This window comes from Companilactobacillus tucceti DSM 20183 (assembly GCF_001434665.1).
GTDB lineage: Bacteria > Bacillota > Bacilli > Lactobacillales > Lactobacillaceae > Companilactobacillus > Companilactobacillus tucceti.
In genome coordinates this window covers 1-41,400 of the sequence record NZ_AZDG01000022.1, presented here as the reverse complement: position 1 = coordinate 41,400, position 41,400 = coordinate 1, and the positions used below count along the sequence as shown (strand labels likewise).

The 41,400-nt window shown below is 34.8% G+C and carries 38 protein-coding genes and 1 tRNA gene; 30 read left to right on the top strand and 9 right to left on the bottom strand.

Features of this window, described 5'->3' with window-relative positions:
• On the bottom strand, nt 1-258 hold a 258-nt coding region (locus FC72_RS09220; RefSeq protein WP_157051123.1), incomplete at its 3' end, for an alcohol dehydrogenase catalytic domain-containing protein.
• Nucleotides 259-1,650: 1,392 nt separating this feature from the next.
• Here FC72_RS09220 and FC72_RS09215 point away from each other — a divergent pair.
• The 5 genes from FC72_RS09215 (at nt 1,651) to FC72_RS09195 (ending at nt 7,628) form a co-directional block, all read left to right on the top strand.
• Nucleotides 1,651-2,730, top strand: coding sequence for a M24 family metallopeptidase (locus FC72_RS09215; protein WP_057767041.1), 1,080 nt, complete (start codon nt 1,651-1,653; stop codon nt 2,728-2,730).
• A gap of 21 nt (nt 2,731-2,751) precedes the next feature.
• Nucleotides 2,752-3,633, top strand: coding sequence for a proline iminopeptidase (gene pepI, locus FC72_RS09210; RefSeq protein WP_057767039.1), 882 nt, complete (start codon nt 2,752-2,754; stop codon nt 3,631-3,633).
• A 29-nt stretch (nt 3,634-3,662) separates the two neighbouring features.
• Nucleotides 3,663-5,015, top strand: coding sequence for a peptide MFS transporter (locus tag FC72_RS09205; protein WP_057767037.1), 1,353 nt, complete (start codon nt 3,663-3,665; stop codon nt 5,013-5,015).
• Nucleotides 5,016-5,055: 40 nt separating this feature from the next.
• On the top strand, nt 5,056-6,126 hold the full coding sequence (locus FC72_RS09200) for a M24 family metallopeptidase (RefSeq protein ID WP_057767034.1): 1,071 nt from the start codon (nt 5,056-5,058) through the stop codon (nt 6,124-6,126).
• Nucleotides 6,127-6,218: 92 nt separating this feature from the next.
• Nucleotides 6,219-7,628 (top strand): C69 family dipeptidase, encoded by a 1,410-nt coding sequence (locus tag FC72_RS09195; RefSeq protein WP_057767032.1) that lies wholly within the window; start codon nt 6,219-6,221, stop codon nt 7,626-7,628.
• Nucleotides 7,629-7,943: 315 nt separating this feature from the next.
• Here FC72_RS09195 and FC72_RS09190 read toward each other — a convergent pair whose 3' ends face one another.
• A complete protein-coding gene (locus tag FC72_RS09190; protein WP_057767030.1) occupies nt 7,944-8,930 on the bottom strand; it encodes an AraC family transcriptional regulator in 987 nt (328 codons plus the stop codon).
• A 389-nt stretch (nt 8,931-9,319) separates the two neighbouring features.
• Here FC72_RS09190 and kduI point away from each other — a divergent pair, with 389 nt between their 5' ends.
• Both kduI and kduD read left to right on the top strand, forming a co-directional pair.
• Complete coding sequence (gene kduI, locus FC72_RS09185) at nt 9,320-10,165, top strand: 5-dehydro-4-deoxy-D-glucuronate isomerase (protein ID WP_057767029.1); 846 nt, start codon at nt 9,320-9,322, stop codon at nt 10,163-10,165.
• A gap of 33 nt (nt 10,166-10,198) precedes the next feature.
• A complete protein-coding gene (kduD, locus tag FC72_RS09180; protein ID WP_057767027.1) occupies nt 10,199-11,014 on the top strand; it encodes a 2-dehydro-3-deoxy-D-gluconate 5-dehydrogenase KduD in 816 nt (271 codons plus the stop codon).
• A gap of 75 nt (nt 11,015-11,089) precedes the next feature.
• Here the strand turns inward: kduD and FC72_RS09175 are convergent, their stop codons facing one another.
• Both FC72_RS09175 and FC72_RS09170 read right to left on the bottom strand, forming a co-directional pair.
• Entirely contained in the window at nt 11,090-12,160 is a 1,071-nt protein-coding gene (locus FC72_RS09175; RefSeq protein WP_057767025.1) for an acyltransferase family protein, read from the bottom strand.
• A 101-nt stretch (nt 12,161-12,261) separates the two neighbouring features.
• Nucleotides 12,262-12,333 (bottom strand) — tRNA-Arg (locus FC72_RS09170).
• A gap of 218 nt (nt 12,334-12,551) precedes the next feature.
• Here FC72_RS09170 and FC72_RS09165 point away from each other — a divergent pair.
• From FC72_RS09165 to smpB, 10 genes are all read left to right on the top strand, one after another.
• Entirely contained in the window at nt 12,552-13,598 is a 1,047-nt protein-coding gene (locus tag FC72_RS09165; RefSeq protein ID WP_057767023.1) for a sugar-binding transcriptional regulator, read from the top strand.
• 35 nt (nt 13,599-13,633) lie between these two features.
• The gene (gap, locus tag FC72_RS09160; RefSeq protein ID WP_057767021.1) at nt 13,634-14,650 is read left to right on the top strand and encodes a type I glyceraldehyde-3-phosphate dehydrogenase; all 1,017 of its coding nucleotides are present in this window, start codon (nt 13,634-13,636) and stop codon (nt 14,648-14,650) included.
• Nucleotides 14,651-14,758: 108 nt separating this feature from the next.
• Nucleotides 14,759-15,973, top strand: coding sequence for a phosphoglycerate kinase (locus tag FC72_RS09155; RefSeq protein WP_057767019.1), 1,215 nt, complete (start codon nt 14,759-14,761; stop codon nt 15,971-15,973).
• A 19-nt stretch (nt 15,974-15,992) separates the two neighbouring features.
• Entirely contained in the window at nt 15,993-16,745 is a 753-nt protein-coding gene (gene tpiA / locus FC72_RS09150; RefSeq protein ID WP_057767017.1) for a triose-phosphate isomerase, read from the top strand.
• An 81-nt stretch (nt 16,746-16,826) separates the two neighbouring features.
• Nucleotides 16,827-18,128, top strand: a complete 1,302-nt coding sequence (eno, locus tag FC72_RS09145) for a phosphopyruvate hydratase (protein WP_057767015.1) — start codon at nt 16,827-16,829, stop codon at nt 18,126-18,128.
• A gap of 84 nt (nt 18,129-18,212) precedes the next feature.
• Nucleotides 18,213-19,742, top strand: a complete 1,530-nt coding sequence (locus FC72_RS09140) for a ClC family H(+)/Cl(-) exchange transporter (RefSeq protein ID WP_057767013.1) — start codon at nt 18,213-18,215, stop codon at nt 19,740-19,742.
• Nucleotides 19,743-19,826: 84 nt separating this feature from the next.
• Complete coding sequence (secG, locus tag FC72_RS09135; RefSeq protein ID WP_057767011.1) at nt 19,827-20,063, top strand: preprotein translocase subunit SecG; 237 nt, start codon at nt 19,827-19,829, stop codon at nt 20,061-20,063.
• A gap of 60 nt (nt 20,064-20,123) precedes the next feature.
• Nucleotides 20,124-20,858 carry an alpha/beta hydrolase gene (locus tag FC72_RS09130; protein WP_057767009.1) on the top strand — a complete coding sequence of 245 codons (735 nt, stop codon included), beginning with the start codon at nt 20,124-20,126 and terminating at the stop codon, nt 20,856-20,858.
• 8 nt (nt 20,859-20,866) lie between these two features.
• On the top strand, nt 20,867-23,179 hold the full coding sequence (rnr, locus tag FC72_RS09125; protein ID WP_057767006.1) for a ribonuclease R: 2,313 nt from the start codon (nt 20,867-20,869) through the stop codon (nt 23,177-23,179).
• Between the two features lie 6 nt (nt 23,180-23,185).
• Nucleotides 23,186-23,656, top strand: a complete 471-nt coding sequence (gene smpB, locus FC72_RS09120) for an SsrA-binding protein SmpB (protein ID WP_057767004.1) — start codon at nt 23,186-23,188, stop codon at nt 23,654-23,656.
• 48 nt (nt 23,657-23,704) lie between these two features.
• Here the strand turns inward: smpB and FC72_RS09115 are convergent, their stop codons facing one another.
• On the bottom strand, nt 23,705-24,397 hold the full coding sequence (locus FC72_RS09115; protein WP_157051149.1) for an EAL domain-containing protein: 693 nt from the start codon (nt 24,395-24,397) through the stop codon (nt 23,705-23,707).
• A gap of 94 nt (nt 24,398-24,491) precedes the next feature.
• Here FC72_RS09115 and FC72_RS09110 point away from each other — a divergent pair, with 94 nt between their 5' ends.
• The 3 genes from FC72_RS09110 (at nt 24,492) to FC72_RS09100 (ending at nt 27,215) form a co-directional block, all read left to right on the top strand.
• On the top strand, nt 24,492-25,847 hold the full coding sequence (locus tag FC72_RS09110; protein WP_057767000.1) for an FAD-dependent oxidoreductase: 1,356 nt from the start codon (nt 24,492-24,494) through the stop codon (nt 25,845-25,847).
• A gap of 101 nt (nt 25,848-25,948) precedes the next feature.
• Nucleotides 25,949-26,443 (top strand): TetR/AcrR family transcriptional regulator, encoded by a 495-nt coding sequence (locus FC72_RS09105; RefSeq protein ID WP_057766999.1) that lies wholly within the window; start codon nt 25,949-25,951, stop codon nt 26,441-26,443.
• A 202-nt stretch (nt 26,444-26,645) separates the two neighbouring features.
• Complete coding sequence (locus tag FC72_RS09100) at nt 26,646-27,215, top strand: GNAT family N-acetyltransferase (RefSeq protein WP_057766997.1); 570 nt, start codon at nt 26,646-26,648, stop codon at nt 27,213-27,215.
• Between the two features lie 48 nt (nt 27,216-27,263).
• On the opposite strand, the gene FC72_RS09095 is transcribed toward FC72_RS09100, so the two are convergent.
• Entirely contained in the window at nt 27,264-27,806 is a 543-nt protein-coding gene (locus tag FC72_RS09095) for an LURP-one-related/scramblase family protein (RefSeq protein ID WP_057766995.1), read from the bottom strand.
• The gene (locus tag FC72_RS09090) at nt 27,806-28,690 is read right to left on the bottom strand and encodes a Cof-type HAD-IIB family hydrolase (RefSeq protein WP_057766993.1); all 885 of its coding nucleotides are present in this window, start codon (nt 28,688-28,690) and stop codon (nt 27,806-27,808) included. Before FC72_RS09090 ends, FC72_RS09095 begins: the two co-directional genes overlap by 1 nt.
• Before the next feature lie 83 nt (nt 28,691-28,773).
• On the opposite strand from FC72_RS09090, the gene FC72_RS09085 reads away from it, so the two are divergent.
• Genes FC72_RS09085 through FC72_RS09070 form a run of 4 tightly spaced genes read left to right on the top strand, consistent with a single transcriptional unit; the run spans nt 28,774 to nt 31,379 of the window.
• The gene (locus tag FC72_RS09085) at nt 28,774-29,469 is read left to right on the top strand and encodes a uracil-DNA glycosylase (RefSeq protein WP_057766992.1); all 696 of its coding nucleotides are present in this window, start codon (nt 28,774-28,776) and stop codon (nt 29,467-29,469) included.
• Nucleotides 29,469-30,437 (top strand): phosphate acetyltransferase, encoded by a 969-nt coding sequence (pta, locus tag FC72_RS09080; protein ID WP_057766991.1) that lies wholly within the window; start codon nt 29,469-29,471, stop codon nt 30,435-30,437. Before FC72_RS09085 ends, pta begins: the two co-directional genes overlap by 1 nt.
• A gap of 19 nt (nt 30,438-30,456) precedes the next feature.
• Nucleotides 30,457-30,918, top strand: a complete 462-nt coding sequence (tsaE, locus tag FC72_RS09075; RefSeq protein WP_057766989.1) for a tRNA (adenosine(37)-N6)-threonylcarbamoyltransferase complex ATPase subunit type 1 TsaE — start codon at nt 30,457-30,459, stop codon at nt 30,916-30,918.
• Nucleotides 30,915-31,379: a GNAT family N-acetyltransferase gene (locus FC72_RS09070; protein ID WP_057766987.1), complete on the top strand. Its 465-nt coding sequence runs from the start codon at nt 30,915-30,917 to the stop codon at nt 31,377-31,379. Before tsaE ends, FC72_RS09070 begins: the two co-directional genes overlap by 4 nt.
• On the opposite strand, the gene FC72_RS09065 is transcribed toward FC72_RS09070, so the two are convergent.
• The gene (locus tag FC72_RS09065; protein WP_057766985.1) at nt 31,376-31,909 is read right to left on the bottom strand and encodes a 3'-5' exonuclease; all 534 of its coding nucleotides are present in this window, start codon (nt 31,907-31,909) and stop codon (nt 31,376-31,378) included. The genes FC72_RS09070 and FC72_RS09065 overlap by 4 nt on opposite strands.
• A gap of 1 nt (nt 31,910) precedes the next feature.
• The gene (locus FC72_RS09060) at nt 31,911-32,669 is read right to left on the bottom strand and encodes an exodeoxyribonuclease III (protein ID WP_057766983.1); all 759 of its coding nucleotides are present in this window, start codon (nt 32,667-32,669) and stop codon (nt 31,911-31,913) included.
• Between the two features lie 113 nt (nt 32,670-32,782).
• On the opposite strand from FC72_RS09060, the gene murB reads away from it, so the two are divergent.
• From murB to glmS, 6 genes are all read left to right on the top strand, one after another.
• Nucleotides 32,783-33,685, top strand: coding sequence for a UDP-N-acetylmuramate dehydrogenase (murB, locus tag FC72_RS09055; protein WP_268871665.1), 903 nt, complete (start codon nt 32,783-32,785; stop codon nt 33,683-33,685).
• Nucleotides 33,686-33,702: 17 nt separating this feature from the next.
• Nucleotides 33,703-35,826 (top strand): cation:proton antiporter, encoded by a 2,124-nt coding sequence (locus FC72_RS09050; protein ID WP_057766982.1) that lies wholly within the window; start codon nt 33,703-33,705, stop codon nt 35,824-35,826.
• Between the two features lie 64 nt (nt 35,827-35,890).
• Nucleotides 35,891-36,748, top strand: coding sequence for a diadenylate cyclase CdaA (gene cdaA / locus FC72_RS09045; protein ID WP_057766979.1), 858 nt, complete (start codon nt 35,891-35,893; stop codon nt 36,746-36,748).
• Nucleotides 36,729-37,811: a CdaR family protein gene (locus tag FC72_RS09040; protein ID WP_057766977.1), complete on the top strand. Its 1,083-nt coding sequence runs from the start codon at nt 36,729-36,731 to the stop codon at nt 37,809-37,811. Before cdaA ends, FC72_RS09040 begins: the two co-directional genes overlap by 20 nt.
• Nucleotides 37,812-37,829: 18 nt before the next feature.
• On the top strand, nt 37,830-39,185 hold the full coding sequence (glmM, locus tag FC72_RS09035; RefSeq protein WP_057766975.1) for a phosphoglucosamine mutase: 1,356 nt from the start codon (nt 37,830-37,832) through the stop codon (nt 39,183-39,185).
• A gap of 326 nt (nt 39,186-39,511) precedes the next feature.
• Nucleotides 39,512-41,323 carry a glutamine--fructose-6-phosphate transaminase (isomerizing) gene (gene glmS / locus FC72_RS09030; RefSeq protein WP_057766973.1) on the top strand — a complete coding sequence of 604 codons (1,812 nt, stop codon included), beginning with the start codon at nt 39,512-39,514 and terminating at the stop codon, nt 41,321-41,323.
• Nucleotides 41,324-41,400 lie beyond the last annotated feature (77 nt).

Genomic DNA, 41,400 nt, shown 5'->3' with positions numbered 1-41,400 from the left:
CATGATAATGTGGTCACCGACTTTAAAGTTCTCAACATTCTTACCAACTTTTTCAACGATACCAGAACCCTCATGTCCAAGGACAACAGGGAAACTAAAGGCAGCGTCACCTTTTCTAAGAGCTTCATCAGAGTGGCAAATACCAGAAGCAACGACTTTAACTTGAAGACCATCATCTTGAAGGTCAGCTAGTTCAACATCATCTTTAATAACGAATGGATCATTAACTTTATCAACTACAGCAGCTTTAATTTTCATACGTAAATCTCTCCTCAGTTTTTAATATGTAAATGCTTTCTACAATTGATAATTATTTCACTATTAATATGTAAATGCAATATTGCGTATTGAAGATGATCAAATCAATTGAAATATGATAATCAAGGAAACTGAATTGTAGAGAGTATCGCAAAAGTAGATAAAATGCAATATCATTTTTTAACAATCGTTAAATACTTGATATATCAACGCTCAAATATTGAGTTTCAATTATTTAACAAAAATAAATGAGTATATAAAGTGAATCGATGATTGATTATCGATAACCTTTTAGATACTAAATAGTGTGATAAGAGTACTATAAGATGAAAAAAGTAAATGTGAAAATTATATCTATCAATCTAAAAATAATCGAATGTTTATTGAAATTTTTAATAATTGAAACGTTAACATTAAAAAATCAAAGAATTAATCTTTAAGAAGAGAAAATATGTTATATACATAAGTGGCTTGGACTGTAAATCTGATACTAAAATTTTTAACTGTGATATTGTTACTACGAATTAGTAATTGGATGTGATTTTTGATTCTACTATATTAAAAATATCAGGTAGATGAGTCTCTGGGTACAATAAATGCTGATAGCAGTGAAGGTTGTGTTAGTGATTTATCCCTTACACAACGGGACGAGTTTTGAAATTCGCGTACTTTGCGAAGTTCAAAATCGAGATTGGAGACCGAGGCTCCAATCGATCCCCACAGCGTAAGCATTTATTGTACCCAGAGACGGCAACATTTAATCTATTTAGAATTTAAACATTATAATAAGTAGAAACTTGTCAAAAAAGTATGTAGATATTAGCAATTTAACCCGTCACACCAGTTTTGCTAGAAGATAGTAATAGATTCACTTTCAACATAGAGTATCCGAATCGTTGAATATATCCGTGCAGTTTGATTATGAAAAAAATATATTTAAATAGAATGTACATATTGTGAGAAAATCACATAAAAAAGTTATCGTTTAAAACCTAAAATTTGAATGATAACTTTTTTATTTTGATTATCGAATATATACATGAACAAGCATGTAATTTTTACTTAAATTTATTTCCGTTTAATGAATAGCGTATTTAACTCTTTTTTAGCTTTTTTAGACAAATCGCTTATGTATCAAGGTGTTAGATTGTGTACTCTGAGAATATACTTGTGTAGTATCTGTGGTGAACACATTTTATAAAAAAAGTAACTTAAAAATTAGATAAAAATTTTAATAAATTAGCTTTGAATATTTATAGCAATGTAGTACACTGAAATTACGAAAGCGTTATCAGGCCCTATAGTGGGTTTACTTTTTTTTGAAATTATTTGTGAAAATATTAACAATTTTGTGCTTGATAATGCTTAAAATAAAAAAGGGGGCACTAAGAAATGAAAGATAGTCGTGTTCAGAACATTACCAACAAGATGAAGGAAGAGGGATATGATCAATTATTGATCTCAGATCCTACAGCAATTTTCTATCTTACTGGATTATGGATCCATCCAGGCGAAAGATTACTTGTTTTAGTAATTAGAGCTGACGGTAAGAATACACTTGTTGTAAACAAGTTATTCCCAATTACAGAAGATATTGGAATTGAAAAAGTATTCATCGATGATATTGATGATGGCGTTAAGAAAGTACTAGATTACTGTGATGTTAATGGTTCATTTGGAATTGATAAGAACTGGCCATCACACTTCTTACTTCACTTAATGGAACTTGTACCAAATGCTAAATTAGGCAACGGATCTGAAATCATTGATGATGCACGTGCAATCAAAGATGAAGAAGAAAAAGACCTTATGCGTAAGGCACAAGCTGACAATGAATTGGCTACCGATTTTGTTAAGCATGAACTTTCAAAAGATTTAACAGAAATCGAAATCACTGAAAGACTTGGTGAAAAATACAAAGAATTAGGTGACTCAGGCTATTCATTCGATCCTATCATTGCTTATGGTGCAAACGGAGCAGACCCACACCATCAAGAACCAGACGACTCAAGATTAAAACCAGGCGACAGTATTGTTGTTGATATTGGTTGTGTAAGAGATTCATATTGTTCAGATATGACACGTACATTCTTCTACAAAGAAGTGTCTGACAAATCTCGTGATGTATACGAAACAATTCTAGAAGGTAAGAGACGTGCAATGGCACTTATCAAACCAGGTGTTGAATTAGCTACACTTGATGCAGCTGCTAGAGATTACATTACTGAAAAAGGTTATGGAGAATACTTCACACATCGTCTTGGACACTTTATCGGTATCGAAGATCATGAAACAGGTGACGTTTCAACTGCTAACCACAATGTTTGTGAAGTAGGAAACATTTTCTCAATTGAACCTGGTGTTTATATTCCTGGTGAAGTTGGAGTTCGTATTGAAGATTTGGTAATCGTTACTGAAGATGGATACGAAAACTTGAATAAATATCCAGACGACTTAGAAATTATTCAATAAAAAAGAGGAGGTTCAATATTCATGAAAGTCGAAGAAGGCTATATGCCGTATAAAGGCTACAAGACTTACTACCGTATTGTTGGTGAAAAAGGCAATGGTAAGGCACCTTTGGTATTACTTCATGGAGGCCCTGGATCAACTCACAATTATTTTGAACTACTAGATGACATTGCTGTAAATGGTCGTCAATTGATCATGTACGATCAACTAGGTTGTGGTAAGTCAGCAGTTCCTTCAAACCCATCGCTTTGGACAAAACAAACATGGGCTGAAGAACTGATTGAACTTAGAAAGTATCTTGGGCTAGATGAAATTCATCTGTTAGGTCAATCATGGGGTGGAATGTTAACTTTCATTTACATGTGTGACTACAAGCCTAAGGGTGTAAAGAGTCTTATCTTATCAGGTACATTACCTTCAGCAAAATTGTGGGCATCTGAGCAACATAGAATGATCAGTCATATGTCACAAGAAGATCAAGATGCCATCGCACAAGCTGAAGCAACCGGAAATTACGATGAGCCTAAGTATGTGGCAGCTAATGATCGTTTCATGGAGATGCATGCTGCAGCTACACCAACGGCTGATTCTCCTGAACCATTACGTCGTAAGAAAGTAGCTGGTACTGAAAGCTATATCGTAGGATGGGGTCCAAATGAGTACTCACCAGAAGGTACGCTACACGACTATAACTACATGGATCAAATGAAAGACATTACAACTCCAACTCTTATCACAAGTGGAACTAATGATCTTTGTACACCATTCATTGCAAAAACAATGTACGACGGGATTCCTAATTCAAGATGGGAATTATTCCAGCATAGTCGTCATATGCCATTCGTTGAAGAACATGACAAATATGCAAGGATACTTACAGACTGGTTGGATAACCACGACTAGTTATTTTTAAAAAGAGAGAGGGAAATACTATGGACGCAGCACCTATTAAGAAGAAGAAACCATTTGGTTTTTATATTTGTTCATTAGGATTCACATTTGAACGTGTTGCCTTTTATACAGTTAAATATATGTTAGCAATTTGGATTGCTACTACTGTTGGTAAAGGTGGACTTGGATTGACTGATGTTAAAGCTGCTTCAATGGCAGCCGTATTCGTTGCTATGACTTATATTGCACCTGTTATTGGTGGATATTTAGCCGATTATTGGATCAGTCCAAGAATATTGGTTCCATCAGGTATGATTTTGATGGCCATTGGATACTTATTCACTTGGAGAGCAACTTCAATTGGATTGGTATGGGCCATGATCATTCTTGTTTCAGTTGGTACAGGTATGTTTAAAGGTAATCTTTCTGGTATTACAGGATTACTTTTCGATGACGAAGAGGAATTGAATGAAGCTTTCTCAGTTCAATATACATTCGTTAATATCGGATCATTTACTGGTACTACATTTATTGTTTTACTTATTCCTATTATTGGATTTAACAACGTTTTCTTAGTTTGTTCACTATTCATCTTCCTTGACGCAATTGTGTTCTTACTAAATCAAAAATCACTTGGTGATGCAGGTAAGAAACCATTTAAGGTTGACCAACGTCAATTTAAAGAAACAGAAGCTAAAGAAAAAGAAGAAAATGCTCCACTTTCAGCCGGAGATAAAAAACGTGTTGTAGCTATTATCTTGGTTACTATTTTCTCAATCGTCTTCTGGATGGTTTGGTACTTAGCTTATATGCCAGTTTATTACTACTTCGGACATGGTGACGGTGCAGGATTCTTGAACCGTGCTAATTGGATGATTGGTAACTTTAATGTTCCAACATCATACTTTGATTCAGTTAATGCTTTGACATGTATTGTTTTAGGACCAGTTCTTGGTAAATTATGGACAAAACTTGCAGCACGTCCACAAGGTGATATGAGTATGTTCAAGAAGACATCACTAGGTATGATCTTCATTGGTATCTCATATGTTGCTATGATTTTTGCCGATATGATCGGTAAAGGTCACACAAACCTACTATGGATCGTTCTTGTTGGTATTCTTATGTCAGTTGGTGAAATGGTATTCTCACCACTAGGTAACTCATTTATTACTAAGCTAGCTCCTTCTAAACTTATGGGTATGTTACTTGGATTCTGGCCTATCGCCGTATTCTTTGCAACATTACTATATCCAAATGTTTACGCACTATTGAAGACTTCTAATCCAGGTAAATTCCAATCAGGTTACGGAATTTTGGCCGTTATCATTATTGGTTTAGGTGTAATTCTTTGGATTTCAAGTAGAAAACTAGACAAACTTGAAAAAGACTAACGGATATTTAATAGCTTAAAGAAACGAGGGAAAGTGAATTATGATGAATGAATCAAAGATTCGCAAGTATATGGAAGATGAGAATATTGATGCGTTTTATATTGCAAAACGTGTAAATATTAGATTTGCTAGTGGCTGGACAGGAGACGACTCCTACATGCTACTTACAAAAGACAAACAATTCTTCTTTACAGATCCTAGATACACAGAACAAGCAGAAATTGAAATTCCAGATTATGACATTATTAATTGGCGTCTTCCAGGAAGAACAGTTGGTGACTCAGTTGCCGATGTAGTTAAAGCTGAAGGTATTAAAACAGTTGCCTTTGAAGATGACTACATGACTTATGATATGTATCATGACTTCAAGACAAAATTGGATGCAAATCTAATTCAAGCTGGTGGAGTTATCGACAGAATGCGTGTTGTTAAATCACCTAAGGAAATTGAATATTTAACAATTGCATGTGATATTGCTTGTCGTGCTTTCAGACGTATCTTAAAGGATATCAAGGTTGGAGCTACTGAAAAGGAACTTGCAGCTAAGCTATCACTTTACATGGTTGAAGAAGGTGCCGACACACAACCTTATGGTAATATCTTGATTTCAGGTGCAACAACTTCATTGCTTCATGGTATTCCTTCAAAAAAGGCCGTTGAATATGGAGACTTCGTATTAATGGACTTTGGTTGCCAATATAACGGCTACATGTCAGATATGACAAGAACTGTTGTTGTTGGTAAAGCAACTCCAAAACAAAAAGAAGTTTACGACTATGTAAGACAAAGTCTTGAAGCTGCTGAAGGTATTATGAAAGCAGGCGTTAACTGTAAAGATGTTTATCCAGAATCAATCAAACCGCTTAAGGGTACAGAATATGTTCCTTTGACATATAACAAGATCGGACATTCTATTGGACTATTTGTTCATGAAACACCATATCTTGCTGAAGAGTACGATGATGTTTTGGAAGCAAATACAGTTGTAACAATTGAACCTGGTATTTACATCCCTAACTGGGGTGGTGTAAGAATTGAAGATCAAGTTGTTCTAACAGATGACGGATACGAAAATATGATCGATATCCCTCATGATTTGATCGAGCTTTAGAATTATTTAATTAAGATTCATCGGGAAAATAATTACTTATTTATTACTTTTAAAAATACTATTTAACAATTTATTTGAGGAGTGAATTAGTTATGAAGAAAGTATTTCGTGGTTCATGTACAGCAATGTTAGTAGGTAAAGATGCAACAATTGACGGATCAACAATGATCTGTAGAGATAACGATGCTCATGGTTCAATCGAACCTCAAAGATTTATCGTTGTTAAACCTGAAGAACAGCCAAAAATCTATAAGTCAGTTATTACAGGACTAGAAGTGGAATTACCAGATAATCCATTGAAAGTTACTTTGACGCCTAGATCAAATCTTGTTGAAGGACAATGGGGTTCATCAGGTATCAACAGTGAAAATGTTTCTATGTCAGCAACAGAAACAATTACAACTAACTCAAGAATTTTGGGAGTAGATCCATATAATATGGAAGGACTTGGCGAAGAGGACCTTGAAGTTATCACTTTGCCATTCATTCACAGCGCTCGTGAAGGTGTTAAACATCTTGGAGCATTACTAGAAAAATATGGAACTTATGAACCAAATGGAATTTCATTTGCTGATAAAGATGAAATTTGGTGGTTAGAAACAATTGGTGGACATAACTGGGCTGCCGTAAGAATTCCTGACGATGCCTATGTTGTTGCACCTAATAGAATGAACATTGATGACTTTGATTTTGATTCAGATGACACAATGAGTTCAACTGGATTAAAAGATCTAATTGAAAAGTATCATATGAACCCAGATACTGGTAAATATAACTTACGCCATATCTTTGGTAGCTCAACAGTTAGAGATTCAGAATATAACAATCCTCGTGCATGGTATATTCAAAAACTCTTTACACCAGATGTTGAACAAGATCCAAGAGATCAAGATCTTCCATTCATTTGTCATGCAAATAAGAAACTCTCAATCGAAGATGTTAAATTTGCATTGAGTTCTCACTATGAGAACACACCATATGACCCTTATGGCAAGATGGGAACAGAAGAAGAAAAGAAGATGTTCCGTCCAATCGGAATGAACCGTAACCACAGTCTTCATATTCTTCAAATCAGAAATGACGTTCCTAAGGAATTTGCTGCCGTTCAATGGTTACTATTCGGTGTAAATACATTTGGAGCAATTGTACCATTCTATACAAATGTAAATGACACACCTGCAACATATCGTGATACAACAGTTTCATTTGATCCTAAGTATGTATATTGGATCAGCCATGCCATGGGCTTATTAGGTGATTACGATTATGATCTATATCAAGATGCACGTAATACATTTGAATTAGAAGCAGTAGCTAAATTTAGAAATATTCAAATTGCTACCGATGAAGAAGCCGCAAAATCAAATGATATTCCAGCATTATTGACAAAAGCTAATGAAGAATTAGCTAAAGAATCATATGACAGATCAATCAAGCTATTTGGACAAATGATCGAAGTAGGTTCACCAAAGATGAAATTGAGCTTTGATTTAAATGGTTAAATAGAGAGCGCAACCTAACACGGTCAGCTTTCGAGTATTAAAGCAAACAGCCCCATCAATCCGAATGGATTGATGGGGCTGTTAGTTTTAAACGGAAAAAGCTGACCGTGTTAGGTTGCGCGTTTAGTAGCAAGTTTGAGAAAAATAAAAGGAGAAATCTGATTTTGGATTGATGGAATTGTTTGCTTTAATCAGAAAAAGCTGTGTTAGGTTGCGCGTTTAGTAGCAAGCTGAGGAAAAACAAAAGGAGAAGACCTATTTTGTGTTGATGGAATGGATTTCTTTAATCATAAAAAAGCAATATCACAGACAATTTCATTCCATCAACTTCAAATTCTTCCGAGTCTCACTAGGCAACTCATCGTAGTTCTCAAAATATATCTTATAGAAGTAATTTCGATTTGAATATCCGACTTCGCCAATAATATCTTGAATAGATCTATTTGTAGATACAACAGCTAGGTGAGCCTTCAATATTTTTTGCTTATTCAATAATTCGGTAAAAGTAAATCCCGTTTCATTCTTTATTAAGTTACTTAAGTAGTTTTTGTTGTAATTCATTGATTCAGCCAAGTTATTCAGTGTTAATGTTTTAGAATTCTTTTCTATCTCACTAAAGACTTGCCTCAACGTTGAATCTTTGGTTATTTTGTTGTTCTTTATCATTTCAGGATTATATTGTCTCAAAAGTTTTGTTAATAGAATATCTAAATAAGAGCTAATAATAGTTCCCGAAAAATCAAGTGGAAAGAAGTATTCAGATAAAATTTCCTTTATTTCTGGTTGAATAGTTAAAGACTGATTATTTCTAAAAAGTAGATATTGATTTTTACTTGATTTATTCATTGAAGTATTTAGTAAGAAGTTAAAGAGAACACTCTGATTTGATTTTAAAGAATCGAGCCAACTTAAGTTAACTTCTTTATTTTGAAAGAGGATATTTATCAAAATATCATGCTTACCTAGTGATTTTATGGAGTGTTTACTATTGATATCTAATATCAACAAATCACCTTTATTTAAATTAACTTCTTGTCCATTTATGACTTGTGTACAGTGACCTGAGTAAATGTAGTTTATTTCAAAAAAATCGTGTGAATGTAGTGGGTAATCGGCATAGCGGTTGTGCTTATTTATAAAGATGGATTTTTTCTTGAAGAAAAAAGAATTGTTGAACTTCATTTGTTGGTCGTGTCTTATTAGGGCAGTGTCGGGGAAGTCTGATATAAACTTATGGTTTTTCCTCTGAGCCTTTTCGATCTTGGTCTCATGAAAAAGAAAATTATCTAGTTTTTCGTTCATTGAGAAATATCCTCCTGTCTTATTTTAAAGTCACTGTTTTGGCTGATTATGTATATTAAATACTTTTTTATCTATTTATGATCGTTTAAAAATTAGAGCTAAATGTATTGATATTGTAAGCGAATACACACGCAGTGTAAAGTTGGCGTTAATCACGCGCTTAAATTACATCTATGTTTTAAAGTTAATAAGCAGTATTAAATAATGTACCTTAAATTAAGGTACAGATCTAGAAATTTTAGGCCAATAACCACTTAATTGACACCCTTTAAAGGATATTTGAACTAATCAATGAAAACGGTTGAAAAAATATTAGCGATGAGATATATTATAGATGTGGTTTACAGATGAGATATTTAATTTCTTTATAAGAAACAAGGAGGTTTCAAATGTCATTTTCAATGGAAACAAATTATACACACAGTCCTAAGGATATTGAGCACTATTCAACAGACGAATTACGTGATCAATTCTTGATGGAAAAATTGTTCACACCAGGAGATATTCTTCTAACTTATACATATAACGATCGTATGATCTTTGGTGGTGTTACACCAGCTTCAGATCCACTAGAAATTAAGTTGGATAAAGAATTAGGTGTTAAGTACTTCTTGGAACGCCGTGAATTGGGTGTTATCAATATTGGTGGTAAGGGATCCATTACTATTGATGGTAAAAAAGAGGAAATGGTTAAACATGATGGTTACTACATTGGAAAGGGAACAGAACATGTGGTATTTGCATCAGATGATGCCACAGATCCTGCTAAGTTCTATGTAGTTTCAACTCCAGCTCACAAGACTTATCCAAATAAGAAGTTGCCATTTGCTAATGCACTTAAGATGCCAATTGGTGACCAAGAACATATGAATAAGAGAACTATTTACAAATATATCGATGCATCACAAATGGATACTTGCCAATTACAAATGGGCTACACAGTTCTAGAACCAGGTTCATCATGGAATACAATGCCTGCACATACACATGCAAGAAGAATGGAAGTTTATATGTATCTTGAATTTGGTGCTCCTGATACAAGAGTCTTCCATTTCATGGGTAAACCTGATGAATCTAAACATATCGTTATGTCACAAGAACAAGCAGTTATTAACCCAAGTTGGTCAATTCACTGTGGTGTTGGTACAACAAATTATGCATTTATCTGGGCTATGTGTGGTGAAAACCAAACATATGATGATATGGATGCAGTTGCAATGGACGAATTAAGATAATAAAAAAACTTACTCGAATAGGAGCGAATAACAATGGCACAATCACCAGAAGAAATTAAGAAAAATGAAGAAGCACTAGACCAATTCAAGATGAACTTTTTCGATTTAACAGGAAAAGTTGCTGTTATTACAGGTGGTAATACAGGTTTGGGACAAGGATATGCTGTTGCATTAGCTGAAGCTGGAGCAGATATCTTTATTCCTACATTTGGTAAAGCTGAATGGGATGAAACACGTAGCATGATCGAAAAACGTGGACATAAAGTAGAATTTGCTGACGTTGATTTAACAAAAGATGGCGTTCCTGAAGAAGTTATTCAAAAAGCTATCGACACATTTGGGCACATCGATATTTTGATCAATAATGCTGGTATGATTCGTCGTAACCCATTGCTTGAATCAAAAGATTCAGATTGGGACCAAGTTATTAATATTAATTTGAACGCTGTATACCATATGTCAATGGCCGCTGCTAAAGAAATGGCAAAACAAAAATCAGGTAAGATCATCAATATCGGTTCAATGTTGTCATTCCAAGGTGGAAAATTCATTCCATCATACACAGCTTCAAAACATGGTGTAGCAGGACTAACAAAATCATTTGCTAGTGAATTAGGTGCATACAATATTCAAGTTAATGCGATTGCACCAGGTTATATCAAGACAGCTAATACAGCACCAATTCGTGCTGACAAAGCTCGTAATCAAGAAATCCTTGATAGAATTCCTGCAGGACACTGGGCAGAACCATCAGAATTGATGGGAGTTGCAGTATTCTTAGCAAGTAAAGCTTCAAACTACGTAAGTGGACACATCTTAGCAGTTGATGGTGGATACTTAGTACGTTAAAAAAGAGTTTAGTTATTAATTTTAAAGATATGCGGATTCTTTAAAATAAAAATATCATCCAAAAAAGAGTGATGCTTAAAGCACCACTCTTTTTGCTTTACTCCAAATTATATGAAAAATATATGCAGAACTAAAAGATAAGATCCATGTTAATAAGTAACAGGTAATTATTCCTAATAAAGGATTGATATAGGCAATGTTTTTTCCACCAAATTGCCAAATGATTTGAAGCCAAAAAACATTAGAAAGATAAGCACGATAAGCATATGTTGCCAAAAAATGTATTAAAGGTAAATTTTTAGAGGAACTATTTATTTGCTTGATAGCGATAGTTATTATTAGTCCAATTATTACTAATGAATAAATAGTCATTGATGGTTTATAGTAGGGGGCATTGCTTAAATGAATCGGAAAACCAAATGAGAATAATTCTCTATTTGTCCACGCAAATACGACAATGAATGAAAGAATTAAAAATGGCCAAATTACTTTGATGATTTTTTCTAGTTGTACTCGTTTGACCCAAGCTAAAGTACCTAATATTCCATAGATAATAAAACTTATAAATATTCTGTCCAATAGGTACCAATCTTGATTATGAACACCATTAAATACTGTTAAATCATAAAAGTATATCCAGATAAAGTAACCAACAGTTGATACTGCGACTATCATAAAAGTGTAATTCCTATTCTTTTTAATAAAATCTGCTAAAATCCAAAAAATTGGCATTAACATGATAAATTGCAACATCATCGTGTTGTACCATAAATGTGGAGCAGCGTTTCCATTAACAAACTGCCAGATAAAGCCACCTATATTATGATATGAATTAACTTGCTGAAGTTTTGGAAATACGAGTAGATAGATCGATGTCCAAATAATAGTTGGTATAAATAGTGCCGACCATTGTGTCTTTAAATATGGCAAATATTTTTTCTTTGAATTTCTAGTCGTTGAATATAGGATTCCAAATATAAAGACTGGTGCTGTGAATTTTACTAGGTTATATATAATACCAATCGTTATTTGATAGTTTTGGCTAGGGCTTGTGGCTAAAACCATACTAAGTACAGATTGCATCATAACGGCCGTGCAAGCAAAGACCTTCATATAATCTCCTATATCAGTAACTTCTTCTTTCATATAGAAGAATCCCCCCCTAAATTAAAAGTGATTATTATAAAAGGCCAAAACCCTTTTTATGTGAGTTTTGACCTTGTTTCTACTACTATAAGTAGATACTATGCGCCATGCGGGAGTCGAACCCGCATCCCAGGAACCGGAATCCTATGTGCTATCCATTACACTAACAGCGCATACTTAAATATTATCTCATTAATTAACGAAAAGTAAATTGCTAAGAAAGCGTAATCATTGGAATTTTTTGGAGCTTAAGTCTTGAAAAAATAATAATACCGTATATAATAATCAGTGTGCTTAAGAGATGACTTTGGTCATCCGGGCTTTTATTTTTTAAGTACATGGGTCGTAAATAGACATACAGGGACGGATTAAGTCCCATGGAGTATATCAAATGACTAATAATGAAGATTTAGAATTGCTTGATCTAATTGCTCCAGACTTCATTAAGACTCTGGAAAAGCGATTTAAAATTCTTCAGAGTATTTCATTAATGGAACCTGTTGGGCGTAGAGTGTTAGCCGATGACCTTGACGTTACCGAACGCAGTTTGAGAACAGAAACCGATTTATTAAGAAATCAAGGATTGATTCTTTCATCTAAATCGGGGATGTCTCTTACCGAAAAGGGAAGTCATGTTGCAAGACAACTTGGAAAAGTTCTTGCAGGTTATCAAGGAACTGCACTGATAGAAAAAAAGTTAAGTCAAAAACTTGGAATCGCACGTTGTATTGTTTTGCCAGGTAATGCTGATAAACAACACGGAGTTATAGATTCCTTTGGACGAAGACTTAATCAATTGCTTGGTTCGATCTTACCTGAAGGCAAAAGTATTGTTTCCGTAACAGGTGGTACTACTATGGCACGAGTTGCTCAAAATCTTTCATCTAACTTATCTAAGAATCGTAAGCTGTTATTTTTACCAGCTCGTGGAGGATTAGGTGAGTCAGTAATGATTCAAGCAAATAGTGTTTGTGCCGAAATGGCATTAAAGACACATGGTCAGTATCGTGCTTTATACCTTCCAGAAGATATAAGTGCTGAAAGCTTTGAATCATTGCAAAAAGAGTCTTCAATTAAATCAGTTCTTGATTTAATATATAAGAGTAATGTTGTTATTCACAGCATTGGAACGGCAAGTATTATGGCCGATCGAAGGAATTTATCTCCTGAGGAGAAAATGAATGTCTTAGACAGCAATGCTGTATCCGAGGCATTTGGAGATTTCTTTGATCAAAGAGGCCAACTTGTCTACAAGGTACCTAGGATTGGACTTCATGTTCGGGACCTTGATAAAATAAAATATGTGATAGCGATTGCTGGTGGTCAAAAGAAGGCCGATGCGATTAAATCATATATGAACAATGCACCAACTCATACTGTTTTAATAACAGATGAGGGTGCCTCAGAGTTGATTTTAAGGGATAACCCTTTAAAATAATATTAGTTTTAATTTCCTGAAGGAGGAATTTTTGTATGACTACAAAAGTTGGTATTAATGGATTTGGACGTATCGGTCGTTTGGCATTTCGTCGTATTGCTTCAATCGACACAGATTTGGAAGTTGTTGCAATCAACGATTTGACATCACCTGCAATGCTTGCACACCTATTAAAATATGATACAGCCCATGGTAACTTTAAGGCTGATTCAATCAGTGCTACAGAAAATGCTATCATCGTTGATGGTAAGACAATCCCTGTATATGCTGAAATGAACGCTGCAGACCTTAAATGGGTTGCAAATGACGGTGTTGACATCGTTCTTGAATGTACTGGTTTCTACACATCACAAGAAAAGGCACAAGCTCATCTTGATGCCGGTGCAAAACGTGTATTGATCTCAGCTCCATCAGGTGACATGCCTACAGTTGTTTATGGTGTTAACGATGATATTCTTACAAATGACGTTAAGATCGCTTCAGCTGGTTCATGTACAACTAACTGTCTTGCACCATTAGCTAATGCCGTTAACAAAGAATTCGGTATCAAAGCTGGTACAATGACAACAATTCACGCATACACAGCTACACAAAAACTTCAAGATGGTCCAGAACGTAAAGGTAATGTTCGTGCTGCACGTGCTGCTGCTGCAAACATCATCCCTCATTCAACTGGTGCTGCTAAGGCTCTTGGTCTTGTTGTTCCTGAACTTAAAGGTAAGCTTGATGGACATGCACAACGTGTTCCAGTTATCACAGGTTCAGTTACAGAATTAGTTGCAACTCTTGACAAAGAAGTTACAGTTGACCAAGTTAATGCTGCTGTTAAGAAGTATACTGACAACAATCCTTCATTCGGTTACAACGATGACGAAATTGTTTCATCAGATATCATTGGTACTTCATTCGGTTCAGTATTTGACCCAACACAAACACAAATCGTTGGTTCAGGTGACGCCCAAGTTGTAAAGACTGTTGCTTGGTATGACAACGAATCAGGATTTACTGCACAAATGGTTCGTACACTTGAAAAATTTGCTACATTAAACTAATTTAATTAGTTTCTAGCAAAAAAACAGACTAATTTAGTGATTTAAATTGGCGGAGGGAGGTAAACTCCTTCCGCTATTTTTTTAAGATAATTATTTGGAGGATTTATAATGGCCAAACTTATTGTTTCTGACGTTGATGTAAAAGACAAAAAGGTCTTAATGCGTGTAGATTTCAATGTTCCAATCAAAGATGGTGTTGTCGGAGATACAAACCGTATCGTTGCCGCAATTCCAACAATCAAATATGTAGCTGAACAAGGTGGTAAGGTTATCTTACTTTCTCACTTGGGCAGAATTAAGAGTGATGAAGACAAGAAAGCTTTGTCATTGAAGCCAGTTGCTGAAAAATTACAAGAACTAAGTGGACTATCAGTTAAGTTCGTACCAACTAACGAAGGTAAAGAACTTGAAGATGCTATCAACGAATTAAATGATGGTGACATTCTATTGATGGAAAACACTCGTTTCCAAGATATCGATAACGATTTTGGTAAACGTGAAAGCAAGAATGATCCAAAACTTGGTGAATACTGGGCATCACTTGGTGACGTATTTATCAACGACGCTTTTGGTACAGCTCACAGAAGCCATGCCTCAAACGTTGGTATCTCAACAGCTATGAAGGCTGCTGGTAAGCCAGTTGCTGCTGGATACTTAATGGAAAAAGAAATCAAGTTCTTAGGTAACGCTGTTGATAATCCTGTACACCCATTTGTAACAATTCTTGGTGGTGCAAAGGTTTCAGATAAGATCGGTGTTATTGAACACTTGATTCCAAAATCAGATCACATCATTATCGGTGGTGGAATGGCTTATACATTCTTGGCTGCTCAAGGCCACAAGATCGGTAAGTCATTATTCGAAGAAGACAAAGTTGAACTTGCTAAAGACCTCCTTCAAAAAGCAGGCGACAAGATTGTTCTTCCTGTAGACCATATCGTTGCAAAAGAATTCTCAAATGATGCTGATGCTACAACTACTGATGGTGTTGATATCCCTGCTGACGAAATGGCTCTTGATATCGGACCTAAGTCAATTGCATTGTTCAAAGATACTTTGAAGGGTGCTAAGACAGTTGTATGGAATGGACCTATGGGTGCATTTGAAATGAGCAAGTTTGCTGAAGGTACACTAGAAGTTGGTCGTGCACTTGGTGACTTAGCTGATGCTACAACAATCGTTGGTGGTGGTGATTCAACTGCTGCTGCTAAGAGTTTAGGTATTGCTGATAAGCTAACACACATCTCAACTGGTGGTGGTGCTTCTCTTGAATATCTAGAAGGTAAAGTATTACCTGGTATTGATTCAATTTCTGATAAATAATTTAAGGAGAATTTAATTTATGCGTACACCTATTATTGCGGGTAACTGGAAGATGAACAAAAATCCTCAAGAAACCCAAGAATTTCTAGAAGCTATCAAAGGCAAGTTGCCAGAATCTGGCGTAGAAGCTATTATTGGTGCTCCTGCTATTGATTTAAACGCTCTTACATGGTTCTCAAAAGACGAACCTCTTAAGACAGCTGCTGAAAACTGCTACTTTGAAGACGCCGGTGCATTTACTGGTGAAACTTCACCAAAGGCACTTTCAGATATGGGTCTTGACTATGTAATTATTGGTCACTCAGAAAGACGTCAATACTTCGGTGAAACTGACGAAGATATTAACAAGAAGGCACATGCTATTCTTAAGAACAACATGCTACCTATCATCTGCTGTGGTGAAACTCTTGAACAACGTGAAGCTGGCAAGGCTGAAGACTGGGTAACTGGTCAAATCGAAGCTGCTGTTAAAGGCATTTCTGCTGAAGATTTAGCTAAATCAGTTATCGCTTACGAACCAATCTGGGCTATCGGTACTGGTAAGACTGCTACTGCTGATCAAGCACAAGAAATGGTTCACGTAATCCGTGAAAAGATTGCTAGTTTGTATGATGCTGATACTGCTGATAAGGTACGTATCCTTTATGGTGGTTCAGTTAAACCTGCAAACGTTAAAGAATTAATGTCTAAAGAAGATATTGATGGTGGACTTGTTGGTGGTGCCAGCATGGACCCTGAATCATTCTTAGCATTAGTTAACTTTCAAAAATAATTAACAAATAAGATATTTATTTTAGTTAATAAAAAGGTTAAAATTAGCCTGTATTAAAATCAAAAAGGAGATTTTTAAAATATGTCTGTAATTACTGATATTTTAGGTCGCGAAGTTCTTGACTCACGTGGTAACCCAACTGTTGAAGTTGAACTATATACTGAATTAGGTGGCTTTGGCCGCGGAATCGTTCCATCAGGTGCTTCTACTGGTGAACACGAAGCTGTTGAATTACGTGATGGCGACAAATCACGTTTTGGTGGCAAGGGTGTTCTTAAAGCCGTTGCTAACGTTAACGACAAGATTGCTAAGAAGATCGTTGGTATGGATGTTACTGACCAAAGAGCTATCGATCAAGCTATGATCGAATTAGATGGTACAGAAAACAAGGGTAACCTTGGTGCAAATGCTATCTTAGGTGTTTCATTGGCTGCTGCACGTGCTGCTGCTGACGAAATTGGTCTTCCATTGTACGAATACCTTGGTGGTCCTAATGCTCACGTTCTACCAACACCAATGATGAACGTTATCAATGGTGGTAAGCATGCTGATAACAACGTTGACTTCCAAGAATTCATGATCGTACCTGTTGGTGCAAAATCAGTTCACGAAGCTGTACGTATGGGTTCAGAAACTTTCCAAGCACTTAAATCATTGCTTAAAGACCGCGGTCTAAACACTGCTGTTGGTGATGAAGGTGGATTTGCTCCTGACCTTGAGAACAACGAAGCTCCTTTCAAGATTTTGGTTGAAGCTATTGAAAAAGCTGGTTACAAGCCTGGCGACGACGTTGCTATTGGTTTTGACTGTGCTTCATCAGAATTCTACAACAAAGAAACTGGTAAGTACGAATTGAAGGGTGAAGGCGATAACGGTGCTACTTTGTCAACTGACGAATTCATCGAATTATTAGCTGGAATCGTTGACAAGTACCCAGTTATCACAATCGAAGACCCAATTGACGAAGACAACTGGGAAGATTGGCAAAAAGTTACAAAGGCTCTTGGTGACAAGGTTCAATTAGTTGGTGATGACTTGTTCGTTACAAACACTGACTACTTGAAGAAGGGTATTGAAATGGGAGTTTCAAACTCAATCCTTATCAAGCTTAACCAAATTGGTACACTTACAGAAACATTTGAAGCTATCGAAATGGCTAAAGAAGCTGGATTTACAGCTGTTGTTTCTCACCGTTCTGGTGAAACAGAAGATACAACAATTGCTGACCTTGTTGTTGCTACAAACGCAGGTCAAATCAAGACTGGTTCAATGAGCCGTACAGACCGTATTGCTAAATATAACCAATTGATGAGAATCGAAGATCAACTTGGTGATCAAGCTGAATACAAGGGTATCAAGAGTTTCTACAACTTGAAGAAATAATTGATATTTCAATTAGACTGTCGAAAGACAGTCTTTTTTTTTTCACAAATTTTGAGTTATACTTTTAATTACGGGGTGAAATTTATGAAAATCTTAGTAGCTGATAACGACAAGCTTAAGTTAACTTTGGGCGGAATAATTGTCGGCTTATTATCTGGTTTAGTTGTCAGTGCATTTCGCTGGTCTATTGCAAAATTATTAGTTGTATTTCAAGGCGTTTATACGGCTGCTAGGTCCAATTACCTTATTGTAGTTTCATTGGTGATTTTATTGGCTGCAGTAGGGATCTTTATTAGTATTCTTTTAAAATCAGAACCTAATATTTCTGGTTCAGGTATACCGCAAGTTGAAGCACAATTATCTGGAGAAATGAAATTGAATTGGTGGCCAATACTATGGAAGAAATTTGTCGGCGGTATTATGGGTATTGGTCCTGGGTTATTTCTTGGACGCGAAGGCCCATCTATTCAACTAGGTGCTGCTGTTGGGCAGGGCTTTAGTGAAATGACACATGAAAATGGAGCTTTTCAGAGAGTTTTGATTGCTAGTGGTGCTGCTGGGGGACTTGCAGCTGCTTTTAATGCTCCAATTGCTGGAGCGATGTTCATTCTTGAAGAGGTTTATCATAACTTTTCACCATTAGTTTGGGTAACAGCTTTGGCGAGTGCGGTTAGTTCAAATATGGTCGCATTATATGTCTTTGGGCTAAGACCTGTTTTAGATGTTCCATACAAGTTCAGTATGCCTGTTAAATACTATTGGCATCTATTATTACTAGGGATAGTTTTAGGACTGTTAGGGAGGCTGTATCAAGTTGTCCTACTTTCAATGCCTAAAATTTATTCAAAAACTAGGATCCCAAGAAATTTACAAGGGATAGTTCCACTTATTTTGATCATTCCGGTAGGAATGCTTTACCCTATGTTTATTGGTGGGGGAAACGGGATTATTATCAATCTTCCTAAATTAGGAATTGGTCTGACGATGCTAGTTGGTCTTTTTGTTTTGAGATTTGTTTTTTCTATGATTTCTTATGGATCAGGTCTACCTGGTGGAATATTCTTGCCGATTTTAAATCTAGGTGCAATAATCGGTGCTATTTACGCAGTGTTTATGCATGATTTAGGCTTTTTGCCTTTAGCATTTGAAAGTAATTTGATTATCTTTGCTATGGCTGGATATTTTGCTTGTATAGGTAAGGCTCCTTTTACTGCAATTATTCTGGTTACTGAAATGGTAGGTTCATTGAAACATTTGATGCCTTTAGCGGTTATTTCTTTGATTGCCTATCTAGTTGTTGATCTATTAAATGGTGCTCCAATTTATGAATCATTGAAGGAACGTTTAAATATCGATAACAGCTTTTTAAACAAGGCTAGTAAGTTTAATGATCGATTAGAAATTTCTGTCTTTGAAGGTAGTCCGATCGAAGGAAAATATATCCGTGATATTCCATTTCCAAAAGATATTTTGATCATTGCCATTTATCGTGGAGAAAGTCAGATAATTCCGCGTGGTGATACTGTAATTAAAGCTGGCGACAGGTTGGTTACTATGGTCAACGCCTCTAAACGTGCTAAAATAAAGAGGATACTTGAAGAGCTGATTAATTGATTGGACTAGAATTTTGACGGTAATTATGTTATTGTTTTAGAAGTGATTTCAGCTTTAAACACCATGAACGGAGGTTTTTATAAGGTGTATAACGTTATTGAAATAGCCTTAATTATTGTTTCGGTACTTATAATCATCGCGGTATTAATGCAACCAAGTAAGCAACAAGATGCTTTGAACGCATTGTCCGGTGGTGGCGGCGATTTGTTCACCAAGCAAAAAAAACGCGGATTTGAAGCCGTAATGGTTAAGGTTACTTATGTTTTACTAGTGCTATTTTTTGTATTTTCATTAGTATTGGTATACTTGTCATCTCATTAAAAAACGTATCCTCCTGATGAATCTCAGGAGGTTTTTTATTATCAGGAAGGGAAGAATGTTATGAAGATACTACAACCAAAACCGTTTTTCTTTAATAAAGGAAAAAAAGCAATTATATTGTTACATTCCTTTAGTGGGACTCCTAATGATATGCGTTTGATGGGAAGAATGTTTGAACGTAATGATTATTCAGTTTATGCACCTATGTTTGCTGGACATGGTACAAGCGAGCCATTAGATATTTTAGAAAAAGGTCATCCTGATATTTGGTGGCAACAAGTGCTCGATGCAATTGAATTTTTAAAGCAAGAAGGTAAAGATGAGTTTTATATATTCGGTTTATCTTTAGGAGCTATTTTTGCTACAAAGGCGCTTGAAAATTGTCCTGAAGTTAAACTTGGTGGTGTGTTCGGATCACCACTATATGCAGATACATATAAGAATGTAAAAAAAGCCTTCCTAACTTATGCTAGAAAAGTTTATGAAATACATGATCTTGATGAAGTCGAAATAGCACAAAAAATGCGTGTAGTAGGTTCAAAAATAGATTTAATGTTGACAAATATTAATAAAACAGCAGATACTGTTTCTAACGAGCTTCCAGAATTAAAGAAACCTTATTTTATTGGACAAGGGACGACCGATGAATTGGTTGATCCTGATAAGGCTGAATTGGTAGCTAAAGATGTAAAGAAGTCAGAATTACATTGGTATGAGGCTGGACACGTCTTAACGATAAATCATGCACATAAACAATTAGAAAGTGATTTATTGAAATTTTTAGAAAACAATTGAGGATAGAAATGCCTGATAAAGAAGAGAAATTAATAGCAGATATATTGGAGTTTTTCAGAAGTAATCCTGATAAACGATATACATCTGAAAAAATTGAAGATGCGTTAAGATTACATGGATCTTCAGCTTTTAAACGTGTTGTTAAATCATTAGCTGTACTTGAAGGTGAAGGTAAAATTACCTTAACTAATAAAGATGAGTTTAAGATGACACAACAAGATAAAGTTCTTGAAGGAACTTTTAAGGGTAATGATAAGGGATTTGGATTTGTTAGATATGATGAAGTAGAACCAGATGCTTTTGTTACCCGTGATAATACTTTGCATGCCGTTAATGGCGATACCGTTGAAGTAAAAATCACAAAACCTTCTAATCCTTGGATCGATAAGGGACCTGAAGGTGAAATTATTAAAATTGTGGAACGTTCACTTACTAAGGTAGTGGGTGAGTTCTACCCATATAGTGATGCTCAGGTTGAAAAATCTGGTCATTTTGGTTATGTAAAAAGTCACGAAAAGAAAATTGCTTCATATATGATTTTTATCTCTGATAAGGGTCTACATCCACAAATGGGTGATATGGTTCAAGTTTCAATTGATGAGTATCCAAATGACAAGCACCCGCAAAGTATGGAAGGAACAGCTCTAGAAATTCTTGGGAACAAGAATGATCCTGGAGTTGACATCATGTCTATCGTTGTTGATAACGATATTAATCCTGAATTTCCTAGTGAAGTTTTAGAACAGGCTGAATCTATTCCAGATCATGTTTTAGATAGTGATCGTGTTGGTAGAAAAGATCTAACTGACAATATGGTTATTACTATTGATGGGGATGATTCAAAAGACTTTGATGATGCCGTTGGTGTCGAAAAACTTTCCAATGGTAACTATCATCTAGAAGTTCATATTGCTGATGTAACTCATTACGTTACTGAGGGTTCTGCTCTTGATAAGGAAGCTTATGAACGTGGAACAAGTACTTATCTAGTTGATCGTGTTATTCCAATGTTACCGTTCAGATTATCAAATGGTATATGTTCATTGAACCCTGGAGAAGATAGATTAGCATTAACTTGTGATATGGAAATTGATGGTGAAGGAAATGTTGTAAAACATGAAATTTACCCTAGTGTTATTCAGTCTAAATACCGTATGACGTATAACAATGTAAATAAGATTTTAGATGGCGATCCAGATCTATTAGCTGAATATAAGGATTTAGCTCCGACAATTTCTGATATGGCTGAATTACATAAAATCTTATTTAATAAACGTCATCTTCGTGGTGCTATTGACTTTGAAGAAACTGAAGCACAAATTATCGTTGACGAAAATGGTAAGCCAATTGATATCAAGCTAAGAGAACGTGGTACTTCAGAACGAATGATCGAGTCATTTATGTTGGCCGCCAATGAAACAGTAGCTGAACATTATAGCTTAAAACATGTTCCATTCTTGTATCGTGTCCATGAAAAACCTGATGATGAAAAGGTTAAGAATTTCTTTGAATTTGTTGCAGCAATGGGTGTTGATGTAAAGGGTAATCTAAAAGAAATTACTCCTAAGATGTTCCAAGGTGTTCTTTCAAAGGTAATTGGTACACCTGAGGAAGCAGTTGTAACAATTATGCTTTTGAGAAGTATGCAGCAAGCTAGATATTCAGATAATCCATTAGGACATTTTGGTTTAGCAGCTAAGTATTATACTCACTTTACTTCACCAATCCGTCGTTATCCTGACTTAATAGTTCACCGTATGATCCATAGTTATGCTGAAAATGGATTTACTGATGATGAACAAGCTAAGTGGGGATCAAAACTTAGCGAGATTGCTGAACATTCATCAGGACGTGAGAGAAAGTCGATCGATGCAGAACGTGCTGTTGATGATTTGAAGAAGACAGAATATATGGCTGATCAAGTAGGCCAAGAATTTGATGCAGTTGTAAGTTCAGTTACAAGTTTTGGTATGTTTATTCAATTGGATAATACTGTTGAAGGTTTGATTCATATTTCTAATATGAAAGATGATTTTTATGAATATGATGAAAAGAGCATGTCCATGCATGGTCGTGGAACAGGTAAGACTTTTAAAGTTGGACAACCTATCAAAGTAAAACTTATCAGAGCAGATGTTGAACATAGACAGATCGACTTTGAGAGAGTTTTGAATAAAGAAGAACAAGAGCAAGTTGAAAAACGTGAAGCTGAATTTAAGAAACGTCGCTCTAACTCAAATCGTGGTCATAGAAATCACCATGGAAATAATAATAATGGTAAAGGACACGGTAAGAGACGCGGTAAATACGAAAGACGGTGATAAATAATGAGAAAACATCGTGCAAAAGCTGCTAATGAAGTGGCAAATAATCGTAAAGCTCGTCATGATTATAATATTCTTGATACCTATGAAGCTGGAATAAGTTTAACAGGTACAGAAATAAAGTCAGTTCGTGCCAGTAAAATTAACATTCGAGACGGATTCGTTCAAGCCAGAAATGGTGAATTGTGGTTGGAGAATGTTAACATAAGTATTTATGATCAAGGGAATCAGTTTAATCATGACCCTTTAAGAAATCGTAAGTTACTTTTACATCGTAAGGAAATAAGAAAGATTAGTTCTACAATTCAAGAAAAAGGGATAACAGTTGTTCCTTTGAAAGTTTACTTGAAGCACGGTTTTGCTAAAGTTTTAATAGGCATTGCTGAAGGTAAAAAACAATATGATAAGCGTGAAACAATTAAACGTCGTGATCAAGAACGTGAGATCCAACGTGTAATGAAAAATGCTTATTAAATCCAAAATAGCAGTAATCCAGTTGGATTACTGCTATTTTTTTAATATTTAATATAAACAACAATCATTTGGTAACTTCAATAGTTGAGGTTTGCTGTAATAATAACCTTGCTTAAGATTAACTCCTAGTTTGCCGATGAGTTTATGATCATCCTTGTCCTCAACGCCTTCTACGACAAGACGTAATCCATATTCTTTACTCATTGCGTGCCAAAAATGAATTTTTTGTTGCATACTCTTATCAATAAACTTTTTACTGAAGTTTTGCAAAGCAAACTTTAATTCTGAAGCTATTGGTAATAAATCACTTATATTATGGAAGTGATTTATTCCAGTGCCTACATCATCAAGAGATACTTGCATACCTCTATCAAGAAAATAATTCAATTTTTCTTTTACTTCTTCATTTGAGTATTTAGTAGGGCTCTCATCTTCTGTTAATTCGACTACTAACTTGGTTGGATAAATTTGCTTTTGACTTTGGATTATTGCCTCGGAAATCGTTGTGGTCATTAATTGTTCACGACTAACATTCACTGATAAGCGACGAACTTTGTCTGACAGTACCTTAGTTGTTTCAATAAGAAGATCAGCAGTGATTTGTGGATCAATCGCTGAAAATGACTTAGGCAAACGCCAACCTTCCTCTGTAAGTTCCTTCATTAATAGTTCGTATCCAATGATTGTATTTGTATTAGTATCTATTTGCGGTTGAACAAAATAACGATAAAGTGACTCCAATAACAATTCCTCCATTTAATATAATTATTTACATACCTAAATATAACACTATAATATACTATGATAACACCAAGCAGAAAGAAAGGGGTATTTTATGAAAGTTATTGTTATTGGGTGCACTCATGCGGGAATAGCCGCTGTAAGGGAGATTTTAAAGAACTATCCTGATGCAAAAATAACTGTATATGAACGTCAAAGCAGTATCTCTTATTTGTCTTGCGCAACATATTTACATATTGAGGGAACTGTTAATACACTTTCTGATGCCCTATATGCTGAACCTGAAGATTTTGAACAACAAGGTGTTGACATGGAAATGAATCATGACGTCGTTAGCCTTGATGTCTCAAAACATTCCATGTTGATTCAAGATTTAAATACCAGAGAAATGGAATCTGTACAATATGACAAATTAATTGTTGCTACGGGTTCAATCACAGCAATACCAACAATTAGTGGAATTGAGAATCCAAAAGTCTTATTGTGTAAAACTTATAATCAAGCACGAGATTTGTGCAGATCTACATTAGATAAACGTAGAATAGCAGTAATTGGTGGTGGATATGTAGGTGTTGAGCTAGCTGAAGGATATATTAAATCAGGCCATGAAGTTTTATTATTTCAGCAATCACCATACTTATTAGATAAATATGTAGAACCACTACTTTCTAAAGCCGTTAAACAAAAAATGATGGAAAATGGTGTAAAAGTTATTACCAATGCAGCTGTGAAATCATTTTCTGATACTGAAGATGGAAAATTATTAGTTAAAACAAAAGATGAAGAATATGTCGTTGATATGGCAGCAATAAGTGCTGGCATAATTCCACAAACTGATTTACTTCAAGGTCAAGTTGATATGGAAGAAAATGGGGCAATCATTACAGATGAGTATATGTATACATCAAATCCTGATGTTTTAGCTGCCGGGGATGCGGCGGTCGTTCATTATAACCCGACAAAATCAAATGCATATTCACCATTGGCATCACATGCGGTCCGTCAGGGAACCTTAGCTGGAATTAATATCTTTGATCGTCGTGTTAGATCAATTGGAACACAATCGACTACTGGTATGCTAGTCTTTAATGAAACCGTTGCTACAACAGGACTTACAATTAAAGATGCCAAAAAAGCAAATCTAAATGTTTCTAGTGTAATATACGAAGGTTCTTACCGTCCTGATTTTATGCCGGATGCACATAAAGTAACTGTTATTTTAAATTATGATCGTAATAGTCGTAAAATTTTAGGAGCACAGTTAATGAGTCGACATGATGTATCTCAATCGGCTAATACCATTTCAGCATTGATTCAAAATGGCGGAACGATTGATCAGTTGGCATTATTGGATATGTTATTTTCACCAAATTTCAATAATACTTTTGACTATTTAAACTTAGCTGGTCAAAAAGCGGTCGATCAAGAAAATGGCTATTCACGTACATAATTAGCATAGTTTAGATATATGTTTGGATTTTACGAAATATTTATATGAAATTTCCTATCTATTTGGTAAGATATTACTAAAAGAAGTCATGAGGTAGTTTCTTGAATAAAACTGCAAGTTACTTATTAGAAGTTTTAGGAAATCAATTGTCTAAAAAATTGGTCTATAAATATACCATGGCTGATTTGATTCGTTCTTCGGGAGTAAAGCGTGGGACGATTTATTATCATTTTGATGATTTAAATGATGTATTTGATTCTTATATTGAAACCTTACTGGCTAAACGTCTTGTTATGGAGTCAATGGATGAACAAGTATATGAATTAGTTGATTTTATTTCAACTGAAAAAATCTTATGTCTTAACCTATACAATTTAATGAAAACCAAAATTCGACGCACATATTTTTTAAATTTACTCAAAAAATCCTTTCAACAGTTTGAACTTTGTAATGAGGAGCAAGGTTCATATTTAGTTGGAGGATTTTTATTTATCCTAATGGATTGGCTAGATAATGGATTGAAAGAACCAAAGGAAGTTATTTTAGTAAAGTTATTTAATTATATTGAGCTGGTTAGAGTAGTTGGACTTGCTTGACATAGTGCCAATTAATTCGACATTTTTCAGAAAGTGTATATATCATTTACATTGATATGAGCCTAGTATATTAATTGAGCAAAGCTCGTCAAAATAAATATGAACGATTTTTCATGCATTAACTTGATCCCAAATTTACCAGGTTAATGCTTTTTTTGCGGGATCGGGAAAGATAATGTATGATGTTTAACGAGGTGAAATAATGTTTAGATATGCAAAAGAAGAGGATGTAGATCAGATATTACCAACTCTTTTCCAGATATTTGATGAGATGGAAATGGATATTTTTAAAGAGTATGGCGACGAAACAATGGAAAGTATTATTCGTGAAGGATTTTTCTTGCCAAATTATCGTTATGGATTAAATCATATTTTGGTAAATGAAATCGATGGGGAAGTTGCGGCCATTGCTATTGGTTATCCTGAAAAACTAGAAGATACCATTGATGTACCACTACATAAAATTATGAAAAAGCATGGAATCAAAGAAACTTCATTATTTACTGATAAAGAAGCATGGCCTGGAGAATGGTACTTGGATTCATTTGCTGTTGCTCCAAAATTCCAAAATCAAGGAATTGGTACAAAAACCTTAATCGAATTTATTGAAGTTATCCGTAAACGTGGAGAAAAAATTCTTAGTTTGAATGTTGATGTAGACAATGCACCTGCACAACATGTATATAAAAAAGTTGGATTTAAAAAAGTAGGCCAATTATATATTGGTAGTCATTTATATGATCATATGCAATATGATTTAACTACAAAATAAAACATTAAGAAAATAGCCAGTAATCCTATCTTGGACTACTGGCTATTTTTAGCGTTCTAGTTTTTTAAAATTATTGAATTTAATTTTAGACTTGAATCCTAAGTTTAGAGTTTTATCTGGTTTGAAGTTTGGAATACGAACATATTTATCCAAAAATATTGCAATCAAAGTACAGATCGGAGCGTGGTCCATTTCACCTATATCAAGCTCCAATCCGGGATGTCCCAAACTTAAAATGGTTGGTTGAACTTGCATAATTTCTTTACTTCCCTTGGTAATGTGGTAGTTGGACATAATTATATTTCCAGTTATATTCCAATTTATTTTACCAATGTGAACGTATTTCATATCTATCACTGGGACAGCATTAATTGTGGCAACTTCTTCACCATTGATTTCAATTGCATAAATTTTTAGGAAACTATTTTTTAACTTAATTTCACCGATTTTGGTATTCAATCGATTAAATAATTGAATCAATAAAGGATTCTCCTTGTCGCGCGAAGCAATAAAGATAGTCTCTTTATTCTGATTTGCAATTACTAAGACGTTACCGTCCATTAAATCTGCTTTGCGAATAAATAATTCCATTATATTTGTCCTATATTTTTTTTATTATCAGCAATTACCTTCTCAATTGCTTTTGCTACTCCATCATTTACATTAGTATCGGTATATTCATCAGCCATTTCGGTAATACTTGGAATGGCATTTTTCATTGCTACTCCAGTACCAGCTGATTTTATCATTGAGGCATCATTTAAGTTATCACCGATTGCCATGGTTTCGGATTGCTTGATACCGCGTGTTTTAGCATATTCCAGTAAGGCAATTCCTTTTTGTGCATCAATACTATTTATTTCAATATCATTTGGTGCCGAAGATGTTACTACAACATCGGACAGATTGTCAATTTTGTCCATCACGGGTCCTAAGACCTTTGCTTCACCTGGATCATAAGCAATTATCTTCATTATTTCATAGCTAGGATCAGCAATAATTTCATCAAAGCTGTCAACGTAAGTCATTGGAACATCTTTAACTTTTTCCTTAGTTTGCATTAAAGCATCTTCTCTAGTTGTTCCGGGATTTAATTTCAGTAGCAAGTCGGCTAAACTAGATATACGGAGGTCGATATTTTCGGAAAATATTCCCTTGTTAGTGATAAGTTCAAAATAAATATTATCGTTGCGTAGGATAGTTGTGATTTTATTTTTAGAGTCGATTGATAGAGGATTACTTGAAACTAATTTTTCCTTATCATCAAAAACTTCAGCTCCGTTAAGTGTGATGTATCCTGGAGTAACTTTTCCTCTTAAAAATGGTTTTGCTTCACCGATTCCTCTACCGGTAGCAATTAAAAATTCAATACCATTTTCTTGTGCATCTTTAATGGCTTGAAGATTACGATCAGAGACTTCCATCTTGTCGTTCAACAAGGTACCGTCCATATCCGACGCAATTAGCTTAATCATACGATTCCCTCCAAATTGTTGTACTTATATGTGCATATTACCATATTTTGTAAAAATATATTATTTAGATAGCAGGTGTAAAGTTGAGAAATTTTATTAATGATGATTGGCAAAAGGTTTTAGATGACCAATTTAATCAGCCATATTACCATCAGTTACATAACTTTTTGAAAGAAGAGTATACCACACAGACCATATATCCAAATATGAATAACATTTATCAGGCTTTCAAGTGGACATCATTTTCTGATACAAAGGTAGTCATTTTGGGTCAAGATCCATATCACGAACCTAATCAGGCCATTGGCTGTAGTTTTGCCGTTGCACCAGGTGTAACGATCCCACCATCATTACGTAATATTTATAAGGAATTGGAAAGTGATTTAGGATATAAGCCAGTTAATCATGGTTATTTAAAATCTTGGGCTCAACAAGGAGTTTTATTATTAAACTCTGTTTTAACTGTCAGAAGAGGACAAGCAAATTCTCATAAAAACAAAGGCTGGGAGAAATTAACTGATTACGCGATCCACGCTTTATCAGAACGTGGCGGTGTCGTATTCATACTTTGGGGTAACGCTGCAAAGAGTAAAATCCCTTTGATCGACCAAAATAAAAACACAATTATTTCCTCTACACATCCAAGTCCATTCTCCGCAAATTACGGCTTTTTTGGTTCTCGACCATTTTCTAAAGCAAATGAAGCGCTTTTACACTATAATGAAAGGGTAATCAATTGGCAATTACCAGAGGTTGTCGATGAAATGGAGGAGAAATAATGGATTTATTTGATAGTCTAAAGAACAAAATTGATGGGAAAAACTTTACAATTGTCTTCCCAGAGGGGAATGAACCTAGAATCTTAAGAGCTGCTTTGCGTCTCCACAATGAAAGCGTTTTAAAACCAATTTTGATTGGTAAAAAAGACGAAATTGCTAAAGTAGCTAGTGAATATTCTGCAGATCTTAAAGATATTACAATTATTGATCCAGAAACATATGCTGATTTTGATGCTATGGTTGAATCATTTGTTGAACGTCGTAAGGGTAAGAATACTAAAGAACAAGCAGAAAAAATGCTTAAAGATAATAACTACTTTGGAACAATGCTAGTTTATATGGGTAAAGCCGATGGTATGGTTTCAGGTTCTGTACACTCAACAGGTGATACAGTTCGTCCAGCACTACAAATCGTTAAGACAGCTCCAGGATCATCACGTATCAGTGGATCATTCATTATGCAAAAGGGTGATGAAAGATATATGTTTGGTGATTGTGCCATCAATATCAACCCTAATGCACAAGAATTGGCTGAAATTGCTGTACAAACAGCTAAAACAGCTAAATTATTTGACATTGACCCTAAAGTTGCTATGCTTAGTTTCTCAACTAAAGGTAGTGCTAAGAGTGACGAAGTTACTAAGGTTGCCGAAGCTACAGAAATTGCTCATAAATTAGATCCAGAAGTTGAACTAGATGGTGAGTTACAATTTGATGCTTCATTTGTACCAAGTGTTGGTGCACAAAAGGCACCAGGTTCAAAAGTTGCTGGTCATGCAAATGTCTTTATTTTCCCAGAACTACAATCAGGTAACATTGGTTATAAGATTGCTCAAAGATTTGGTGGATTTGAAGCTATTGGACCTATTTTGCAAGGTTTGAACAAACCAATTTCTGATCTTTCTCGTGGATGCAACGAAGAAGATGTCTATAAGACAGCTATTTTGACAGCAGCACTTGCCTTATAAAAAAATTTTGAGGTAAAACATGATCAAATATCAATTAGAAACACATTCTTATGAAGAAACAGAAGCTCTAGGACAAAAGTTAAGCAAACATTTAAAAGTTGGCGATGTCATTTTAATGAACGGAGACCTAGGTGTAGGTAAAACAACTTTAACAAGAGGATTGGCTAGAGGCTTAGAAATCAAGAAAAATGTCAAAAGTCCAACTTTCACTTTGATTAGAGAATATCAAGATGGAAAAATCCCTCTTTATCACATGGATGCATATCGACTAGAGAGTAGTCCGGATGAGGACTTAGGCTTTGATGAATATTTCAATGGTGATGGAATTACAATTGTGGAGTGGCCACAATTTATAAAAGATGAAGTTCCGGATGAACATATGTCGATCAATATATCTCGTCTATCAGATGATGATCGAAAAATCGAAATAAAACTTCATGGACAAAAATATGAGAATCGTGATTTTGGAGATTTGATATGAGTGAACAATTAACAATTAGAGAAGCTGTCGCTAGTGACGCTAAACTTTTATTAGAATTTTTAGCCCGAGCAAGTAAGCAAAGTGATTTTATTGAATATAAGGACTTAGAAAACGTCAGTATTACTGACGAAGAAACCTCACTAGACCTAATTTCTGAGTCTGACTTCGATGAAATTTTTGTTGCAGTCTTTGACGATACAATTGTTGGTTTTTGCCGATTAGAAAAAAGATCAGATGCTGAATCAGAATATGGCATCGTAGTTGAAAAAGATTTTTGGAATAATAATATAGCTTCTTATTTAACTGAGGAAGCTATTGATTGGGCTAGACATGCTCCAATTGAGAAAATTAGTTTAGAAGTGTATAAAAATAACCCTGTTGCGATCCACCTTTATGAAAAGTTTGGATTCAAAACAGAGTTAGAAAAAGATAAAACTTTAATTATGAAGAGAATGGCTTAAGTTAATTTGGCCATTCTTTTTATTTGCTCTGTACCAAAATCCTGTTCAGTTTTTAGCAGGATCTTAGCACAAGCAACACTATCATCTAGCGCATTATGATGATGTTCTAGGTCAATTTGTAAATTTCTGGAGACCGTATCTAATTTGTGATTAGGAAGATCTGGATAAAATTTACGACTAGTTTTTACAGTATCGATTGTTAAATACTTTGGCGGTAGGATTCCAAAATTCGTCAAAGTATTTTTTAATACGCTGTTATCGAAACTAGCATTATGAGCTACGACCAAGTGAGAGGTATCGAATAGAGGCTTTATATGAGGCCAAATCTTATCAAAAGTTGGTGCATCTTGAACATCTTGTGGTCTAATATGGTGAATTTGAATATTTCTAGGACTAAAATTTTCTAGTGGATTTATTAAAGTATAAAAACTGTCAACGATTTGACTATTACGAACCAAAACTAATGCCAATGAGCAAGCACTAGTTCGATGTCCGTTTGCAGTTTCAAAATCCATTGCAACAAAGTTCATGTTATTCCTCCAAGTTTAAATCTAATTCGATCGGACAATGATCCGATCCGTAGATATCATTTAAAATTTCGGCCTTATCGATCATATTTTTGCCATTTTCAGATACAACAAAATAGTCAATACGCCAACCTGAGTTGTTTTTACGTGCATTAAATCGGTAACTCCACCATGAATATTTAACTTCTTCAGGATGTAGATATCTAAAACTATCAACAAAGCCATCATCTAATAATTCAGTAAATTTTTGACGTTCTTCATCAGAAAAGCCGGGATTATGATGATTAGTCTTGTCATTTTTTAAGTCGATTTCTTTATGGGCAACATTTAAGTCGCCACATAAGATAACCGGCTTTTTTTCTGACAACTTTTTCATGTAATCATGCAATGCATCATTATATGAAAGTTTGAAATCTAATCTCTTTAATTCCTGTTGGGAATTGGGTGAATAACTATTGATCAAATAAAATTTTGGAAACTCTAGGGTCAAGGTACGTCCTTCGGTATCTAAATCTTCTATTCCTAATCCACAGGTCACATTAATAGGTTCTTCTTTTGTAAAAACGGCTGTTCCAGAGTAACCCTTTCTGATTGCGTCAAAGAAGTATTGATGATATCCAGGAAGTTCAAGATCAATCTGGTCTTGATGCAATTTAGTTTCTTGTACACTGAAAATATCAGCATTTAATGTATTGAAAGTTTCTATAAAGTCTTTTTTTACAACGGCTCGTAAGCCATTTACATTCCATGATATAAGTTTCAAAGTATCACCTCGCAAATAATTATAACATTGTCATGGTGCTAGTTAGTTCGTTAAGAATTGCAGTATGTGATAAAATTAAGAGTAGTTTATGTAACATTAAAGGATGATGAATATTGAAGTTTCCAGTTGAAAAATTACCTAATATTGAATTTAAAATGGATGAACCTCTTAGCAAGTATACTTTTACTAAAACAGGAGGTAATGCGGATGTATTAGCTTTCCCTAAGACGCGTGAAGAATTAGTAGAAATCGTTAATACGGCTCGTGAAAATGATATTGAGATTACTGTCATAGGTAATGCCAGCAATTTGATCATTAAAGATGGTGGTATTCGAGGTATCGTTATTATTTTGCCTAATTTCCACAATATTTCTGTTCATGATAATGAGGTTACAGCTGAGGCTGGTGCAACTATCATTAATACAACCATTGAAGCTCAAAAAGCCGGTTTGACTGGGATTGAGTTTGCCGCTGGTATTCCAGGTAGTGTTGGTGGCGCTGTTTTCATGAATGCTGGTGCTTATGGTGGCGAAATTAAGGATGTATTTGACTCTGCTGAAGTGCTTTTACCAAATGGTCAAATAAAGACTTTTAGTCATGATGAGATGGACTTTTATTATCGTCACAGTATTATTCAAGAAAATGGCGGTATTGTTATCAGTGGAACCTTTAAATTAAACTCTGGTGATAAAGAAGCAATCCAAGCAGAGATGGATCGAGTAAATGAATTGCGTCGTTCTAAGCAACCATTGGAGTACCCATCATGCGGTAGTGTGTTCAGACGTCCACCAAATCATTTTACTGGTCCTTTGATTATTAAGGCTGGCTTACAAGGTAAGATAATTGGTGGCGCTCAAGTTTCCAAAAAACATGCTGGATTTATTGTAAATATCAACCATGCTACAGCTACAGATTATATGAATTTAATTCATTTGATACAAAGAACTATAAAAGAAAAATTCGATGTCGACCTTCATACTGAAGTAAGAATTATCGGAGAAGATAAAAAATTATAAAAAGGTAGGGGATGTCCGTGGCGGTACTCGAATCAGTTATTTTGATTGTTTCGTTACTAATTGTGGCTAATATTATTAGCCATTATTTTGTATCTGTTCCACCAAGTTTAATTCAAATTTCAGCAGGTGTTATTGCAGCATTGTTTATGCATGTCAAAATTTCTGTTGATACTGAGTGGTTTATGTTAGCTTTTATTGCACCAATTCTATTTAATGATGGGAATAGATTTCCTAAAAGAGAACTTTGGAAATTAAAAGGGCCGATTATTGGAAATGCTATATTTTTAGTAATTATTTCAACTTTGGTCGGTGGAGTGATCGTAAAGATGCTAATACCGTCTTTGCCATGGGCGACAGCCTTTACTTTGGTTGCTGTTCTTTCACCAACAGACCCGATTGCTGTTCAATCTATCGCAAAAAAGGCCAGAATACCTGATAAGTTAATGCATTTACTCAGTGGTGAAAGTTTGATAAACGATGCTTCTGGTTTGATTTGCTTTAAATACGGAGTCGCCGCAACTGTTACAGGAGTTTTTTCTTTAAAAAATGCAACCGTTGATTTCTTATATATCGCTTTTGTCGGTGCTTTCTTCGGTGCCGTTGCTATATGGATATTTAATGGATTGAGATTGTATTTGATAAATCAAGGTGTGGACGATTCTATCTTGCACACAATAATACAAATAACTATTCCATTTGTAATTTATTATATTGCTGAAGATGTATTTCATGTTTCAGGTGTTGTAGCGGTTGTTGTCGCTGGTATTATGAATATTTCTTCAAACAGAAGAGTTAATGACTTTTCACCAGAAATCAGACTGGTTACGTCGAGAACATGGGATATGGTTATCTATATTTTAAATGGTATTGTCTTTGTACTTTTGGGTATCGAGATCCCATTTGCAATGGAAGAATTAGTTCACAATGAAAATATAAATACCTTCATGGCAATTGGATTGTCCTTTATTATTTGGATAATGTTAGTAGTTATTAGATTCATTTGGAGTTATTTGTACACTACTGTGGCTCAAAATAGTGATGAAGGAATTGTTATTTTTTCAAAGGAAAGATTTGATTATTGTTTAATGTCAGGTATTTCTGGAGTTCGTGGTGCTGTTACAATGGTTGCTGTTTTGTCAATTCCGATGACTATAAAGGGCGGAGGAGCTTTTCCTTCGAGGACTTTGCTATTGTTTATAGCAAGTACAGTAATAATTTTTAGTTTGTTAGGAGCTACATTCTTAATACCAATCTTAACTAAGAGTTCAGAGCCGGTTACATATCGTGGTAACAGTTTAAATGATGATGATTTAGACGATGACGATGATGAAGACGACGAAGAAGAGACTACAAATGTTCAATTAAATCAATATCAAGCAAATAAACTTGTTCTTGAAAAGACTATTAATAAATTAAAAGAAGAAAACGTTAAAGATAATGACGTAATTTATTCAACAATTATTGCTGAATATTTATACAACATCCATAATTTAAACGTTCAAGCCGATAATCCTGCTCAAATAAGTAAAAAAAGAGTTAAGGGTAAAAAGGATGCTGAACTTTGGGATATTTGTTTTAACTGTGAATTAGAAGCAATTGAAGACTTATATTCTAAGAATGAAATATCTCAAGATGCATATGATATAGCTGTTAAAAAGATTGCTAAGTATAAAAAGGAAATCGTTAAGCATCGCTATAATCCAACGATTGAATTCTTTATTGGTTACTTTAGAAGAACAGTCCTAGGTTTGAAAAGAATTATTCACCTTCCATTCACAAAGCATGAAGAAGTCGTTCAGTTTAATAGGGATGCTTTAAAGGTATCGATTGCCGGTGCCCAAAGAGCTTTAGATAAATTGTATGAATTAGATTTATCTGATCATGAAGAGATTGCTGATAATTTAATTTATGTATTCCAGCGCCATTATGAAGAACGCTTAGATCTACTTCAAGGAAAGAATAAACACCGAACACCAGAGTTCAATAGTGAACGGGCAAGTCTGGAAGTTAAGGCTTTGAGTTATCAAAGAGCTTTTGTTCAGGACTTGTTGGAACGTGGCCGAATAAGCAAATCCACGGCTAATGAATTACGTCAAAATATTAATTACAGCGAGGAGGTAATTAATGTCGACATTCAATAAAAATTTCAATCGTATAATTTTTATTGTTTGTTATAATTAGTTCAGCTAATAAGGGGTAAAAATAATGAATTTTATACCAAGCAATATTCTTACATGGCAGAACTTAGCCAATTTAGTTGATATTTTGGTAGTCTGGTATGTTTTATATAAAGTGCTTTCGATGATTCGTGGTACCAAAGCAGTTCAACTGCTTAAGGGTATCGTTGTGATCTTTTTGATTAAACTTATCAGCTGGGTCTTAAATTTACATACAGTCTCGTTTTTAATGGATCAACTGATAAATTGGGGAATTATCGTTATCGTGATAATTTTCCAACCTGAGATCAGACGTGGACTGGAGCATTTAGGGCGTTTGCCTTTATTTAGCTCGACCAGTAATGAAGAGGGAAAAACAAAAAATCATTTAATTGAGAGTCTTGATCAAGCAATTCAGTACATGAGTAAAAGAAGAATTGGTGCTTTGATTACTTTAGAGATGAATACTGGTTTGGAAGAGTACGTCGAAACTGGTATTGATCTTGATGCTGAAGTAACCGGTGCTTTGTTGATAAATATTTTCATTCCTAACACGCCGCTCCATGATGGTGCAGTTATTGTTAGGAAGAATAGGATCTCTGTAGCGGCAGCTTATTTACCTCTATCAGAGAGTAATACAATTCCTAAGGAGCTAGGTACTAGACATCGTGCAGCTGTTGGTATCAGTGAAGTTACTGATGCTATAACGATTGTCGTTTCAGAGGAAACTGGTGGAGTAATGATTACCAGAAATGGTCACATGATGTTGGATCTTACTCGTGAAGAATATCTAAAGTACCTTCATGCTCAACTATCTGATTCGAGCGATGAGCGTAACCGTTCGTTGTTCGATGTTTTCTCAATTCGTCGAGGAAGGGGTAAGCAAAATGAAAAAGATAATAAATAGTAATTATTTTTATGCTTTTATTTCACTTTGCTGTGCTATTTGGTTATTCGTAGCGGTAAGTACCCCTGGAGTTGGCTCGACTAGAGATTCTAATCAGTCTAGTACGGCTACCGCTAGTACTAAAGCTACATTGACTGTTCCATTACAAATACAAGCAAATACTAACGATTATTACATTACTGGTTATCCTGAAAGTGTAAAAATAACTATTGAGGGACCATCAGCATTAGTAACGGCCACTAAAAATACACAAAATTTTAATGTATTTTTGAACTTAAAAGGATATGATACAGGACAACACAGAGTCCAAGTTAAGGTAAGAGGTCTCAATAATGAACTAGCTTATACCGTAAAGCCTAAGTACGTTACGGTAAATATTCAAAAACGTAAAACAAAAACATTTACGGTTAATGCTGAATTTAATAAAAATTATTTGGCAGATGGATATCAAGCTGGATCAGTTTCTATTTCTCCAAACACAGTAACAGCAACCGGTGCAGCGGCTGAAATTAAAAAAATTGATCGAGTAATTGTTGAAGCTGTTTTACCAAAAGGTATTAAATCGACATTTGATCAAGAAGTTTTAGTGCAAGCGTTGGATAAAAATGGTAAAACTTTAAGTGTGACTTTGGATCCACAGACGGTTCATGTTAAAATTCCAATTAGTATTCCTAGTAAGACGGTTTCAATAAATCTGAAGAGTAAGAATGGTAATTCAAATAATAGTTATAGCTTTGACACGGCTACTAAGTCTATCAAAGTTTATGGATCTCAAGATCAGCTTAACGCTATTGGGGATTCTATTGACGTGCCAATTGATGTTTCAGATGTCAATAGTGATACTAAGAAGACAATCAATTTGGAAGATGTTTTGGGAAGTAAGGTCGTTTCGACTGATCCTGATACTATCGATGTGCAAATAACTGTTAAGAGCTCATCATCGAGTTCAAATAGCAGTAGTGCGAATAATACAAATACAAGCACAAACACAACAAATACTGATACTTCGAATAGTAATGACAATAGTTCAACAAATAATAATGATAACAACGATGGAAATTAAACGTTGGGGGTAACAAAAATGACAAAATATTTTGGGACAGATGGAGTTAGAGGAATTGCTAATAAAGAACTAAGTCCAGAATTAGCATTTAAATTAGGTAGATGTGGTGGATATGTTTTAACACAACATTCTGAAAATGAAAATGGACATCCACGTGTTTTAGTAGCAAGAGATACACGTATTTCTGGACAAATGCTACAAGAAAGTTTGATTTCAGGATTGCTTTCTGTAGGTATTGAAGTCTTGAATTTGGATGTTATTACAACTCCTGCTGTAGCTTATCTTGTAAGAGCTGTTTCAGCTGATGCTGGTATTATGATTTCAGCTTCACATAATCCAGCCGAAGATAACGGAATTAAGTTTTTTGGATCAGATGGTTATAAATTACCTGATGACGTTGAAGATGAAATAGAAGAATTACTAGATGCAAAAGAAGATACTTTGCCTAGACCTTCAGCCGAAGGATTAGGTAGTGTATCTGATTATCCAGAGGGTGCACAAAAGTATCTTCAATTCTTGAAGCAAACATTATCAGATGATCTTAGTGACATGAATGTTGTTTTAGATACAGCAAATGGCTCAACAAGTCGTTTAGCAAGTACTTTGTTTGCTGATTTGGATGTTGATTTTGATATTATGGCTTCACATCCAGATGGAATCAATATTAATAAGGGCGTTGGATCTACACATCCAGAAGCTTTAGCAAAAAAAGTTAAGGAATCTGATTCTGCTGTTGCCGGTTTGGCATTTGATGGAGATGGAGATCGTTGTATTGCTGTTGACGAAGAAGGAAATATCGTTGATGGTGATAAGATCATGTTCATTTTAGGTAAATATCTTCATGATGGTGGACGTTTGAAGAAAGATACTATTGTAACTACCGTAATGAGTAATTTAGGCCTTTATAAGGCAATTGAAGCTAATGACATGAAGTATGTTCAAACTGCAGTTGGAGACCGTCACGTTGTCGAAGAGATCCGTGAGAATGGTTATAACATCGGTGGAGAGCAATCAGGTCATGTCGTGTTATACGAGTATATGAATACTGGTGATGGAATGCTAACAGGTATCCATTTACTACATGTTATGAAAGAAACTGGCAAGAGCTTGTCAGAATTAGCAGCCCCAGTGAAAGTTTATCCACAAAAGTTGGTTAATATTCCAGTAAAAGATAAGAACTCATGGAAACAACATCAACCAATTTTAGATATCATTAAAACTGTTGAAGATGAGATGGATGGTGACGGAAGAGTTCTCGTTCGTCCTAGTGGCACACAAGCACTATTGAGAGTTATGTGTGAAGCTTCAACTGAAGAAAAAGTTAATAATTACTGTGATCAAATCGTTGAAGTAGTTAAGAATGAATTAAATTAGTTACATTAAATTGTTTTACAAAAAAGATCAGGCCTAAGTAGGTTCTGATCTTTTTTTGTATTGAAAATTGTTTAAACAGTTACAAAATATAACTTTTAAGTAAATAAAATCACATGATGAAAATGTAATCGGTTTATACCAATACCAATTTTGGTATCTATTATGTATACCATTTACTAAAAATACGTATAAATTATTAAAAAGTAGTTGACATAAACCACGTTAATTAGTATTCTAGGCTTTGTTATCCAAATGGTCTACGTATGTTAATTGGCTAGACCAATATAAAATATAAAAACTATACCGATTTAGAGAGGTTTTAAACAATGTGTGGAATTGTTGGTGTTGTAGGTAATGAAAATACAACTAAAATTTTATTAAACGGACTTGAAAAACTTGAATATCGTGGATATGATTCAGCCGGTATCTACGTAAATAATGAAAACGGCAAAGACTTTCTTGTAAAAGAAGTTGGTAAAATAAGTGACCTTGAAAATGAAGTTTCAGATGACGTTCAAGGATTAATTGGAATTGGACATACTCGTTGGGCAACTCATGGTGAACCAACAGTTGCAAATGCCCATCCTCATTTCTCATCAGATAATCGTTTCTACTTAGTTCATAATGGTGTTTTAACAAACTATGCTGAACTTAAAGAAAAGTATTTAAGTGATGTTGAATTTAAGAGTCAAACTGATACTGAAGTAGCTGTTCAACTGATCGATTATTTTGCTGTTAAAGAAAATATGGATACCGAAGCAGCTTTCAGAAAGGCATTGTCACTAATTGAAGGTTCATATGCTTTTGCATTAGTTGATAAAGAAAATCCTGATCGTATCTTCGTAGCTAAGAATAAGAGTCCTTTACTTATTGGTTTGGGTGATGGCTTTAATGTTATTTGTTCAGATGCCATGGCTATGTTGGAAAGTACACATAAGTTTGTTGAAATCCATGATGGTGAAGTTGTTATCTTAAAGAAAGATAGCGTAGCTATTAGTACATTAGATGGTAAAGCAGTTCAAAGAGATCCATATATTGTAAAACTTGATGCTAGTGATATTTCAAAGGGTACTTACGATACTTTCATGTTGAAAGAAATCGATGAACAACCAGCTGTTATGAGAAAAATCTCATCTAACTATTTTGACGGTAAGAAGATCAATGTTGATCAAAAAATGCTAGAAGATGTTGCTAGTGCTGATCGTCTATACATTGTTGCCGCTGGTACAAGTTATCACGCTGCTTTAGTTGGTAAAGATATTTTTGAAAACTTAGCTGACGTTCCAGTTGATGTTGAACTTGCCAGTGAATTTGGTTACCATATGCCAAAACTTTCAAAGAAACCATTCTTTATCTTCTTGTCACAAAGTGGTGAAACTGCTGATAGTAGACAAGTTCTTGTTAAAGTTAATGAACTTGGATATCACAGTTTAACAATGACAAACGTTGCAAACTCAACGCTTTCACGTGAAGCTACATATACAATGGAGCTTCTCGCTGGGCCTGAAATTGCCGTTGCTTCAACAAAGGCATATACAGCTAATATTGCTGTTGAAGCTGTTCTTGCTAAAGCAGTTGGCGAATTCAAAGGTGTTAAGGCTGCTAAAGAATTAGACTTACAAGAACAATTAGCTCTTGCTGCTAATGCAATTCAAACAATTGTTGATGAAAAAGATAAGTTTAAAGATATTGCTGATGATTATTTGACAGGTAAGAAAGATGCCTTCTATATCGGACGTGGTATTGATTATGCACTTTCACTTGAAGCTGCTTTGAAGTTAAAGGAAATTTCATACATTCACTCTGAAGGATTTGCTGCTGGTGAATTGAAGCATGGTACAATTTCATTGATTGAAAAAGATACTCCAGTATTTGCTTACATTAATGATGGTATTGGTGCTGCACATACTCGTGGTAATATTCAAGAAGTTGTAGCTCGTGGTGCTCATGTACTTGTTATTTCAAATAAGAAGTATGCTGAAAAAGGTGACCAAGTGGTTGTTCCTGAAATTGATGAAATGATTTCACCAATCGTCAGTGTTGTGCCTGCACAATTGATTGCTTATTATGCAAGTTTGGCACGTGGCAACAATGTTGACCAACCAAGAAACCTTGCTAAGAGTGTTACTGTAGAGTAATATAAATTATCAAATAAATTAAAGGGGTTGTGACATAACTCCACATTAAAAGAGCTCCAGTATAGAAACGTTCGGTT

What these genes read in the sequence shown, in the direction of transcription:
- FC72_RS09215 (WP_057767041.1), top strand. Translation starts at nt 1,651, where the DNA reads ATGAAAGATAGTCGTGTTCAGAACATTACCAACAAGATGAAGGAAGAG.
- pepI (WP_057767039.1), top strand. Translation starts at nt 2,752, where the DNA reads ATGAAAGTCGAAGAAGGCTATATGCCGTATAAAGGCTACAAGACTTAC.
- FC72_RS09205 (WP_057767037.1), top strand. Translation starts at nt 3,663, where the DNA reads ATGGACGCAGCACCTATTAAGAAGAAGAAACCATTTGGTTTTTATATT.
- FC72_RS09200 (WP_057767034.1), top strand. Translation starts at nt 5,056, where the DNA reads ATGATGAATGAATCAAAGATTCGCAAGTATATGGAAGATGAGAATATT.
- FC72_RS09195 (WP_057767032.1), top strand. Translation starts at nt 6,219, where the DNA reads ATGAAGAAAGTATTTCGTGGTTCATGTACAGCAATGTTAGTAGGTAAA.
- FC72_RS09190 (WP_057767030.1), bottom strand. Translation starts at nt 8,930, where the DNA reads ATGAACGAAAAACTAGATAATTTTCTTTTTCATGAGACCAAGATCGAA.
- kduI (WP_057767029.1), top strand. Translation starts at nt 9,320, where the DNA reads ATGTCATTTTCAATGGAAACAAATTATACACACAGTCCTAAGGATATT.
- kduD (WP_057767027.1), top strand. Translation starts at nt 10,199, where the DNA reads ATGGCACAATCACCAGAAGAAATTAAGAAAAATGAAGAAGCACTAGAC.
- FC72_RS09175 (WP_057767025.1), bottom strand. Translation starts at nt 12,160, where the DNA reads ATGAAAGAAGAAGTTACTGATATAGGAGATTATATGAAGGTCTTTGCT.
- FC72_RS09165 (WP_057767023.1), top strand. Translation starts at nt 12,552, where the DNA reads ATGACTAATAATGAAGATTTAGAATTGCTTGATCTAATTGCTCCAGAC.
- gap (WP_057767021.1), top strand. Translation starts at nt 13,634, where the DNA reads ATGACTACAAAAGTTGGTATTAATGGATTTGGACGTATCGGTCGTTTG.
- FC72_RS09155 (WP_057767019.1), top strand. Translation starts at nt 14,759, where the DNA reads ATGGCCAAACTTATTGTTTCTGACGTTGATGTAAAAGACAAAAAGGTC.
- tpiA (WP_057767017.1), top strand. Translation starts at nt 15,993, where the DNA reads ATGCGTACACCTATTATTGCGGGTAACTGGAAGATGAACAAAAATCCT.
- eno (WP_057767015.1), top strand. Translation starts at nt 16,827, where the DNA reads ATGTCTGTAATTACTGATATTTTAGGTCGCGAAGTTCTTGACTCACGT.
- FC72_RS09140 (WP_057767013.1), top strand. Translation starts at nt 18,213, where the DNA reads ATGAAAATCTTAGTAGCTGATAACGACAAGCTTAAGTTAACTTTGGGC.
- FC72_RS09130 (WP_057767009.1), top strand. Translation starts at nt 20,124, where the DNA reads ATGAAGATACTACAACCAAAACCGTTTTTCTTTAATAAAGGAAAAAAA.
- rnr (WP_057767006.1), top strand. Translation starts at nt 20,867, where the DNA reads ATGCCTGATAAAGAAGAGAAATTAATAGCAGATATATTGGAGTTTTTC.
- smpB (WP_057767004.1), top strand. Translation starts at nt 23,186, where the DNA reads ATGAGAAAACATCGTGCAAAAGCTGCTAATGAAGTGGCAAATAATCGT.
- FC72_RS09110 (WP_057767000.1), top strand. Translation starts at nt 24,492, where the DNA reads ATGAAAGTTATTGTTATTGGGTGCACTCATGCGGGAATAGCCGCTGTA.
- FC72_RS09100 (WP_057766997.1), top strand. Translation starts at nt 26,646, where the DNA reads ATGTTTAGATATGCAAAAGAAGAGGATGTAGATCAGATATTACCAACT.
- FC72_RS09095 (WP_057766995.1), bottom strand. Translation starts at nt 27,806, where the DNA reads ATGGAATTATTTATTCGCAAAGCAGATTTAATGGACGGTAACGTCTTA.
- FC72_RS09090 (WP_057766993.1), bottom strand. Translation starts at nt 28,690, where the DNA reads ATGATTAAGCTAATTGCGTCGGATATGGACGGTACCTTGTTGAACGAC.
- pta (WP_057766991.1), top strand. Translation starts at nt 29,469, where the DNA reads ATGGATTTATTTGATAGTCTAAAGAACAAAATTGATGGGAAAAACTTT.
- tsaE (WP_057766989.1), top strand. Translation starts at nt 30,457, where the DNA reads ATGATCAAATATCAATTAGAAACACATTCTTATGAAGAAACAGAAGCT.
- FC72_RS09070 (WP_057766987.1), top strand. Translation starts at nt 30,915, where the DNA reads ATGAGTGAACAATTAACAATTAGAGAAGCTGTCGCTAGTGACGCTAAA.
- FC72_RS09065 (WP_057766985.1), bottom strand. Translation starts at nt 31,909, where the DNA reads ATGAACTTTGTTGCAATGGATTTTGAAACTGCAAACGGACATCGAACT.
- cdaA (WP_057766979.1), top strand. Translation starts at nt 35,891, where the DNA reads ATGAATTTTATACCAAGCAATATTCTTACATGGCAGAACTTAGCCAAT.
- FC72_RS09040 (WP_057766977.1), top strand. Translation starts at nt 36,729, where the DNA reads ATGAAAAAGATAATAAATAGTAATTATTTTTATGCTTTTATTTCACTT.
- glmM (WP_057766975.1), top strand. Translation starts at nt 37,830, where the DNA reads ATGACAAAATATTTTGGGACAGATGGAGTTAGAGGAATTGCTAATAAA.
- glmS (WP_057766973.1), top strand. Translation starts at nt 39,512, where the DNA reads ATGTGTGGAATTGTTGGTGTTGTAGGTAATGAAAATACAACTAAAATT.